This is a genomic window from Nocardiopsis endophytica (assembly GCF_027706725.1).
Classification (GTDB): Bacteria; Actinomycetota; Actinomycetes; order Streptosporangiales; family Streptosporangiaceae; genus Nocardiopsis_A; species Nocardiopsis_A endophytica.
Genome location: NZ_JAQFWQ010000049.1, coordinates 1 through 47,586, shown reverse-complemented (window position 1 = coordinate 47,586; position 47,586 = coordinate 1). Strand labels below are relative to the sequence as shown.

Annotated in this window: 43 protein-coding genes; 13 read left to right on the top strand and 30 right to left on the bottom strand. The window is 74.3% G+C overall.

What is annotated here, in order from left to right:
- Positions 1-844 precede the first annotated feature (844 nt).
- Positions 845-1,573 carry a M50 family metallopeptidase gene (locus O4J56_RS17420; RefSeq protein ID WP_270686986.1) on the top strand — a complete coding sequence of 243 codons (729 nt, stop codon included), beginning with the start codon at positions 845-847 and terminating at the stop codon, positions 1,571-1,573.
- A gap of 58 nt (positions 1,574-1,631) precedes the next feature.
- Here the strand turns inward: O4J56_RS17420 and O4J56_RS17415 are convergent, their stop codons facing one another.
- Positions 1,632-1,994: an STAS domain-containing protein gene (locus O4J56_RS17415; protein WP_270686990.1), complete on the bottom strand. Its 363-nt coding sequence runs from the start codon at positions 1,992-1,994 to the stop codon at positions 1,632-1,634.
- A 460-nt stretch (positions 1,995-2,454) separates the two neighbouring features.
- On the opposite strand from O4J56_RS17415, the gene O4J56_RS17410 reads away from it, so the two are divergent.
- A complete protein-coding gene (locus O4J56_RS17410; RefSeq protein WP_270686985.1) occupies positions 2,455-3,294 on the top strand; it encodes a TauD/TfdA dioxygenase family protein in 840 nt (279 codons plus the stop codon).
- Here the strand turns inward: O4J56_RS17410 and O4J56_RS17405 are convergent.
- The 3 genes from O4J56_RS17405 to O4J56_RS17395 all read right to left on the bottom strand — a co-directional run bounded on the left by O4J56_RS17405 (position 3,260) and on the right by O4J56_RS17395 (position 7,745).
- On the bottom strand, positions 3,260-5,557 hold the full coding sequence (locus O4J56_RS17405) for a hypothetical protein (protein WP_408639133.1): 2,298 nt from the start codon (positions 5,555-5,557) through the stop codon (positions 3,260-3,262). The two genes, O4J56_RS17410 and O4J56_RS17405, sit on opposite strands and share 35 nt — an antisense overlap.
- 131 nt (positions 5,558-5,688) lie before the next feature.
- Positions 5,689-6,324 carry a TetR/AcrR family transcriptional regulator gene (locus O4J56_RS17400; RefSeq protein WP_270686984.1) on the bottom strand — a complete coding sequence of 212 codons (636 nt, stop codon included), beginning with the start codon at positions 6,322-6,324 and terminating at the stop codon, positions 5,689-5,691.
- A 74-nt stretch (positions 6,325-6,398) separates the two neighbouring features.
- Entirely contained in the window at positions 6,399-7,745 is a 1,347-nt protein-coding gene (locus O4J56_RS17395; RefSeq protein ID WP_270686983.1) for a phenylacetate--CoA ligase family protein, read from the bottom strand.
- Between the two features lie 186 nt (positions 7,746-7,931).
- Between O4J56_RS17395 and paaN the strand changes: the two genes are divergently transcribed.
- From paaN to paaE, 6 genes are all read left to right on the top strand, one after another.
- Entirely contained in the window at positions 7,932-9,602 is a 1,671-nt protein-coding gene (paaN, locus tag O4J56_RS17390) for a phenylacetic acid degradation protein PaaN (protein WP_270686982.1), read from the top strand.
- A gap of 100 nt (positions 9,603-9,702) precedes the next feature.
- Positions 9,703-10,659: a 1,2-phenylacetyl-CoA epoxidase subunit PaaA gene (gene paaA / locus O4J56_RS17385; protein ID WP_270686981.1), complete on the top strand. Its 957-nt coding sequence runs from the start codon at positions 9,703-9,705 to the stop codon at positions 10,657-10,659.
- A 24-nt stretch (positions 10,660-10,683) separates the two neighbouring features.
- The gene (paaB, locus tag O4J56_RS17380) at positions 10,684-10,965 is read left to right on the top strand and encodes a 1,2-phenylacetyl-CoA epoxidase subunit PaaB (protein WP_270686980.1); all 282 of its coding nucleotides are present in this window, start codon (positions 10,684-10,686) and stop codon (positions 10,963-10,965) included.
- A 20-nt stretch (positions 10,966-10,985) separates the two neighbouring features.
- Positions 10,986-11,774 (top strand): 1,2-phenylacetyl-CoA epoxidase subunit PaaC, encoded by a 789-nt coding sequence (gene paaC / locus O4J56_RS17375; RefSeq protein ID WP_270686979.1) that lies wholly within the window; start codon positions 10,986-10,988, stop codon positions 11,772-11,774.
- Positions 11,768-12,268: a 1,2-phenylacetyl-CoA epoxidase subunit PaaD gene (gene paaD, locus O4J56_RS17370; RefSeq protein WP_408639132.1), complete on the top strand. Its 501-nt coding sequence runs from the start codon at positions 11,768-11,770 to the stop codon at positions 12,266-12,268. The genes paaC and paaD overlap by 7 nt, the downstream gene beginning before the upstream one ends.
- Before the next feature lie 43 nt (positions 12,269-12,311).
- Positions 12,312-13,427: a 1,2-phenylacetyl-CoA epoxidase subunit PaaE gene (gene paaE, locus O4J56_RS17365; protein ID WP_270686977.1), complete on the top strand. Its 1,116-nt coding sequence runs from the start codon at positions 12,312-12,314 to the stop codon at positions 13,425-13,427.
- A 1,141-nt stretch (positions 13,428-14,568) separates the two neighbouring features.
- Here paaE and O4J56_RS17360 read toward each other — a convergent pair.
- A complete protein-coding gene (locus tag O4J56_RS17360) occupies positions 14,569-15,186 on the bottom strand; it encodes a TetR/AcrR family transcriptional regulator (RefSeq protein ID WP_270686976.1) in 618 nt (205 codons plus the stop codon).
- Positions 15,187-15,385: 199 nt separating this feature from the next.
- Between O4J56_RS17360 and O4J56_RS17355 the strand changes: the two genes are divergently transcribed.
- The gene (locus O4J56_RS17355; RefSeq protein ID WP_270686974.1) at positions 15,386-17,023 is read left to right on the top strand and encodes an ABC-F family ATP-binding cassette domain-containing protein; all 1,638 of its coding nucleotides are present in this window, start codon (positions 15,386-15,388) and stop codon (positions 17,021-17,023) included.
- A gap of 89 nt (positions 17,024-17,112) precedes the next feature.
- On the opposite strand, the gene O4J56_RS17350 is transcribed toward O4J56_RS17355, so the two are convergent.
- From O4J56_RS17350 to O4J56_RS17265, 18 genes are all read right to left on the bottom strand, one after another.
- Positions 17,113-18,060, bottom strand: coding sequence for a beta-ketoacyl-ACP synthase III (locus tag O4J56_RS17350; protein ID WP_270686972.1), 948 nt, complete (start codon positions 18,058-18,060; stop codon positions 17,113-17,115).
- Positions 18,061-18,223: 163 nt separating this feature from the next.
- Complete coding sequence (locus O4J56_RS17345) at positions 18,224-19,234, bottom strand: sugar phosphate isomerase/epimerase family protein (protein WP_270686971.1); 1,011 nt, start codon at positions 19,232-19,234, stop codon at positions 18,224-18,226.
- A gap of 59 nt (positions 19,235-19,293) precedes the next feature.
- Positions 19,294-20,688, bottom strand: a complete 1,395-nt coding sequence (locus tag O4J56_RS17340) for an alkaline phosphatase family protein (RefSeq protein ID WP_270686969.1) — start codon at positions 20,686-20,688, stop codon at positions 19,294-19,296.
- Complete coding sequence (gene eboE, locus O4J56_RS17335) at positions 20,688-21,890, bottom strand: metabolite traffic protein EboE (RefSeq protein ID WP_270686968.1); 1,203 nt, start codon at positions 21,888-21,890, stop codon at positions 20,688-20,690. Before eboE ends, O4J56_RS17340 begins: the two co-directional genes overlap by 1 nt.
- Before the next feature lie 39 nt (positions 21,891-21,929).
- The gene (locus O4J56_RS17330; protein ID WP_270686967.1) at positions 21,930-22,799 is read right to left on the bottom strand and encodes a TatD family hydrolase; all 870 of its coding nucleotides are present in this window, start codon (positions 22,797-22,799) and stop codon (positions 21,930-21,932) included.
- On the bottom strand, positions 22,799-23,431 hold the full coding sequence (locus O4J56_RS17325; RefSeq protein WP_270686966.1) for an EboA domain-containing protein: 633 nt from the start codon (positions 23,429-23,431) through the stop codon (positions 22,799-22,801). The genes O4J56_RS17330 and O4J56_RS17325 overlap by 1 nt, the downstream gene beginning before the upstream one ends.
- Positions 23,428-24,288, bottom strand: a complete 861-nt coding sequence (locus O4J56_RS17320; RefSeq protein ID WP_270686964.1) for a sugar phosphate isomerase/epimerase family protein — start codon at positions 24,286-24,288, stop codon at positions 23,428-23,430. Before O4J56_RS17320 ends, O4J56_RS17325 begins: the two co-directional genes overlap by 4 nt.
- Positions 24,285-25,154 (bottom strand): SCO3242 family prenyltransferase, encoded by an 870-nt coding sequence (locus O4J56_RS17315; RefSeq protein ID WP_270686963.1) that lies wholly within the window; start codon positions 25,152-25,154, stop codon positions 24,285-24,287. Before O4J56_RS17315 ends, O4J56_RS17320 begins: the two co-directional genes overlap by 4 nt.
- Positions 25,154-26,317, bottom strand: a complete 1,164-nt coding sequence (locus O4J56_RS17310) for an inositol-3-phosphate synthase (RefSeq protein WP_270686962.1) — start codon at positions 26,315-26,317, stop codon at positions 25,154-25,156. Before O4J56_RS17310 ends, O4J56_RS17315 begins: the two co-directional genes overlap by 1 nt.
- Entirely contained in the window at positions 26,314-27,042 is a 729-nt protein-coding gene (locus tag O4J56_RS17305) for a hypothetical protein (protein ID WP_270686961.1), read from the bottom strand. The genes O4J56_RS17310 and O4J56_RS17305 overlap by 4 nt, the downstream gene beginning before the upstream one ends.
- Before the next feature lie 229 nt (positions 27,043-27,271).
- Positions 27,272-28,252: a sugar phosphate isomerase/epimerase family protein gene (locus O4J56_RS17300; RefSeq protein ID WP_270686960.1), complete on the bottom strand. Its 981-nt coding sequence runs from the start codon at positions 28,250-28,252 to the stop codon at positions 27,272-27,274.
- A gap of 79 nt (positions 28,253-28,331) precedes the next feature.
- Complete coding sequence (locus O4J56_RS17295; RefSeq protein WP_270686959.1) at positions 28,332-31,826, bottom strand: ThuA domain-containing protein; 3,495 nt, start codon at positions 31,824-31,826, stop codon at positions 28,332-28,334.
- Positions 31,827-31,991: 165 nt separating this feature from the next.
- The gene (locus O4J56_RS17290) at positions 31,992-32,900 is read right to left on the bottom strand and encodes a sugar phosphate isomerase/epimerase family protein (protein ID WP_270686958.1); all 909 of its coding nucleotides are present in this window, start codon (positions 32,898-32,900) and stop codon (positions 31,992-31,994) included.
- Entirely contained in the window at positions 32,900-34,102 is a 1,203-nt protein-coding gene (locus tag O4J56_RS17285) for a substrate-binding domain-containing protein (RefSeq protein ID WP_270686957.1), read from the bottom strand. The genes O4J56_RS17290 and O4J56_RS17285 overlap by 1 nt, the downstream gene beginning before the upstream one ends.
- 2 nt (positions 34,103-34,104) lie before the next feature.
- Complete coding sequence (locus O4J56_RS17280; RefSeq protein WP_270686956.1) at positions 34,105-35,163, bottom strand: ABC transporter permease; 1,059 nt, start codon at positions 35,161-35,163, stop codon at positions 34,105-34,107.
- On the bottom strand, positions 35,160-36,170 hold the full coding sequence (locus O4J56_RS17275) for an ABC transporter permease (RefSeq protein WP_270686955.1): 1,011 nt from the start codon (positions 36,168-36,170) through the stop codon (positions 35,160-35,162). The genes O4J56_RS17280 and O4J56_RS17275 overlap by 4 nt, the downstream gene beginning before the upstream one ends.
- A complete protein-coding gene (locus tag O4J56_RS17270) occupies positions 36,167-37,636 on the bottom strand; it encodes a sugar ABC transporter ATP-binding protein (protein WP_270686987.1) in 1,470 nt (489 codons plus the stop codon). The genes O4J56_RS17275 and O4J56_RS17270 overlap by 4 nt, the downstream gene beginning before the upstream one ends.
- Positions 37,637-37,665: 29 nt before the next feature.
- Complete coding sequence (locus tag O4J56_RS17265) at positions 37,666-38,793, bottom strand: Gfo/Idh/MocA family protein (RefSeq protein WP_270686954.1); 1,128 nt, start codon at positions 38,791-38,793, stop codon at positions 37,666-37,668.
- Between the two features lie 109 nt (positions 38,794-38,902).
- Between O4J56_RS17265 and O4J56_RS17260 the strand changes: the two genes are divergently transcribed.
- Positions 38,903-40,123 (top strand): ROK family transcriptional regulator, encoded by a 1,221-nt coding sequence (locus tag O4J56_RS17260; protein ID WP_270686953.1) that lies wholly within the window; start codon positions 38,903-38,905, stop codon positions 40,121-40,123.
- 3 nt (positions 40,124-40,126) lie between these two features.
- Here O4J56_RS17260 and O4J56_RS17255 read toward each other — a convergent pair whose 3' ends face one another.
- The 4 genes from O4J56_RS17255 to O4J56_RS17240 all read right to left on the bottom strand — a co-directional run bounded on the left by O4J56_RS17255 (position 40,127) and on the right by O4J56_RS17240 (position 42,974).
- A complete protein-coding gene (locus O4J56_RS17255; RefSeq protein WP_270686951.1) occupies positions 40,127-40,741 on the bottom strand; it encodes a DUF6069 family protein in 615 nt (204 codons plus the stop codon).
- Positions 40,742-40,889: 148 nt separating this feature from the next.
- Positions 40,890-41,198 carry a hypothetical protein gene (locus O4J56_RS17250; protein ID WP_270686950.1) on the bottom strand — a complete coding sequence of 103 codons (309 nt, stop codon included), beginning with the start codon at positions 41,196-41,198 and terminating at the stop codon, positions 40,890-40,892.
- A 77-nt stretch (positions 41,199-41,275) separates the two neighbouring features.
- Entirely contained in the window at positions 41,276-42,118 is an 843-nt protein-coding gene (locus tag O4J56_RS17245) for an isocitrate lyase/PEP mutase family protein (RefSeq protein WP_270686949.1), read from the bottom strand.
- Positions 42,102-42,974 (bottom strand): cytochrome P450, encoded by an 873-nt coding sequence (locus tag O4J56_RS17240; RefSeq protein ID WP_270686948.1) that lies wholly within the window; start codon positions 42,972-42,974, stop codon positions 42,102-42,104. The genes O4J56_RS17245 and O4J56_RS17240 overlap by 17 nt, the downstream gene beginning before the upstream one ends.
- Positions 42,975-43,038: 64 nt before the next feature.
- Here O4J56_RS17240 and O4J56_RS17235 point away from each other — a divergent pair, with 64 nt between their 5' ends.
- Positions 43,039-43,776, top strand: a complete 738-nt coding sequence (locus O4J56_RS17235) for a winged helix-turn-helix domain-containing protein (RefSeq protein WP_270686947.1) — start codon at positions 43,039-43,041, stop codon at positions 43,774-43,776.
- On the opposite strand, the gene O4J56_RS17230 is transcribed toward O4J56_RS17235, so the two are convergent.
- On the bottom strand, positions 43,762-44,247 hold the full coding sequence (locus tag O4J56_RS17230; RefSeq protein ID WP_270686946.1) for a rhodanese-like domain-containing protein: 486 nt from the start codon (positions 44,245-44,247) through the stop codon (positions 43,762-43,764). The two genes, O4J56_RS17235 and O4J56_RS17230, sit on opposite strands and share 15 nt — an antisense overlap.
- Before the next feature lie 94 nt (positions 44,248-44,341).
- On the opposite strand from O4J56_RS17230, the gene O4J56_RS17225 reads away from it, so the two are divergent.
- The gene (locus O4J56_RS17225; protein ID WP_270686945.1) at positions 44,342-44,815 is read left to right on the top strand and encodes an Lrp/AsnC family transcriptional regulator; all 474 of its coding nucleotides are present in this window, start codon (positions 44,342-44,344) and stop codon (positions 44,813-44,815) included.
- A gap of 31 nt (positions 44,816-44,846) precedes the next feature.
- On the opposite strand, the gene O4J56_RS17220 is transcribed toward O4J56_RS17225, so the two are convergent.
- Complete coding sequence (locus tag O4J56_RS17220) at positions 44,847-45,746, bottom strand: Vgb family protein (RefSeq protein ID WP_270686944.1); 900 nt, start codon at positions 45,744-45,746, stop codon at positions 44,847-44,849.
- A 96-nt stretch (positions 45,747-45,842) separates the two neighbouring features.
- Positions 45,843-46,724, bottom strand: coding sequence for a sigma-70 family RNA polymerase sigma factor (locus tag O4J56_RS17215; protein ID WP_270686943.1), 882 nt, complete (start codon positions 46,722-46,724; stop codon positions 45,843-45,845).
- 85 nt (positions 46,725-46,809) lie between these two features.
- On the opposite strand from O4J56_RS17215, the gene O4J56_RS17210 reads away from it, so the two are divergent.
- A complete protein-coding gene (locus O4J56_RS17210; protein WP_270686942.1) occupies positions 46,810-47,274 on the top strand; it encodes a carboxymuconolactone decarboxylase family protein in 465 nt (154 codons plus the stop codon).
- Positions 47,275-47,586: the final 312 nt, after the last annotated feature.

Here is a 47,586-nt window from a genome sequence, read left to right as displayed (position 1 = left end):
CCCTCGGCGATGATCTCGACGAAGGTGCTGTCAAAACCGCCAGGATGACAGCACCTTCGTCGAGATCATCACCGGGAAGGGGCGCACCGGGCCGACGGCCGCCACGAACACGGGCCACCACCACCCCACCCGGCCGCACCGCCCACCCGCACCGCGAGGAACCCGCCGCCCGGCAGGGGCCCGTAAGCGGGGTACCTGCTCAGCCGCCCGCCGACCCGGACCGCGAGCGGCCAGACGGACGGCAGGCAGGGCCGGGGAACCGCCCTGCTCATGCCGTCGCCGCCCTTTACGGCGACCACGCACACGCGCCGCACCCGACAGCGCTACCGCGTGGGCCGCTGGCCTGTCCTCGTCGCTGCCCTTGCGGCCTTGCACTCCGGCGGCCCGCCGCCCGGCCGGAGCCCGGAGCGGGGTACCAGTTGGGCCGCCCCTCAACCCGGACCGCGAGAAACCCGCCGCCCGGCAGGCAGGGCCGGGGAACCGCCCCGCTCATGCCGTCGCCGCCACCCCCGCCGACCATGCTCACGCCCGGCGGCCGACAGCGCTACCGCGAGGGCTGCTGACCTTTCCTCGTCGCCGCCCATCACGGTGACCGCGCACGCGCGCTGCGGCTGACGGCGCTCCCGTGTAGGGCGCTGACCTCCATCGTTGCCGCCTCGCGGCCCTGCGCTCCGGTGGCCCGCCGCCCGGCCGCCGTCCTTGAGCGGGGGACCCGCCGCCCCGTGTCCGCTCTGGTGGGCGGACTCTTCGGGGTGGCCGATGCCCTACCCTCCCTTCAGGCGTGGGGTCCGGACCGTGGGCCGCGCGTATCGACCGCTGCCGAGCGAGGACGGGGAAGCACGCCATGGAGGGAACGTCCTTCGAGGAGGTCGTGTCCGAGGTCGTCAGCACGCAGGTGGCGCCGCCGTGGTGGCTGGTCGTCGCGACCGGCGTGGCCGCCCTGGTCCTGGTGTCCACCGGAGGGCCGTGGCGGCTGGCGCGCAACGTCGTCACCATCGCCCACGAGGGCGGGCACGCGCTGGTCGCGCTGCTCAGCGGGCGGCAGCTGACCGGGATCCGGCTGCACTCGGACACCTCCGGGGTGACCGTCTCGCGCGGGCGCCCCGACGGGATCGGGATGATCCTCACCGTCTTCGCCGGCTACGTGACGCCGTCGGTGGTGGGCCTGGTCGGGGTGGTGTTCCTGCTCAGCGGCCGCATCACCGCGCTGCTGTGGGTGTCGGTGCTGCTGCTGGCCGCGCTGCTGGTGATGATCCGCAACCTCTACGGCGTGGTCTCGGTGGTGGGCACCGGCGCCCTGGTGTTCGTGATCTCCTGGTTCACCCCGGCCGAGGTGCAGGCCGCCTTCGCCTACTTCTTCACCTGGTTCATGCTGGCCGCCGGGGTGCGGCCGGTGTTCGAGCTGCAGTCGCAGCGGCGCCGCCAGCCCTCCCCGCAGTCCGACGCCGACCAGCTCCACCGGCTCACCGGGATGCCCGGCACCGCCTGGGTGATGGTCTTCGGCGCGGTCAACCTCGCGGCGCTGGCGCTGGGCGTGTGGCTGCTGTGGACCTCCGCGGGTCCCGTGCTGTGAGGGGGACGACAACGGGAGGGCGTGGCCGGATCCGGCCACGCCCTCCCGCCGTTCCCGATCAGGAGCTGGGCGCGTTCAACGGGGCGGCGAGCGCCGCGGCGACGTCCGGCATCACCGGGACCCGGGTGTCGATCGCGGTGACCCGCAGGATCTGGGCCACGCGCTCGTTCGGGGCGGCCACCATCACCGCCGCGTAGTGCTCCTTGGCGAGCTTGTGGGCCTGGATGAGCACCCGGAGCCCGCTGGAGTCGATGAAGTCGAGCCGGGAGAAGTCGAGCACCACACGCCCGTGCGGCATGGACTCGACCGCCTCGCGGGCGGCGGCGTGGAAGCGCCGCTCGGTGGCCAGGTCGACCTCGCCCTCGAGAGCGAGCACGAGGCCCTCGTCGTGGCTGTGGCTGGTGATCGTCAGGGCGGGCATGGCGGCTCCGGGAGTGCCCGGGCGGGCGCCGTGGGCGCCCCCGGCGGGGACAGCGGTCCGCGGGGCGCCCCGTTCCGGGCGGGCGCCGTGCACGGTCGCCTGCGCGGGCGCATGGTCGCGGCGGGACTGCTGACTCATCGTGTGGCTCTACCCCTCGTGCCGGGCGCCTGGTCGGGACCGGCATCTGCGTGGTCTTCGTCGTCGGCGATCGCTCGACGCCGGGGCGGGCGGCCGGGTGCGGGTGGCCGGGCCGGACGCGGCCTGCGGGGCGACCCGTGGGCTGGAACTCTCACGCCCGCTGGTTGCTAAGGAGGTTAGAACAAGCCTCCGTCCCGGACCATACCACACGGCTGTGGCCTATTCGTGACATGAGTGAAGCGCGAGCGTGCTCACAGTCGGGGTGGAGTGTTAGCCTCGCCACAACCAAGCAACTGCTTGTTTCATTGGGAGGCGTCCCGGCATGGCCATCGAGTTCACCAAGGCGACCGCGCGCGTCGGCGCCTACGTCACCGGCCTGGATCTGCGCCAGGAGCTGTCCGGGGAGGAGGTCGCCACCGTCCACCGCGGCCTGCTCGACCACGGCGTGCTCTTCTTCCGGGGCCAGGACATCACCGACGAGCAGCACGTGCGCTTCGCGCTGCGGTTCGGCGAACTCAACACCCCGCCGATGAAGGCCAAGGAGCCCACCGGGGACCCGGTCGCCGACGCGATGCACGTTCTCAACCAGACCAGCCCCAAGGGCGAGGGCGGCGACAGCTGGCACGCCGACAACACCTTCATGCCCAACCCGCCGCACGGCTCCATCCTGCGCGCCGTCGTGCTGCCCTCCGTCGGCGGCGACACCCTGTGGGCCAGCGCCTGCGCCGCCTACGACGGGCTCTCACCCGAGGTGCGCGCGCTGGCCGACTCCCTGACCGCCGTGCACGACATCACCCCCGGCGTCCGCAAGGCCATCGCCAAGGGCCACCCCCTCGACCTGGCCGACCTGCAGCGCCGCTTCCCGCCCCGGGAGCACCCCGTGGTGCGCACCCACCCCGAGACCGGCCGCCGCCTGCTGTACGTGCACCGCAGCTCGGTCACCCGGATCAGCGGCCTGGACGAGTGGGAGAACGAGGCGATCCTGCCGATGCTGTGCGACCAGATCCGCCGCCCCGAGTACCAGGTGCGGCTGCACTGGGAGGTCGGCACCATCGCCTTCTGGGACAACCGCGCGGTGCAGCACTACGCGGTCCCCGACTACACCGAGCGCCGCGAGATGCACCGGGTCACCGTGGACTTCCCGAAGGGGTTCGACGGCTGACCCCCTCGTCCTCCGCGCCCCGGCCGCCCGCGGCGCCGGGGCCCTCGCGCCGCAGCACCCAGGTCGCCGCCGACAGCGTCAGCGGCACCGCCACGGTCAGCGCCAGCGCCGGGATGGCGATGCCCGAGTCGTTGGCGGCGAACCCCACCAGCGCCGTCACCAGCGACCCGGTCAGCCCGGCGCGCAGCATGGGCGCGTACTCGTAGGTCCGCTGCAGCACCCCCATCCGCCAGTTCGTCGGCTTGTTCAGCACCGCGAACAGGAACAGCAGCGCGCACCCGGCCAGCAGCGTCAGCTGCCAGTTGCCCAGGGTGCCGAGCATGGCGCCCAGCTTGCGCTGCACGATCGGCCACGCGTCGCCCTCCAGCACCTGCCCGGCGAACAGCCCGAAGTGGCTGCGCTCGGCCGGCGGGCGCAGGTAGTCCCAGTAGGCGACCGCGGCCAGCACCGCCGCCCCGCCCGCGCACACCGCCGCCATCCGCACCAGGGTCACCCTGCGCCCGGCGATCATCAGCACCGTCACGGCCAGCCCCGGCACCAGGGCGAACAGCCCCCCGAAGTCGGTGCCCAGCCCGGGCCAGCCCACCACCAGCACGGTCGCCCCGCCGACGGCCGAGGCGACCGCGACCGCCGTGCGGCGCCGCCCCGCCGCGATCAGGTAGTGCGCGATCCCGGCCACCGCCATCAGCATGCCGGTGGAGAAGGTCGCGAAGGCGATGTTGCCGAGCCCGTAGAAGCGCCCGGCTACGATGGGGGTGTAGCCCATGGGCGAGTTCATCTGCAGGTTCGCGCCGGTGCACATGTCGGTGAACAGCACGGCCGTGGTGATCCCGGCGACCACCGTCATCGGCCCCAGGACGTCCCTGCGCCAGGGCCCCGCCAGCGCCGCCGTGACGATGAGCGACGCGAACAGCAGCACGCACAGCGGCAGGGCGGCCTCGGGCACCGGGAACGACCACCAGGGCACGAGGTTGGCCAGGTAGCTCGCCACGGGCACCGACGCCCCGCCCAGCGCGACCGCCCGGGTCGCCGCCAGCACCGCCGCGCGCTTGTCCCGGTCGCGCCCGCCCCACCGGTGCACCGCGTAGGCCGCCGCGGCGTAGATGAGCAGCTGGATGGCGACCAGCAGGCTGAAGAAACCCGCCATCAGCGACTCCACCACGTTGGCCGCGGTGTTGAACTCGGCCAGCCCGTCCACGGCGGCGCCCAGCTCGGCGGGGCGCTCGACCGGCGCCCAGGACCGCCCCACCGTCGCCGGGGGCGGGTCCATCCCCAGGGAGCGCAGGAGGGTGGTCGTCGTGTCGGTGAGGGTGACCAGCCCGTCGCGCCGGGTCGACTCCGAGGTCAGGTAGCGCCCCTCGTACCCGCCTCCGGCCGGGCCCGGGCCGTGCAGCAGCGCCGCGTTGAGGTTGGACCGCCCGGCCTCCACGGACACCCCGGCCACGATCAGCGTCGCGCCCTCGGGCACCGCGTCCGCCACCGTGCCGATCCGCTCGTCGATGGCCGACAGCGCCTCCAGCCGGTCGGCGCTCTGCACCGGGTCCGGCTCGGGCTCGGAGTCGCCCTCCGGGGAGGCCTCGGGGCCGGGCGAGGCCTCCGGGTCCACCGGCGGGTCCAGGTACAGGTCGGACAGCCCGTCCAGGTCGACCACGGTCAGCCAGGCGCCGGCCACCCGCTCCTCGGTGAGGGCGGAGGGGTTGGCGATGTAGTCGTCGACGCGGCCCTGCCCGTCGGCGGCGGCGAGCGCCGCGCCGGGGCCGACCGCCAGGGTGGTGCCCCCGGCGTCGTGCACCGCGCGGCCGAGCAGCCCCACGCGCGCGCCGTAGGGCGATTCGGCGTTGACCGCGACGTGGTCGGCGTAGTCCTCGACCACCGCCCCGTCGCCGTCGCGGGCGGGCGGGACGGGCAGCTCGCAGATGGAGTGCCGCTGGCGCTCGCTGAAGGCGCGCTGCCCGGCAGAGACGGTGAGCCAGCCGTCGACGGGGCAGGTGCGCGAGGTGGCGGTGCGGATCGACATGTCCCCGATGGCGCCGTCCTCGGCCAGCGACCACAGCTCGGGCGTGGTGCCGGGGCCGGCCTCCTCCCACATGAGCCCCGGGACGCCGACGAGCACCACCGGCGCGCCGGACGGAGGGGCCGCCGCCGATGCCGGGGGCGCGGGGGCGGCCGGGACCACCGCGGACACGAGCGCCGCCACGGCGGCCAGGGCGGCGAGCACGCCCGCCGCGGTCGCGGGCCGGTCCGCCGGTCCCCCCACAGGCACGGGATCCTCCTCGCTCCGGGGCCACCTGCTGCACACGGTAGCGGTCCGGGCACGCCCGATGGAGGTGTGCCACGCAGCCTGTGGACGAGTGGACGAGGGCGGTGCCGGGCCCCCGCTCCGCCGACGCGGGGTCAGTCCACCCGCAGGCCCTCGAAGGCGACCACCGCGACCTGGGCGGCCAGCCCCTCGGCGTCCAGCCCGCCGCCCGGCCGGTACCACTCCACCAGCGAGTTCACCATCCCGAACAGCAGCCGCCCGGCCACGTCCGGATCGACGTCGGGCCGGATCGCCCCCTCGGCCATGCCCTCCCGGACCAGGTCGGCCACGAACCGGTCGAACTCGCGCCGCCGCTCCAGCGCCCTGCGCTCCACCGGCGTGTTCCCGCGCACCCGCAGCAGCAGCGTCACGTGCGGCAGCTCCTCTACGAGCGCCAGCACGCTTCCGTGCAGCACGTGCTCCAGCCGCCTCAGCACCGGCCCGCCGGTGGCCTCCGGTTCGCGGGTGACGGCGAACAGGGCGTCCAGCGCCCGGTCCAGGGACTGGCGCAGCAGCTCGGACTTGCCCGAGACGTGGTGGTAGATGGCGGACTTGGTCACGCCCAGCGCGCGGGCCAGGTCCTCCATGCTGGTCCCGTCGTACCCCCGCTCGTTGAACACGCGCACCGCGGTCCGCAGGACCGAGTCGGCGTCGTGGCCGGGCCTGCCGGCGCGGCGGCGCGCGGAGGCGGAGGGGCCGGGCGGGGGACCGGAAGCGGTGGAGCGGGACACAGAGGGTGAATCTACCCCGGCCGCAACGGTCCCGGAGTGCGCATCGCCGCCCTGGTCGCCAACGGTGTCCGACGTCACGGCCGCTCGTCGACCGTCCTGCGCACCTTGCCGGAGGAGCGCTCCAGCGTCCCGGGGTCGAGCACCTCCACCGCGGCGCCCACCCCGGTGTGCTCGCGCACCGCCTCGGCCAGCACCCGCCCGGCCTGGGCGCGCTCCCGGTCGGCCACCCCCGGACGGGACTCCACCCGAACCGTCATCTCGTCCAGCCGCTCCGGCCGCCGCAGCACGATCTGGAAGTGCGGCGCCAGCGCCGGCACCCGCAGCACCTGCTCCTCGACCTGGGTGGGGAACAGGTTGACCCCGCGGAGCACGATCATGTCGTCGCTGCGCCCGGAGATGCGCTCCATGCGCCGGAACGCGGGCCGCGCGGTGCCGGGAAGCAGTCGCGACAGGTCCCGGGTTCGGTACCGCACCACCGGCATGGCCTCCTTGGTCAGCGAGGTGAACACCAGCTCGCCCTCGCCCCCGTCGGGCACCGGCGCGCCGTCGACCGGGTCGACCACCTCGGGGAGGAAGTGGTCCTCGAACACGTGCGGCCCGTCCTTGCTCTCCACGCACTCGTTGGCCACCCCCGGGCCCATCACCTCCGAGAGCCCGTAGATGTCCACCGCGTGCAGGTCGAAGACCTCCTCGATCTCCGCGCGCATGTCCTCGGTCCACGGCTCTGCGCCCAGGATCGCGGTGCGCAGCGACGTCGTCCGCGGGTCGACCCCCTCCTCGCGCATCGCGTCGGCGATGGTGAGCAGGTAGGAGGGGGTGACCATGATGGTCTCCGGCTCCAGGTCGCGGATCAGCCGCACCTGCCGGGAGGTCTGCCCGCCGGACACGGGGATGACCGTGCACCCCAGGCGCTCGGCGCCGTAGTGCGCCCCCAGCCCGCCGGTGAACAGCCCGTACCCGTAGGCCACGTGCACCTTCTCGCCGGGCCGCCCGCCCGAGGCGCGGATGCACCGGGCCACCAGGTCCGACCAGATGTCCAGGTCGCCGCGCGTATAGGCGGCCACGGTGGCCCGCCCCGTGGTACCGCTGGAGGCGTGCAGCCGCAGCACCTTGTCGTGGGGCACCGCCAGCGCGCCGTAGGGGTAGGCCTCGCGCAGGTCCTCCTTGGTGGTGAAGGGGAAGCGGGCCAGGTCGGCGAGGGAGCGCAGGTCGTCGGGGTGCACCCCGGCCGCCTCGCACTTGCGCCGGTAGAAGCCCTGGCGGGCGTAGGCGTGGGCGAGCGTCCAGCGCAGCCGTTTGAGCTGGTGCTCCTCCAGCATCCCGCGGTCGGCGCGCTCCATCGGGTCGAGCATCCCGGGGCCGGGGGCGGGACCGAGGCGCCTGCCGCCGGGGGCGGGGGCGTGGGGGGACGGGTCGGTCACGGCGTCGTCCTTTCGGCTGGCGCGCCCTGGAGCGCGGGGGACGGACCCTTGCGGCCTGAACGAACGGTCGGTTAGTAAGTACGGCATAGACAAGCACCACCGGCCGGGGCGCTGTCAAGGGGCGCGGCGGCCGCCGGTGCCCGAAAGCCCAGCTGGACGCGACGACGCGCAGGGAGAGGCCGCCCAATGGACCCGAGCGAGCTCTACGAACGGCACCGCAAGACCCTGGAGGAGGCGGTCGGCGCCATCCGCGGCCGGCACTTCTGGTCGCCCTACCCCGAGTCGCCGAGCCCGAAGGTCTACGGCGAGGAGGCCGCCCCGGCCGGCAAGGCGGCCTTCGAGGCCTACCTGGGCCGCGACTTCCCGCTGGAGGGCCACCCCGGCACCGGGGACCGGGTGGTCACCGAGCGCTCGCCCTACGGCCTGCCCCTCGGCGTGGGCTACCCGCGCGCCGGGGCGGACGCGCTCATCGCCGCCTCGCAGAAGGCCGCCGGGCCGCTGCGGGACGCCGGTCCGGACGCGCGCGCGGGGATCTGCCTGGAGATCCTGGACCGCATCAACAAGCGCAGCTTCGAGATGGCGCACGCCGTGCAGCACACCAGCGGGCAGGCGTTCGTCATGGCCTTCCAGGCGGGCGGCCCACACGCCCAGGAGCGCGGCCTGGAGGCGGTCGCCTACGGGCACGACATGACCACCGGCTACGGCGGCACCGTGCGCTGGGAGAAGCCGCAGCGCAAGGGGGACCCGCTGGTGATGGAGAAGCGCTTCACGGCGGTGCCGCGCGGCGTCTCCCTGCTCATCGGCTGCAACACCTTCCCCACCTGGAACGCCTACCCGGCCCTGTTCGCGAGCCTGGTCACCGGCAACACCGTCATCGTCAAGCCGCACCCGCGGGCGGTGCTGCCGCTGGCGATCACCGTGGCCATCGCCCGGGACGTGCTGGCCGAGTGCGGGCTCGACCCCGACGCGGTGCTGCTGGCCGCCGAGCGCGGTGAGGACCGGATCGCCGCCGACCTGGCGCTGCGGCCCGAGGTGCGGATCGTCGACTTCACCGGCTCCAGCGAGTTCGGCGACTGGCTGGAGGCCAACGCCCGGCAGGCCGCGGTGTTCACCGAGAAGGCCGGGGTCAACGGCGTCGTGGTGGACTCCACCGACTCCTACAAGGGGATGCTCGGCAACCTGGCGTTCTCGCTGTCGCTGTACAGCGGGCAGATGTGCACCACCCCGCAGAACATCTTCCTGCCGGCCGGGGGCATCGACACCGACGAGGGGCACAAGACCGCCGACGAGGTGGGCGAGGACCTGTCCGGCGCGCTCGGGCGGCTGCTGGGCGACCCGGCCAAGGCGTCGGGGGTGCTGGGCGCCATCGCCAACGAGGGGGTGCTGGAGCGGCTGTCGGCAGCCGAGGGGCTGGGCGAGCCGGTGCGGCGCTCCGAGGAGGTCGCCCACCCGGACTTCGCCGACGCCACCGTGCGCACCCCGGCCGTGGTCAAGGTGGGGGCCGACCGGGACGACGTGTACGGCCGCGAGCACTTCGGCCCGATCTCCTTCCTCGTGCCGACCTCCGGCACGGAGGAGTCGCTGCGGCTGCTGCGCGAGAGCGTGGGCCGCCGGGGCGCGCTGACCGCGTCGGTCTACTCCACCTCCGAGGAGGTGCTGGCCGAGGCGGAGAAGGCCGCGCTGGAGGCCGGGGTGAACCTGTCGGAGAACCTGACCGGGCAGGTGTTCGTCAACCAGTCCGCGGCCTTCAGCGACTACCACGGCAGCGGGGCCAACCGGGCGGCGACCACGTCGCTGACCGACCCGGCGTTCGTGGCCGGGCGGTTCAACTTCGTGCAGTCCCGCCGGCACGGCTAGGCGCGCACAGGGGCGGGGTCGCACCGTTGACCCCGCCCTTCGCCGGGCGGTAATTTCTAACTGAACGTTCGGTCGGTATTACGGCCGGGGAGGACCCGCGATGACGGACCCAGGGACGGACGAGGCCCACCAGCGGCGCTTCGACGCCATGATCACGGCCGAAGAGCGGATCGAGCCGCGCGACTGGATGCCCGACGCCTACCGCCGGACCCTCATCCGGCAGATCGCCCAGCACGCCCACTCCGAGATCATCGGCATGCAGCCGGAGGGCAACTGGATCACCCGCGCCCCCTCGCTGCGCCGCAAGGCGGTGCTCATCGCCAAGGTGCAGGACGAGGCCGGGCACGGGCTCTACCTGTACAGCGCCGCCGAGACCCTGGGCGTGGGCCGGGACGAGCTGCTCGACCTGCTCCACCAGGGGCGCCAGCGCTACTCGTCGATCTTCAACTACCCGACCGTGACGTGGGCCGACGTCGGCGCGATCGGCTGGCTGGTGGACGGGGCCGCCATCACCAACCAGGTGCCCCTGTGCCGCTGCTCCTACGGCCCCTACGCGCGCGCGATGGTGCGCATCTGCAAAGAGGAGAGCTTCCACCAGCGCCAGGGCTTCGACATCCTGTACACCCTGGCGCGCGGCACCGACGCCCAGCGCAGGATGGCCCAGGAGTCGGTCGACCGCTGGTACTGGCCGTCGCTGATGATGTTCGGGCCGCCCGACTCCGAGTCGACGCACTCCGAGCAGTCCATGGCGTGGAACATCAAGCGGTTCTCCAACGACGAGCTGCGCCAGCGCTTCGTCGACATGATCGTCCCGCAGGCCGAGGCGCTCGGGCTCACCCTGCCCGACCCCGCCCTGAAGTGGAGCGCCGAGCGCGGCCACTACGACTTCGGCACCCCCGACTGGGACGAGTTCATGCAGGTCCTCAAGGGGAACGGCCCTTGCAACCGGCAACGGCTGGAGCACCGGAGGACCGCCCATGAGGAAGGGGCCTGGGTGCGCGAGGCGGCACGCGCGCACGCGGCCAAGAGCCGGGCCCGGCAGCGCGCGGCGGCCTGAGGAAACGAGAGGCGAGGAGTGACGATGGCGGACCAGCCCCTGTGGGAGGTGTTCGTTCGCGCCCGGCGCGGGCTGTCCCATGTGCACGTCGGCAGCCTGCACGCCGCCGACGCCGAGCACGCCCTGCGCAACGCGCGGGACCTGTACACCCGGCGCCAGGAGGGCGTCAGCGTGTGGGTGGTCCCGGCGGCGTCGATCAGCGCCTCGGCCCCCGAGGACAAGGACGCGTTCTTCGACCCGGCCGAGGACAAGGTCTACCGGCACCCGACCTTCTACCCGGTGCCCGAGGGGGTGGAGCACCTGTGAGCGGGCGCGAGAACGGATCCGTGAGCGCCGAGCGCGACACCGCGCTGGCGGCCTACACGCTGCGGCTCGGCGACGACGCCCTCGTCGCCTCGCACCGCCTGGCCGAGCTGGCGGCGCGCGGCCCCCAGCTCGAAGAGGACGTGGCGCTGGCCAACATCTCCCTGGACCTGCTGGGGCAGGCGCGCTCCCTGCTGACGTACGCCGGCTCCCTGGAGGAGCGCCTGACCGGGGTGCTGCGCACCGAGGACGACCTGGCCTACCTGCGCGACGAGGACCAGTTCGCCAACTGCCGCCTGGTGGAGCTGCCCAACACCGACTTCGCGTACACGGTCGCCCGGCAGCTCCTCTTCTCGGCCTACCAGTTCGAGCTGTACACGGCGCTGGCCGGGTCGGCGGACGAGACGCTCGCCGGGATCGCCGGGAAGGCGGTCAAGGAGGTGGCCTACCACCGCGACCACGCCTCCGGATGGACCGTGCGCCTGGGCGACGGCACCGAGGAGAGCAGCGAGCGGATGGCGGCCGCCCTGGAGGCGGCCTGGCCGTACACCGCGGAGCTGTTCACCTCCGACGCGGTGTTCCGCTCCGTCGCCGCCTCCGGGCTCGGGGCGGACCCGCCGGACCTGCGCCCAGCCTGGGACGTGTTCGTGGACGGGGTGCTCGCCGAGGCGGGGCTGGCCCGCCCGGAGGTGCCGCCGATCACCGGCCCGGCCGGGATGGGCGGGCGCCAGGGGGTGCACACCGAGGCGTTCGGGTACCTGCTGGCGGAGATGCAGCACCTGCACCGGTCGCACCCGGGGGCGGCGTGGTGACCGCGGACGCGGACCCGGACCTGGACCGGATCGCCGAGGAGGTCGCGTCGGTCCCTGACCCCGAGATGCCCATGCTCACCCTGCGGGACCTGGGCATCCTGCGCGCGGTGGAGCGGGGCGCGGACGGGCGGCCGGTCGTGGTGGTCACCCCCACCTACTCGGGGTGCCCGGCCATGGAGGCGATCCGCGCGGACGTGCGGGAGCGGCTGGAGCGGCTCGGGCACGTCGGCGCCGAGGTGCGCACCGTGCTCTCGCCGCCGTGGAGCACCGACTGGATCACCGAGGAGGGGCGGCGCAAGCTCGCCGAGCACGGGATCGCCCCGCCGAGCGGCGCCGCTCCCGTCGGCCCGGTGCCGGTGCGGTTGAGCGTGAAGTGCCCGCGGTGCGGGTCGCCCGCCACCCGGACGCTGAGCCGCTTCGGGTCGACGGCCTGTAAGGAGCTGCGGGTGTGCGAGGCCTGCAGAGAGCCCTTCGACCACGTCAAACCGCTCTAGTGAGTCGAGCGATTCGAGCGACTCGGGACCGGACAGGAGAGCCATGACCGCAGGCCGCCGCAGGGCCGCATTCCGCACGCTGACGGTGGCCGCCGTCGAGCGGCTGACCGACGACGCGGTGGCGGTGACCTTCGAGGTCCCGCCCGAGCACGCCGAGGAGTTCCGCTTCGTGCAGGGGCAGCACCTGACGGTGCGCCGCCCCGGCGAGGCGGACGCCGGTGCCGAAGAGGAGGTGCGCCGCACCTACTCGATCTGCTCCCCGGCGCCCGACGGACCGCTGCGGATCGGCGTCAAGCGGCTGGAGGGCGGGGCGTTCTCCTGCTACGCCAACGACGCCCTCAAGCCGGGGGACGCCCTGGAGGCGATGCCGCCGCTGGGCGGGTTCAACGTGCCGCTCGACGCCGGGGCCGCCCGGGCGCACGTGGCGGTCGCGGCGGGGAGCGGCATCACACCGGTGCTGTCCTTGGCCGCCACCACTCTGGCCGAGGAGCCGGAGAGCGGGTTCACCCTGGTGTTCGCCAACAGGACGGCGCGGGACGTGATGTTCCTGGAGGAGTTGAACGACCTTAAGGACCGCTACCCGGCGCGCTTCCAACTGCTGCACGTGCTCAGCCGGGAACAGGGCGAGGCGCCTCTCACCAGCGGGCGCATCGACGCCGACCGCATGGCGGAGCTGTTGCGGGTGCTTCCGGAGACGGCGGACGTCGCCCACTGGTACCTGTGCGGTCCGCAGGAGATGGTGGAGACGGTCAAGGGGGTGCTGGGGGAGCACGGCGTCCCCGGGGAACGGGTCCACTTCGAGCTGTTCCACGTCGAGGGGGCCCAGCCGCCGCGCAGGCGCAGGACCGCGGAGGAGGGAGGGGCACCGGCCCCGGCGGCGTCGACGCGGTTCACGTTCACGCTGGACGGCCGCACCAGCACGGTGGACACCGACGGCGATGAGGAACCGCTGCTGGGCGCGGCGCTGCGGGTCAGGGCCGACGCCCCGTTCGCCTGCAGGGGCGGGGTGTGCGGCACGTGCCGGGCGAAGCTGTGCGAGGGCGAGGTGGACATGCCGGTGAACTACGCCCTGGAACCCGCCGAGATCGAAGCCGGGTACATCCTGACGTGCCAGTCCCGCCCCATGGGCGCCGAGGTGAGAGTCGACTACGACGCCTGACCCGCACCTGCTGGGGCCACCGCCTCCTTCTTGGGCGGCGTTCGTTGGGGTTCGGGGTTGGGGTTGTCCCCACCCCAGGGTGCGCGGTGGTGCAGGTCGGCGGCCTTCTTGCGGCCCTGGCCGGTGGGCGGCTGGGCTGGTACCCCGCTCCAGGCCCCGGCCGGGCGGTGGGCCGTCGGGGTGTGAGGTGGAGGGCGGCGACGACGAAGGTCAGCGGCTCTACCTGCAGCGTCGTCGGCCGCAGAGCGTGTGCGGGGTCACCGGGGTAGGCGGCGACGGCCAGAGCTCGGCGGTTCCCGGGCGCTGCCTGCCGTCCGGCGGGTTCCTCGCGGTCCGGGCGGCGGCGTGGCCGGGTGGGCGCGTGCTCGTCCGCTGGTGCCGCCTCCTCGTTGATCTCGGGAAAAACGCCCCTACCAGGCCGGTTTTAGCGTCCATTCTCCCGAGATCAACGAGGGGGCAGCGGTGCGGGGCGCACTGGTGTTGATCTCGGGGGAGTCGGGCTTATCGTGTCCGGTTTTACCCCGAGTTCCCCGAGATCATCGCGGATGGGGCCTCCCGGGCGGTGCATACCGGGCATACCGGGCAGCGGCCGAGGGGTTCGGGCATCCTGTGTCGTGAGATCGACGCTTTTGGGCTGATCAGGCGTCGGTTTCACGACCCAGGATGGCCCCGGGGTGCCCGAGGCGCCCGGAAGGCGGGTTCCGGGCGAGCCCATGCCGGTCCAGTGCCCGGTTTATCCGGTTTCCACCTTGCACTCCGGCGGCCTGCCGCCCGGGCGGGGCCCTTCAGCGGGGTACCTGCCGAGCCGCCTGCTCACCCGGACCGCGAGAGGCCTGCCGGACGGCAGGCGGGGCCCGGGAACCGCCTAGCTCCGGCCGTCGCCGCCATCAACGGTGACCACGCACACGCCGGACGGCCGACAGCGCTGCCGGAAGGGTCACGGACCTTCGTTGTCGCCGACCTTCCGCCTTGCACTCCGGCGGCCTGCTGCCCGGGCGGGGCTCTTGAGCGGGGTACCTGCTGAGCCGCCTGCTCACCCGGGCCGCGAGCAGCCTGCCGGACGGCTGGCGGGGCCGGGGAACCGCCGGGCTCTTCCCGTTGCCGCCCGTTGCATTCCCCGCGCCGGGCCGCCGCCCGGCGGTCATCGACCGGGCGGGGAGCCGCGGAACTCGCCCGCCTTCGCGGCCTCGGCGGCGACCCGTGCCGCGCGCGCGGCGGCCTGCCCGGCGCCCTCCTCACGGGAGATGAAGAGCCGGAAGTACACCGGGGCCACCGCGGCACGCACGACCTCGGCGGCGTCGGTGCCCTCGGGCACCTCTCCGCGCCGCTCGGCCCGCTCCACCACCTCCGCGCACCTGCGCAGCCGCTCCTCCATGAACGCCCGCAGCGCCTCCGCCGCCGCCGGGGACTGGAAGGCCGCGGCGATCGTCGCCGTCGCCACGCTCCCCTCCTCGTCATCAGAGGAGAACCCCGCCGCCACCTCTTCCCCCAGCGCGCGCAGGTCCGACTCCAGCGACCCCGTGTCCGGCGGCGTCCAGGAGTCGTGGTCCGCCTGCTCCAGGGCGGCGGCGAGCAGCTCGTCCACGCCTCCCCAGCGGCGGTAGATGGTCGCCTTGTGCACGCCGGAGCGGGCGGCGACGCGCTCCACCGTCAGGTCGGCGTAACCGGATCCGCCCAGCTCGGCGAGGGTCGCTTCGAGGACGGCGGCCGTGTTCCGGGCGGTGCGCCCGCCCGGGCGGCGGGATGTGGCGCGGGTCATAGTGCAACTTCCGTCGCATTAGGGAATGATGGTCGGCGCTCACAGGTTACTGCAACTGTCGTCGCAATAACCTCCCCGGGATGAACGGAGTGGACCGCCATGGGCCTGAAGAACGGGACGGACGCCCGTCCGCACGCCGCGCGCGCCGCGAACCCCGCGGCCGCGCCTCCCACCCGTTCGCACCCGAAGGAGGCCCCGCATGTCATCGACCCGTACCGCCCGCGCCCTGGTCTGCACCGGCATCGGCTTCGCCTGGCCTGACGGGACCCCCGTCCTGGACGGCCTCGACGCCGTCTTCGAGCCCGGCCGCACCGGCCTGATCGGCCTGAACGGCTCGGGCAAGTCGACCCTGCTGCGCCTGGCCGCCGGCGAGCTCCGCCCCGACACCGGGCGGATCGAGGCCCCGGGCGAGGTCGGCCGCCTCGACCAGGGCCTGACCCTGGACACCGGGCGCACCCTCGCCGAACTGCTCGGCATCGACCGCACCCTGGCCGCGCTGCGCGCCATCGAGGCGGGCGACGCCTCCGAGGCCAACTTCGCCGCCGTGGGCGACGACTGGGACATCGAGGAGCGCGCCCTCGCCCAGCTGGAGCGGTTCGGCATCGCCCCGGGCGGCGCCGACCCGCTCGCCCGCACCGTCGGCACGCTCTCCGGGGGCGAGGCCGTCCTCGGCGCGCTGGCGGGGCTGATGGTCCGCCGCCCGGCGGTCACCCTGCTGGACGAGCCCACCAACAACCTCGACCGCCGCGCCCGCGACCTGCTCTACGAGGCGGTCGACGGGTGGAGCGGGGTGCTGGTGGCGGTCAGCCACGACCGGGAGCTGCTGGAGCGCGTGGACCGCATCGCCGAGATGCGCCAGGGGCGGATCCGCGTGTGGGGCGGGAACTACTCGGCCTATACCGAGCAGCTCGCCGCCGAGCAGGAGGCCGCCGAGCGCATGGTCCGGGTGGCCGAGGCCGACGTGCGCCGGGAGAAGCGCCAGCTCGCGGAGGCGCGCATCAAGCTGGACCGCCGGGTGCGGTACGGCGACAAGATGTACGCGACCAAGCGCGAGCCCAAGGTGGTGATGAAGCAGCGCAAGCGGGACGCCCAGGTCGCCGCGGGCAAGCACCGCATCATGCAGGAGGGCAGGCTCGACGACGCCCGGAAGGGGCTGGCGGCGGCGGAGAGCGCGGTGCGCGACGACGACGCCATCCGGATCGCCCTGCCCGACACCGGGGTCCCGGCCGGGCACACCGTGCTGGAGATCGCGGTGGGCGACCGGCGGCCGTCCGTCCGGGGGCCGGAGCGCATCGCCCTGACAGGGGACAACGGGTCGGGCAAGACCACCCTTCTGCGGGCGGTCGTCGGTGCCGCGCGCGGGGAGGGGCCGGTCCCGGTGCCCTCGGGGGCGGTGGTCGTGCACGCGACGCGGCGGACGGGGTACCTGCCCCAGCGGCTCGACGTCCTCGACGACCGCCTCAGCGTGCTGGACAACGTCCGCGCGGGGGCCCCGTCGGCGTCGCCGCAGGAGGTCCGTGCCGGCCTGGCCCGGTTCCTGATCCGGGGCGAGGCGGTCGACCGCCCGGCGGGGGCGCTGTCGGGAGGCGAGCGGTTCCGCGTCTGCCTGGCGCGGATCCTGCTGGCCGACACCGCCCCGCACCTGCTGGTACTGGACGAGCCGACCAACAACCTGGACCTGGACAGCGTCCGGCGGCTCACCGAGGCGCTGGCCGCCTACGAGGGGGCGCTGCTCGTGGCGAGCCACGACCGGTCGTTCCTCCGCGACATCGGCGTGCAGAGGAGGTGGGAGGTGACCCGGGACCGCGGCGTGGAGGAGGCGCCAGCGGCGGAGTGAAGGAGCCTCCTCGGCGATGATCTCGACAGAAGTGCCGTCATTCCGGCCGTTTTGACAGCACTCTCGTCGAGATCATCGCCGATGGGGCCTTACGGGCAGCGGACGACCTGGCCCGCGTAGGAGAGGTTGCCCCCGAACCCGAACAGCAGGACCGGGACCCCGCTCTCCAGCTCGCCCCTCTCCAGCAGCTTGGAGAAGGCCAGCGGGATGCTCGCGGCCGAGGTGTTGCCCGACTCCACCACGTCCCGCGCCACCACCGCGTTCACCGCGCCCATGCCCCGGGCGATGGACTCGATGATCCTCAGGTTCGCCTGGTGCATCACCACCGCGCCCAGCTCCTCGGGCGCCACGCCCGCGCGTTCGCAGGCCTCGCGCGCCAGGGCGGGCAGGCGGGTGGTCGTCCACCGGTAGACGGCCTGCCCCTCCTGGACGAAGCGGGTCGGGGTGCCGCCGATCCGGATCGCGTCGCCCATCTCCGGGAACGAGCCCCACAGCACCGGACCGACGCCCGGCCCGGCGTCCTCGTCGCAGGCGGCCAGCACCGCCGCCCCGGCGCCGTCCCCGACCAGGACGGAGGTGGACCGCTCGGCCCACTCCACCACGTCGGTCATCTTGTCCGAGCCCACCACCAGGGCGGTCCGGGCGGCCCCGGCCCGGACCGCGTGGTCAGCCGTGGCCAGCGCGTGCGGGTAGCCGGAGCACACCACGTTGACGTCCAGCACGGCCGGGGCGGGCGCGCCGAGCCGGGCCGCCACCCGGGCGGCCATGTTCGGGCTGCGGTCGACCGCCGTGGAGGTGGCCACGACGACCATGTCCACGTCCTGGGCCTCGGTCCCGGCGTTGGCCAGCGCTTTGGCCGCCGCGTGCGCGGCCATCTCGTCCACGGTCTCGCCGGGCCCGGCCACGTGGCGGGTGCGGATGCCCACGCGGGTCCGGATCCACTCGTCGCTGGTGTCGGTGAGCCGGGCCACGTCGTCGTTGGTGAGCACCGTACTGGGCTGGTAGTGGCCGAGCGCCACGATCCGCGACCCGGTCATGTTTCGTATGTCCCCCGCTATGTCAGGCCTTCTGGGCCTTGGCATGTGTGAGCCACGCCAGTCTTAGGGCTACTGGCCAGTCGCACAAGCGGGCGCCTTCCGAACGGTCGGACGGTGGGCGGACGGTCACCGCCCGCCCACCGTCCGCCCACAGCCCCGGACGTCACTCCTCCGCCGAACCGAACACCGAGTCGAAGGAGGTGGTCGGCGGGTCGAACAGGTTGGACCGCACGAACGCCACCGCCTCGGCCGCGCCCTGCAGCCGGTCCATCCCCGCGTCCTCCCACTCGATCGACACCGGCCCGTCGTACCCGATCCGGTTGAGCGTGCGGAAGCAGTCCTCCCACGGCACGTCGCCCCGGCCGGTGGAGACGAAGTCCCACCCCCGCCGCGGGTCGCCCCACGGCAGGTGCGAGCCCAGGCGCCCGTTGCGGCCGTTGCCGACGCGCTTGCGGGTGTCCTTGCAGTCGACGTGGTAGATGCGGTCGCGGAAGTCCCACAGGAACCCCGCCGGGTCGATGTCCTGCCACACCATGTGGCTGGGGTCCCAGTTCAGCCCGAAGGCCGGGCGGCGGCCCACCGCGTCCAGCGCGCGCTCGGTGCTCCAGTGGTCGTAGGCGATCTCCGAGGGGTGCACCTCGTGGGCGAACCGCACCCCCTCCTCGTCGAACACGTCCAGGATCGGGTTCCAGCGGTCGGCGAACTCGGCGTACCCGGCCTCGATGACGTCCTCGCCCACCGGCGGGAACATCGCCACGTACTTCCAGATCGGCGACCCGGTGAAGCCGACGACGGTGTCCACGCCGAGCCGGGCCGCCGCGCGCGCGGTCAGCTTCATCTCCTCGGCCGCGCGGCTCCGGACCCCCTCGGGGTCGCCGTCGCCCCAGATGCGCGGGCTCAGGATGTCCCGGTGCCGGTGGTCGATCGGGTCGTCGCACACCGCCTGCCCGGTGAGGTGGTTGGAGATCGCCCACACCTTGAGGTCGTACTTGCCGAGCACGGCGCGCTTGGCGTCCACGTAGGCGGGGTCCTCCACGGCCTGGCGCACGTCGAAGTGGTCGCCCCAGCAGGCGACCTCCAGGCCGTCGTAACCCCAGGAGGAGGCCAGGCGGCACACCTCCTCGAACGGCAGGTCCGCCCACTGGCCGGTGAACAGGGTGACGGGTCGGGGCATGGCGGTGGCTCCTCGGGTCGGAGGGTCAAGGGGACAGCGGGGAGAAGCGGGGACAGGGATCAGGACGGCCTCGCCGGTGCCGGCACACCGGCGAGGCCGAGCATGAGGTCGCGGACGTCGGTCGCGGCGATGCGGTCGCGGGCGAACGACGCCTCGCCGCAGACGGCGATCGGCCCGTCCGCGGGGTCGTCGGGCATGCGCCCGTGCGTTCCGCGCACCCAGCGCGCGTCGGTCGGCACCACGTTCATCGTGTAGCGCAGTCCGGCCTTCTTCTTCGCCAGGTTCAAGGCGGCGCGGGCCTTGGCCGCCCCCGGGGCGGCGGGGTCGAGGAACAGCTCGGCCGGGTCGTACCCGGGCTTGCGGTGGATCTCCACCCCGCGTGCGAAGTCGGGCGCCGCGCGGTCGTCCTGCCAGTAGTAGTAGGTGAACCACGCCTCCGGCCCGGCGACCAGCACCAGTTCGCCCGAGCGGGCGTGGTCCAGGCCGTGGTCGGCCTGGCCCGCCTTGTCGAGCACCAGGTCGACGCCGGGCAGCGCGGACAGGAGCGCGGCCACGTGCGCCACGTCGGCCGGGTCGGCGACGTACACGTGCGCCGCCTGGTGGTCGGCCACGGCGAACGCCCGCGACGCCCACGGGTCCAGGTACTCCATGCCGTGCTGCGTGTACACCTCCAGCAGCCCGGCGTCGCGCAGCGCGCGGTTGACGTGCACCGGGCGGCTCGCCGGGGCGATGCCGTACTCGCTCACCACCAGCACCCGGGTGCCGCGCTCGGCGGCGTCGTCGAGCAGGGGCGTGAGCGCCGCGTCCATGTCCCGTACGGCGGTGCGGGCCTGTTCGGAGTGCGGGCCGAAGCGCTGCAGGTCGTAATCGAGGTGGGGGATGTAGCACAGCGTCAGGTCCGCCTCGGGCAGCAGCCTGCGCGCCGCGGACACGATCCACTCGGTGGAGCGCAGCGACGCCGTCGGCCCCCAGTAGTTGAACAGCGGGAACGGGCCGAGCGCCGAGGTCAGCTCGTCGTGCAGCTCCGGCGGCCTGGTGTAGCAGTCGGGGGACTTGCGGCCGTCGGCGTGGTAGACGGGGCGCGGGGTGATGGTCCAGTCGGTGCTCGCCCCCATCGCGTACCACCAGCACACGTTGGCGGCCGTGTAGCCGGGGAAGGCGCGGCGCGCCGTCTCCCACGCCTTCTCGCCCTGCACCAGGCGGTTGTGCTGGCGCCACAGCATCACCTCGCCCAGGTCGCGGAAGAACCAGCCGTTGCCGACGATCCCGTGGTCGCGCGGGAGCGCCCCGGTGAGGAAGGTCGACTGCACGGGGCAGGTGACCGCGGGCAGGACCGTGTCCAGGGGCGCCTGCCACCCCTGGCCGGCCAGCGACTTGAGGCGCGGGGCGTGCTCCAGCAGGCGCGGGGTGAGGCCGACGGCGTCGACGACGAGCAGCGGGTGCGGGCCGGGCATCAGACCTCCTCCAGACCGAGCTCGCCGAGCCGGTCGCGGGTCCACGCCATCTCGGCGGCGATCCCGGCGATCAGCCCGGCGTCGTCGGCGGGGCGCTCGGATTCGGGCAGCACGGACCAGGTGTAGGTCTCCACCTCCACGTGGTCGGTCACCGGGGCGGCGCCGCCCAGGGCGTGGCGCAGCACCTCCGCCAGGTGGCCGCCGGTCCCGGTGAGCGGGGCGGCCGGGGGCCGGTGCACCGGTACGTGGAAGTGGACGCGCCAGGGGTCGCGGCCCGGCAGGGGGTCGGCTCCGCCCAGCGCCTCGGGCAGGTCGTCCCGCGCCCCCGGGTCGCCGCCCACGGCTGGGCCCTCGCGCACCTGGTGCAGGAAGCGGTCCTCGGCGAACGCCTCCAGCGCCGCCCGCTGGCCGGGCTCCCCGGGCGCGGGGGCCTCGACCGCCGCCGACGCCTGGAGTTTGACGACCGGCAGGCCCACCCCGCGCAGGCGCTCCAGCGCCCCGGCGGGCTCCTCGAAGCCGACCGCCAGGTGGCAGGTGTCCAGGCACACGCCGACCCTGGGGCCGACCCGGGAGCCGCTGCCGGAGGGCCGGGGGCGGCCGCCGAGGTGCGCGGCGGCTCCGGCGGTCGTCTCGACCACGCACCCGGGCTCGGGCTCCAGCCCCACGCGGATCGTCCGGCCCTCCTCGGAGGCCAGCCCGTCCAGCCCGCCCGCGAGCCGGTCGAGGTTGGCCAGCGCCAGATCGGTCCGCTCGGGCCCCCACCCCTCGCGCCACCCCAGCGGGACGGTGGAGATGCTGCCCCGGACCGCGTCGTCGGGCATCAGACGGGCCAGCACGCGCGCGCAGTCGAGCGTGTACTCCAGCCGCTCGGGTGCGGTCCAGTCGGGAGCGAACACGTCGTGCTTGACGCGCGCGGCGTGGAACCGGGCGTAGGGGAAGGCGTTCAGCGTGACGACCTCGCAGCCCGCCGCGTCCAGGGCGGCGCGCAGGCGCTTGGTCTCGGCGGCCGACGCGGCCAGGGCGCGCGCGGCCGGGGCGGGGAGCCACAGCCCCAGGCCGAGCCGTTCGGCGGCCAGGGCCTCCCGTACACCGGAGCCGTAGCGGCGGATCTGGGCGATGAGGCCGTCCACGTCCTCGGCGGGGTGGACGTTGGTGCAGTACGCGATGTGGACGGTGGTGCCGTCGGGGTGCCGCATGCGCACGCGGGTCAGTCCTCTCAGGGGGTGGGGTGGGCGTGGGGGTCAGGCGTCGGGCTCCGCGTGCTGGGCGCGGAGGATGGAGTTCCCGGCGAACGCGCCGCCGGAATAGGGGGCGAGTTCCTGGAGGAGGAGCCGCCCGCTGCGGGCGAAGAACTCCACGGGGTTGCGCCAGAGCACGCGGTCGACGTCGTCCCGGGTGAACCCCGAGCGGAGCATGGCCTCGCCGGTGCGGGCGGTGGCGAGCGGGTCGCTGTGCCCCCAGTCGGCGGCGGAGTTGACCACCACCCGGTCCAGCCCGCGCCGCTGGAGGATGCGCACCATCCGCTCGGGCTCCATCTTCGTGTCGGGGTAGATGGAGAACCCGAGGGTGCACCCGGAGTCGTCGACCATGTCGACGGTGGTCTCGTTGAGGTGGTCCACCAGCACCCGCTCGGGCGGGATCCCCGAGGCGGCGACCAGTTCGAGGGTGCGCCGGGTCCCGGCGGCCTTGTCCCGGTGCGGGGTGTGCACGAGCACCGGAAGGCCGTGCTCGGCGGCCAGGGAGAGCTGGTGGGCGAAGGCCTTCTCCTCGTCGGCCGTCATCGCGTCGAACCCGACCTCGCCCACCGCCACCACCCCGTCCTTGGCCAGGTAGCGGGGCAGCGTGCGCAGCACCTCGGCGCAGCGCGGGTCGTTGGCCTCCTTGGGGTTGAGGGCGATGGCGCAGTGGTGCCGGATGCCGAACCGGGAGGCGCGGAAGCGCTCCCAGCCGATGAGGCCGTCGAAGTAGTCGTGGAAGGAGCCGGGGTTCGTGCGTGGCTGGCCGAGCCAGAACGCGGGCTCGACCAGGGCGCGGACCCCGGCGTCGTACATGCGCCGGTAGTCGTCGGTGGTGCGGGACGTCATGTGGACGTGCGGGTCGAAGATGCGCATCAGGCCTCCGTCTCGCCGTGGGTGAGGGAGAGCAGCCGCCGGGCGTCGTCGGGGACCGAGCGGCCGGCGGCCTCGCGCTCGGCGGCGTATCCGGCGGCCATGCGGCCGAGCTCGGCGTCGGCGCGGTCGCCGAGCCCGTGCACGGCGTCGAGGGGGACGTCGCTGAAGAGGCACTTGAGGACGCCGTGCCGCCAGGCGTGGTCGTCGAGGGCGGCGGCCGCGGGGGTGCCCAGGGCGGCCGCGATGAGCCGGGGGTCGTTGCCGCGCAGCGCGTCCGCCAGGAGCCCGGCGGTGAGGCGCGACGCCGCGTCCCCGTCGGGGAGCACCGGCAGGGAGCGCAGCACCGCGCGCTTCTCCTCCGCGTCGCCGAACCGGTAGAGGGCCTCGACCTCCTCGGCGAGCCGGTCGGGGGCGCCGTCCCCGAGCGCGGCGGCCAGCGCGGAGACCAGGGCGGCACGGGCCTCGTCCTGGACGGTGGGACCGAGGATCCCGTCGGGGTCCCCGGAGGGCCCGGGCCCGCGCCCGACCGTGCGCCCGACGGCGGGGAAGAGCGCGCCGATCGCCCCTGGGTCACGCCGCACCCGCTCCACGAGGCCGTCGAGCGGGCCGCGGGCGGCGGTGCCGCCGGTCATCCGGCCTCCTTCCGCAGGGCGAGCGCCTGCCGTTCGGCGCTGCGCAGGGCCTCCAGCGACCGGAAGGCGACCTGCGGGGCCGCGTGCCCGTGCCGGGGGAGTTCCACCGACGCCAGGCCCCGGTAGCCCGCGTCCATGAGCGCGCCGACGGTGGCCGCCAGGTCCAGCTCGCCGGCGCCGAACTCCAGGTGCTCGTGGACGCCCGGCCGCATGTCGTCCATCTGCACGTTGGCCAGCAGCGGCCCGGATCCGCGGACGCTGTCGGCGGCGGTCAGCGGCTCGTTGCACACGCAGTGGCCGACGTCGAGGGTGATCCGCAGCCGCTCGGGGCGGCCGAGGCGCTCGCGCAGCTCCCGCACGTCGGCCAGGGTCGCGCAGAACATCCCCGGCTCCGGCTCGAACGCGCAGGTCACGCCGTGGCGCTCGGCCTCCTCCAGCACGCGGGCCACCCCGTCGGCCAGGCGGTCCCAGCCGACCGCCGCGGGGGTGCCGCGCGGCAGGATGCCCGACCAGAAGGACACGGCCTCGGCCCCGAGGTCGGCCGCGATGCGCACCGCCCGGCACAGCAGGTCGACCCGCCGCTCCCGCCCGGTGTCGGAGACGAGGGTGGGCTCGTGCTTGCGCCAGGGGTCCATGAGGTAGCGGGCCCCGGTCTCGATGACCACCGCGAGCCCGAGCCGCTCCAGGTCCCGCCCGACGGCGGCGGTCCGCGCGGCGGCGTCGGGCGCGAACGGGTCGAGGTGCGGGTGGTCGAGGGTGAGTGCGGCGCCGTCGTAGCCGAGCCCGGCGATGACCTCCAGCGCGTCGCGGAGCCGGTGGTCGCCGAACCCGTTGGTGCCGTATCCGAAGCGGATCATGTCGGCGACACCGCCCTGAACCCGGCGCGGGCGGCGGGGACCGCCGCCGCCAGCGCGGCCGCGGTCACCGGCGCCCCGGCCCGGGCGATGTAGGCGGCCTGGAGCGGGATCATCCCCCGGATGCCCGCGCCCGTGGCCGCCATGACGGTCGGGCCGTCAGGGCTGCGGACCGCCGCCGCCTGGGCCGTGCCCACCGACGCCCCGTACCAGGCACCGAGGGCCCCGGCCGCCCAAGGCGCCCAGGGCGGCCCCTGCGCACCCCGGGCGGGCGCCGACGGGAGCAGGCTCCCCACGGCCGTCCCCGCGACGGCCGTGCGGGCCGTCGCCTTGTCCGTGCCGTGCACCTCGCCCCGGCTGAGCAGTGTCACCCCGAAGGTGTGCACGGCCAGGCCGAGCGCGGGAAGCGCCGCCCGGCCGGGACGCGGCCCGGCGCCCATGAGCACGTCGAGCCCGCGGTTGTAGGCCATCCCCAGGGGCGCCAGAGGGGTGGGCTTGAGGGCGAGGTCGTACGCCCACACCCCGGCGGCCAGGAACGACGCGGTCACCGCGCCCCTGCGCCCGCCCGCGAACGCGGCGGCGCCGACGCCGGCCGCCGTCAGCGCGGCGCCCGTGGCGAGCGCTTCCCAAGGGCGTACGCGGCCGGAAGGAAGGGGGCGCTCGGGGCGCTCCCGTGCGTCCAGCTCGCGGTCCGCGAAGTCGTTGAGGGCCATGCCCGCCAGGTAGAGGCAGGACGACGCGGCGGGCATGGCCCAGGTCCGACGGCCGTGCGGCCACCCGGCGGAAGCGGCCCCGGCGAGCGTGTCCCCGACGACGGAGAGCGCCGCGGGCAGCCGGACGAGTTCGGCGAAGTCACGGAGCCGGGACATCACACCTCCCCGAGGCGGGTGCACCACTCGACGAGTGCGTCCCACTGGGCCGACAACGCGTGCTCCCCGCTTCCGGCGGGGTCCTTGAAGAAGAAGCCCAGCGCCGCCAGCGGCCCCGTCTCGCCCGCCTCGTGCGCGCGCGCCGTCAGGCGGGCGATGTCCAGGACCAGCGGCGCCGCCAGGGCCGAGTCGCACCCCGCCCACGTGAACTGCAGGCTCATCCGCACCCCGAGGAACCCCTCGAACGACACGTGGTCCCACGCCGTCTTGAAGTCCCCCATGTCCGGCACATAGTCGATGTGCAGCGGTCCGCCCACCTCGCTCCCCAGCATCGAGCGCAGCCCCTGCCCCTTGGAGGCGGTCTTGCTCCCCGCGTTCGCCGGGTCGGCCAGCGTCTCGCCGTCGCCGCCGCCGAGCAGGTTCACCGACGACCACGACCGCACCCGCAGCGCCCGCTGCGCGAACATCGGCGCCAGCGCGCTCTTGAGCAGGGTCTCCCCGGTCTTCCCGTCCGACCCCGCCCAGCACAGCCCCTCCCGCAGGGCCGTCTCCTCCAGCGCGGGCAGCCGCGGCCCCGGGCTCGGCGTGAACGACGCCACCGGGCACCCCGCGCGGAACGCCGCGTAGGCGTACAGCGAGCTCGCCGGGAGCGGGGCCGCCCCCCGGTCCAACGCCTCCTCCAGCAGGTCCGCCGACGCGGTCGCCGCCGCCTCGGGCCCATCCGGCGGCAGCGCCGGCTCGGTGCTGGACACGTCCACCACCACGACCCGGTCCAGGCCCTCCTCCTCCCGGAACCGGCGCAGGTCCTCCCCGATGCGCGCCGCCGCCTCGCGCTGCCCCCGTTCCGGCCGCCGCGCGGCCCCGGGCCGGATCCGCGCCTCGACGGCGGCCAGCTCCTCCTCCAGCAGGCCGGGCAGCGCGGGCGGCACCACGCCGCCCTCGGCGAGCATCCCCACCCGCTTGGGCAGCGGCGGCCCGCCCACGTCGTGCCCCCCGAACACCAGGTCCCCGATGCCGGGCGCGCGCGCCCGGTCGGGCCCGGGCAGGTCGGCCACGCAGCCGACCCGTTCGGCCGCCCCCGCGCGCACCGCCAGCGCCCCGGCCACGGTGGTCGCCGCCACCGAGCCGCGGGCGCCGACCAGCCACACCCCCGTGCGCATCAACCGCTCTCCTCTCCGCCGTCCCCGGCCCCCTCGTGGGCCCCGGTGCCCTCGGGCGCCGAGTCCGGCTGCAGCGCGCCGCTGTCCGGGGCGGCCGGGAGGTAGATGTGCACGTGCCCGTGCCCGGCCTCGATGGCGACGACGTCGAGCTGGGTGGCGGCCACCGCCCACGCCCGCACCGCCTGCGTGCGCAGGTCGGCGGCGACCCCTTCGAGCCGTTCGCGCTCGCTGCCCTCGGCGTCCAGCGCGGCCGCGTACACCTCGACCGAGGACCCCAGCAGGTCGACCGCCGAGCGCACCCCGCCCCGCGCCACGTTGTAATCGGTGTCGCCGGAGGGGGAGGCGCTCAGCCGCTCGGCGACGCCGCCGACGGTCTCCGCCCAGCCGTCGACCTCGTCGCCGCCGGGCGCCTCCCCCGGCTCGGACCCGTCGGCGGGCAGCGCGGTGTCCAGCCCTTCGACGACGGGGAGCAGCTCGTCGTGGGCGTCGCGGGTGGTGTCGATGAGCGCGCCCACCTGGTCGACGTGCCGCGCGCTCTCGGACGCCTCCAGCTCGGCGACCCGGTCCGGGTCGGGCCCGGGCGGCGGCTCGCGCAGGAACGCGTAGTACCCGCCGACGGAGGCCCCGGAGATGGCGAGCGCCGCGGCGACGGCCAGCAGCGCGCGACGGACGGGCGGGGGGTTCGGGCGGCTGTTCCGGGGTTTCTCGTCGGACTGCCGACTGGGCACGGCGCCACCTTTCTGGTGTGACCCCCGTCACCTCTGTCCCCCTATGGGGCAGGAGTCTAAGTTCCTACCGAGTGGTAGGGAAGCGCTCCGTGACGGCGGAATGCGCGGATGATCCTGTCGTGGAAGGAGAGTGCTGATCAGCCGGGTGGTCCCGCGTTGATCTCGGGAGAATGGACGCTGAAACAACGCCTGTAGGGGCGCTTTTCCCGAGATCAACGCGGGGGAGGGGTCAGTCGGCGCGGCCGTGCCCGCGCCCGGGGACGGGCCGGCGCAGCTCGCGCATCGCCCGGTAGCTCCGCTCGGCGTTGCCCAGCGAGTTCACCGGGTGCGGCGGCACCGCCGAGTCCGGCGCGTTGTCCTGCTCCCACAGCGTGTGCGGGCACCCGCGCACCTGGGAGAAGAACTCGGCGTAGGGCAGGTCGCCCTCACCGAACTCGATGAAGTCGTAGCCGAGCGGGTTGTCCGGGTTCTCGTCGCCGTCCTTGACGTGGAACAGCGGGTACCGGTCGGGGTCCGCCAGCACGTACTCCACCGGCTCGAACCCCGGGTACAGGTACTGCCCGACGAACGCCCAGTACACGTCCATCTCCAGGTACACCAGCGACGGGTCGGTGTTCTCCACGAACACGTCGTAGAGCCGCGTCTGCGGGTCGTCGTCGGCGAAGGCGAACTCCCAGTGGTGGTTGTGCTGGTAGAAGCCGATGCCCCGGTCCGCCGCCAGCGCGCCGATCCGGTTGAACTCCTCGGCCGCCGCCCGGTACCCGTCCACCGTGGTGTCGTCCGTCGGCGCGCTGGCCGTGCCCGCGTAGGGCACACCGAGGATCTCGGCGTTGTCCAGCTCCCGCTCGGGGTCCTCCATCCAGGCGTCCAGGCCGCGGTGCGTCCCGGCCGCGCGCAGCCCGTTCTCGTCGAGCAGCCGGCGGATCTCCTCCACCGTGATGGGGCCGACCTGGTCCTGGGTGTAGCCGCCGAGCTCCACCTCGGCGTAGCCGATGCGGGACAGCTCTTCGAAGACCCGGGCGAACCCGAGCTCCGCCACCTTGTCGCGCACGCTGTACAGCTGGATGCCGATCCTGTGCTTGGGGAAGACGCGTCCGCCGCCCGCGGCGGCCGCGGGGGACGCGCCCATCACCGTTCCGGCGCCGACGGCGACGGTGCTCGCCGCCACGGCGCCCAGGAACCCTCGTCTGTCGAACTCGATCCGTGCCATGTCCGCTCCCGGTCTCGGTCGCGTGGGGGGTGGTGGGGGTGGGGCGGGGGCGCCCCCTCCGAGGGGGCGCCCCGCCGTACTACTCGTCGGCACGCAGGGCGTCGGCGGTGGCGAGCAGCAGCTCCCGCGCCGCCTCGTCCTCGACCTTCTCCGCCTGCTCGACGAACTTGTCGAGCGCCTTGTCCGCCTTCCCGGGCCGGTCTGCGGCCATGTGCTTCTCGGCGTTGTCGAGGTGGTCGTGCAGCGACGCCGCACGCTCCTCGGAGATGACGCCGTCCTCCAGGTAGCCGTCGATCAGTGCGCGGGCGTCCTCGAAGGTCGAGGGCACCTCAGGGCCGTCACCGCCCCCGTCGTCACCGCCGCCGTCGTCGCCGTCACCGCCGCCGGGGTCGGCGGCGCCCGGTCCGGTGAACTGCAGGTAGTTCAGGTTGAGCAGGTCCTCCCCCTCACCCGTGAACACCAGGTACAGCTCCACCGGGCGGCCCGGGTCGGTGAACTCCACCGGCACGTCGGTCCAGGAGTCCCACCCGCCGGTGGGCTCCACCTCCGCCGTCCCGATCAGCTCCCCGTCCGGGGCGTCGGCCCGCAGCTCCACGGTGCCCCCGGCGCCGCCGGAGGCCGCCCGCAGCGACAGCGACTCCACCCCGGCCAGGCTCACCGGCGAGTAGGACACGTGGTCCCCGTCGTCGATCCCGGTCAGGTGCTCCATGCCGCCCTCGGGGTCGGTGGTCTCCTCGGTGGAGACCCCCTCGGCCGACGCGGTGTACTGCGCCTGCTTGCGCTTGGGCTGCAAGAGCGTGTCCGTGCGCCCGGGCAGCGGGTCGACCTGCCCGTCCGCGCCGCCGGAGTCGGTGTACTCGGCGGCGATGACGTAGAACAGGTTCGCCTCGGCCCCGTGCCCGTCGTCGGCCATCGTGGCGATGTCGGCCTCGCACCCCTGCACCCGGTCCACCAGGTGGGCGTGCTCGTCGTGGCCGAGCGAGGCCGTGATGGTCACGTCGGCGCAGTCGATCCCGCCGTCCTCGGTCGACCCGTCCTCGGCGTCGGTCACCGACACCTGCACCGGGACCGTGTCGCCGAAGGCGAACACCGACCCGTCGGGCGGCGTGGAGATCTCCACCTCGGGCGCGGTGTTGCCCACCGCCACCGGCACGTTGGCGGTGGCGGTGCGCCCCTGGGAGTCGGTGACCGTGAGCTGGGCGACGTAGTCGCCCACCTCGGTGTAGGTGTGCGTCGGGTTCGCCTCCTCCGAGGTGTTCCCGTCACCGAAGTCCCAGCTCAGCGTCACCTCCTCGTCGGGGTCGGGGTGGCCGGTGCCCTCGGAGGAGAACTGCACCTCCAGCGGCGCCTCCCCGTTGTCCGGGTCGCCGGAGGCCACCGCGTCCGGGTACTGCTCGCCGCCGGTGTAGTCGATCCGGTACAGGCCGGCGTCGCCGCCGGTGCCGAAGCCCGCGCCCCACTCCAGCAGGTACAGCGAGCCGTCCGGGCCGTACTCCATGTCGATCGGGTAGTCGAACTCCTCATCCGGCAGGAACGAGCCGATGTCCAGCACGTTCCCCTCGTCGTCGCGGGAGATCTCCTTCAGGTAGTAGCGCCCCCACTCGTAGAACATGGGCTTGCCGTCCATGGACGCGGGGAACTTGGTGGGCGACTCCAGCTCCGGGTCGTAGTGGTAGACCGGGCCGGCCATCGGGGCCAGCGGCCCCTCGCCCAGCTCGGGCCACTTCTCGGACGGGCCGTACCCGTAGTCGAAGTCGGGCGCGACCGACGGGGGCAGCTCGGTCAGGCCGGTGTTGTTGGGCGAGTCGTTGACGGGGGCCTCGCAGTCGAAGGCCTCCCCGGACTCGCCGGTGGCGAAGTCGTAGTCGATGTAGGGCTCGTTCGCGCCGTGGCAGTAGGGCCACCCGAAGTTGCCGGGCTCCTCCACGGCCATCCACTCGACCAGGCCCTCCGGCCCTCGGGCGGGGTCGCCCTCCTTGGCGTCGGGCCCGTAGTCGGCCACCATGACGTCGCCGGTCGCCTGGTCGACGGAGAACCGGAACGGGTTCCGGAAGCCCATCGCGTAGATCTCCGGCAGCGCCAGCTCGGGGTCGTAGGCGCCGTCGGGGAACAGCTCGTCCCACTTCCCGCCGTTGAACAGGTTGTCCTCGGGGACGGTGTAGGTGCCGTCGTCCTGCGGGATGATCCGCAGCAGGCTGCCGCGCAGGTCGGCGGTGTTGGCGGCGGTGGCCTGGGCGTCGAAGCCCACGCGCCCCTCGCGCTCGTCGATGGGGGAGTAGCCGTCCGAGGCGAAGGGGTTGGTGTCGTCCCCGACGCCGATGAACAGCTCACCGTCGGGCCCGAACTCCAGCGCCCCTCCGGTGTGCCCCGGCTCGTCGGTGCGCGAGGCGGGGATCTCCATGACCACCTTCTCGGAGTCCGGGTCGAGCGTGCCGCCCGCCTCCTCGGTGAGGGTGAACCGGGAGACCCTGCTGTACTGGTTCTCCGGTGCGGTGTCGTCGTCGGACGCCGGCGCGTAGTACAGGTAGATCCACCCGTTCTCCGCGAAGCCCGGGTCCAGGGCCATGCCCACCAGCCCGTCCTCGCCGCCGGTGTAGGTGTCCACCTTCCCGGTGGTGCGGGTGCGGTTGGTGTCCGGGTCGAAGACCTTCACCTCGCCCTGGCGCTGCACGTAGAACACGCGGCCGTCGTCGGCCACGTCCAGCTCCAGCGGGTCGTAGGCGTCCCCGTCCAGGGTGACCTTCTCGTAGGAGTCCCAGACGGTCCCGCCGCAGTCGGAGTCAACGACCTTGGCGGCGCTGCGCACCCCGCCCAGCAGGTGGTCGATGAACTCCGGCTCGCTGTAGGCCTCCTTGGGGTGGCCCATGGCCGTGGACCAGACGGGGGCCCCGTCCACGTCGCGGCACCAGGAGATGGGGTGGTCGTGCCCCATCGCGTCCGGGCCCGGGTCGTAGGTGGTCTCGTCCGCGGTGACCAGCACGTGCGCGTCGCCGCGCACGCTCTTGTCGAAGTTGTACCACTCCTCCTCGCGCTCCCAGACGGCCGGAAGGCCCTGGGTGGAGGGGTGCGAGCGGTCGGCGACCTTCGCCGTGCCGGGCAGCACCCCGGGGGAGTGGCTGGGCATGTGGGCACCCGCGTTGACGTGGTCGTCCCACCACGGGAACTCGCCCTCGATACCCATGTCGGTGGCGTTGTGGATGGCGGCGATGCCGCCCCCTCCGGCCACGTAGTCCTGCACGGCCTGGCGCTGGGCGTCGTCCTCCCACACCATGCCCGAGGTCTGGAACATGATGATCACGTCGAAGCGGGCGAGGTCCTCGTCGTTGAAGATGGAGGAGTCCTCGGTGTGCTCCAGGCCGAAGTGCTCATCCTCGGCCAGGCGCTCGAACAGGGCGATCCCCGTCGGGATCGAGTCGTGCCGGTATCCGGCGGTCTTGGTGAACAGCAGGGCGTTGAACTCCTCGTGCTGCGCCTCGGCGTCGGCGGCGGCGGGGGCGGCCGCCAGGCCTATGGCGAGCAGCAGCGAGGAGAGCACGGCGCCGAGTCTTCGCAGGCGCCGGTTGCGTGCGCTCATGGATCTTCCTCACCGGTCGTGCGTCCAGGGTCTGTGGAGACGGGCAAGGGTCGTCCGTGCGGCGTGCCGGCGCCGACGGGCGGCCGGGGGTGCGGCTCGGGGCCGCGTCCCGGCCGGGGGGAGGTCCCGTTCAGGGCTGATCGGTCGGGGTGCTCGTCGTCGAGCTCATGCGTGGGGTGCGGATGCGCTCCTCCCGTCGTCGGAGGCGGAGGAGGGGCGGCCCTCCTGCGCGGCGCGCAGGAAGGCCAGCCCGTCCCGGGCCAGGGTGTCCTGGTCGGGGGCGAGGGGACGCCACACCGACGCGGCGGTGGCGATGGCGTCGTTGTCGGCGGTGAACGACTCGATCACCAGCGGCCCGGCGTACCCGGCGCCGTCCAGGGCGCCGAGGATCGCGGGCCAGTCCAGGTGGTCGCGGCCGGGGGAGCCCCGGTCGTTGCCGCACACCTGCACGTGGGCGATGCGCCCCGCGGCGGCGCCGATCGCCGCCGCGGGGTCGGTCTCCTCGATGTTCATGTGGTAGGTGTCCAGCGCCAGGCCGCAGTGCTCGGGCGGCAGCGCCGCGACCGCCTGCAGCCCCTGCGCCACGGTGTTGACCAGGCTGGTCTCGTACCGGTTCAGCGGCTCCACGGCGACCTTCACCCCGGCCGCCGCGGCGTGCTCGACGACCGGCCCCAGGGCGTCGGCGAGCTCGGCGAAGCGCGACTCGCGCTCCCCGGGGGCCATCCGCCAGGTGCGGCCCACCGAGGTGTAGGCCGGGCCGGCGATGACCGGGGAGCCGACCGCGGCCGCCGCGTCCGCGGTGCGGCGCAGGTGGTCCCGGGTGGCGGCGACGGTGGCCGCGTCGGCGGCCACCAGCTCCCGGCCCGGCCCCATCACGATGCACACCGTCGCCGACAGCCCCAGGCCGTCCAGCAGGCGGGCGGCGCGGGCGGGGTCCCAGTCGCCCGGCCGCTCCACCGGCAGCTCCAGGGTGTCGAACCCCCACGCCGCCACGCGCGGGGCGAGCCGCTCCAGCTCCGCGTCGGTCAGCGGGGAGGTCCACACCCACGTGCTGACGCCCAGCGCCCGCCGCATCAGCGGTCCTGCCAGGCTTCGGGGAACCCGGGCAGGTCCTCGCCGCCGAACTTGGCGTAGTGCAGGCTCGGCATGTCGGCGTTGCGCTCCAGGAAGTCGTCCCGGTCGTCACCGGTGATCGGCTCCTGCGGCAGCACCCACTCCTCGGGCACCTCCTCGCCGTCGAGGATCATCGAGGCCGCCAGCACCGGGGTGCGCCACTGGAAGTTGGAGTAGACCGGCGCCAGCGCGGTCAGGTCCTCCTCCTGCCACTTGCGCATGAAGCTCAGCTCGTCCTCCCCGGAGATCACCGGGTAGGGCTGCCCTGCGTCCTCGAACGCCTCCAGCGCGGCCACCGCGCCGTCCCCGGCGTCCATCCAGATGCCGTCGACATCGCCGCGCTGCAGGTGCTGGGTGACCAGGTCCTTGATGGTGGCGCCGTCGCCCTCGGTGAACTCGTGGCCGATCACCTCCAGCTCGCTGTCGCCGAACACCTGCTGGGCGGCGGCCCACCGGTGCTCCAGCACGTCCACCCCGGGCAGGATGCGCAGCGCCAGTACCCGCGATCCCGGCTCCAGCTCATCGACCAGGAACTCGGCGGCGTCGGCCCCGAAGGCGTAGCCCCCGATGGGGTGGATGAACGTGACGTGGCAGTCGGTGTTCACCCCGCGGTCGAACACGATGACCGGGGCGCCGCTCTCGCAGGCCGCCTCCACCGCCGGGGTGAGCGTGGCGGTGGTGGAGGGGGAGATGATGATGGCGTCGCAGTCCCCTGCGTCCACGAACGCCTGGATGTCGGAGATCTGCTGGTTGTCGTCGTCGGCGGCGTCGGACACCCGGAACTCGCCGATGTCGCCGCTCTCCTGCAGCACCTCCACCTGCTGCTGCATGGTGATCCACCCGGTCACCCGCCACGGGTTGGACACCGAGGCGTTGGAGAAGCACACCGTGGGGTCCTCGCGGTCCTCCCCCTCCAGCGCGTACTCCGAGGTGTCGGTGTAGGTCGGGTCGATCGCCTGGAGCCAGGGCTCGTCGGCGGGCCCCTCGGGCTCCATGTCGCGCTGGGCGAGCTGGGCCTCGTACTCCTCGGCGTCGAACCAGTCGCCGCTGGGACTGGTCCGGCCCTCCTCACCGGGGCCGTCGGTGGGGGTGTCGGTGGTGCACGCGGTGAGCGCGAGGCTCAGCGCGGCGCCGGCGGCCAGCAGGACGCGGGTTCGGCGCATGGTCAGACCTCCTCGCGGGGGGACTTCTCCGGGCCGCCGGCGGGTGCCGGTGCCCGGGGGGATCTGCGGGACCGCTCGCGGGCGGCGTAGGCCACCGCGGCGATGATGATGACGCCCTGGACGGTCGGCTGGATCGTGGAGGGCAGGTAGAGCTGGTTGAACAGGGTGAACAGCGCCTCGACCGCCAGCGCCCCGCCGATCGCGGCCAGGACGGCGCCGCGCCCGCCGCCCAGGACCACGCCGCCGAGCACCACCGCGGTGATGGCCGAGAACTCCAGCCCCTCGCCGACCTGCGCGGTGACCCCGGCGAAGCCGCCGATGAGCACCGCCGCCAGGGTGGCCAGCACGCTGGAGCCGACGAAGGCCAGGGTGCGCACCCGCCACACCCGGGCGCCGGAGAAGGCCGCGGCGGTGGCGTTGTCGCCCACGGCGACCAGGGTGCGCCCGTAGGGCGAGCGCATCAGCGCGACGGCGGCCGCGCCCACCGCCGCCGCGATCAGCACCGCCCAGGGGACGCCGCCGATGAGCGGGAGCACGACGGCGTCGCCGCGCCCGGCCACCCGGAAGGCCTCGGACAGCGCGCCGGTGGGGGCGCCGCCGGTCCACAGCCGCACCGCGCCGTAGAGCACCAGCATCATGCCCAGCGTCGCGATGATCGAGGGCACCTTCAGCACCGTGGTGACCAGCCCGTTGACCAGGCCCACGGCGGCTCCGAAGGCGAGCATGAGCGCCAGCACCGGCAGCGTCATCGGCTCCTGGCCGTCGATCAGCCGGGCGGCCACCACCACCTGCGCCCCGACCAGGGAGCCGACCGACAGGTCCAGCTCGCCGGAGACGATCACCAGGTACTGGCCCACGGCCAGCACCACCAGCGGGGCGGCCTGCTGGGCGAAGGCCAGCAGCGACGGCGGCCGGGCGAAGCCCGGGTTGATCGCGAAGATCACCGCGAACACCAGGACCAGCAGGGCGAACACGGTTCCGCCGCCGCCCCCGGCCAGGGCGGCCCCGGCCCGGCGGAGCGCGCCGGCGGCGCCGGACGCCGGGGTGTCGGTCGCGGTCATGGCCCTCCTCCTCTCGCGGCGGCGTGCCCCGGCCGCCGCGGGAACCGCGGCGGGGTGGCCGCCCGGTCGATCTGGCGGCGGGCGTACAGCGCCACGGCGGCGATGACGATGGCGCCGCGCAGCACGTCCTTGAAGAACGGGTCGACGCCCAGCACGTTGAAGACGGTGTCGAGGGTGGCCAGGATGAGCACCCCGGCGACGGTCCCGCCGACCCCGCCGCGCCCGCCCAGCAGGTAGGTGCCGCCGAGCACCACGGCGGCGATGGACTCCAGCTCGTAGCCGGAGGAGTAGACCAGGGTGCTGCCGGTGCCGAACCGGGAGGCGATCAGCAGCCCGGCCAGCCCGGCGGTGACCGAGCACAGCACGTGCGCGGTGAGCAGCGGCCGGTCCGCCCGCACCCCGGACATGCGCGCCACCTCGGCGTCCCCGCCCACCGCGTACATGTGCACGCCGGTGCGGGTGCGCCGCAGGAACAGCACGGCCAGCACGGCCACGGCCGCCATCACCGCGAACGACAGGGGCACCACCCCGATGCGGGTGTAGCCGAAGAGCTGGAAGCCCGCGGGCACCTCCCCGGCCGGGCCCTGGTACCGGGTGTCCAGGTAGCCCTTGATGATCAGGCCCATGCCCAGGGTGGTGATGAAGGCGTTGACCCCCAGCCGGGTCACGATCAGCCCGTTGGCCAGCCCGATCAGCGCCGCCACCACGACGACGGCGGCCACGCCCAGCCAGATGCGGGAGGGCTGCCCGGCCATGGCGGTGGCGGCGACGACGCTGGACAGCGCCATCACGTAGCCCACCGACAGGTCCAGCGACCGGCACAGGATGACCAGCGTCTGCCCGATCGCCACGAACCCCAGCAGGCTGGAGCGGGTCAGCAGGTCCACCGTGTTGGCGGTGGTGAGCAGCTCCTGCCCGCGCGCGGCGGCCAGCGCCGCCCCGGCCGCCAGGATGGCCAGCAGCGCCACGTACACCAGCCCGGTGGTGCCCAGGCGGGGGCGGCTCATGGCGCGCCCCCCACGGCCAGTTCCATCACGGCCTCCTCGGACGCGCCGCCGGGCAGCTCCCCGGTGATCCGGCCGTCGCGGAGCACCAGCACCCGGTCGGCCAGGCCCAGCACCTCCGGCAGCTCCGAGGAGATGAGCACGATCGCCGCGCCCTCCGCGGCCAACCGCCGCACCAGCGTGTACACGGCGTGCTTGGCGCCCACGTCGATGCCGCGGGTGGGCTCGTCGAGCACCACCACCGAGGGGTCGGTGGCCAGCCACTTGGCGAGCACGACCTTCTGCTGGTTGCCTCCGGAAAGGAACCGCACCTCTTGGGAGGGGGACCGGGCCACCAGCTCCAGGGAGGAGAAGATGCCGGGCAGGCGGCCCGAGCGCGCGCGGGAGCGGCGGGGTGCCACCGCGTCCAGGACGAGGCGCCCGTTGTCCAGGACCGACCGGTGCAGGGCCAGCCCCTGCGTCTTGCGGTCCTCGCTGACGAGGGCGACCCCCGAGCGCACCGCCCGGCGCGGCGAGCGCAGCACCGCCCGCTCGCCGTCGATGCGCAGCTCGCCCCGGGTGAACCGGTCGATGCCGAACAGGGCGTGCGCGATCTCGGTGCGCCCGCTGCCCTGAAGGCCCGCCAACCCGACGATCTCGCCGGAGCGCACCTGCAGGTCGATCCCGTCCAGGCGCTCGTTGCCGCCGCCGGTCACCTCCAGGCGGACCCGGCCCGCCTCGGTGCCCGCGATCTTCTCGGGGAAGACCGCGCTCACCGGGCGGCCGACCATCATGCGGATGAGGTCGGCGCCGGTGGTGTCGGGGGTGTCCACGGTGGCGACCTTCGCGCCGTCCTTGAGCACGGTGATGCGGTCGGACAGGTCGAAGATCTCCTTGAGTCGGTGCGAGACGTACAGGACCGCGACCCCGCGCTCCCTGAGCCTGCGCACCAGCCGGTACAGCAGCTCCACCTCGGCCCCGGCCAGCGCCGCCGTGGGCTCGTCCATGGAGACGATGCGCGCGCTCTGCGACATGGCCTTGACGACCTCGACGATCTGCTGCTCGGCCACCGACAGGGTGCGCACGGGCGCGTGCGGGGAGATGGCGCTCAGCCCCAGGTCCTCCAGCAGGCGCTCGGTCTCGGCGGCCATCGCGCGCGCGTCCACCCCGATGCGCGTCCCGCTCCCGCGCGGTTCGCGGCCGAGGAAGACGTTCTCGGCCACGGTGCGCTCGGGCAGCAGGTTGAACTCCTGGAAGACGGTGGCCACCCCGGCCTCGCGCGCGTGGACCGGGTGGGCGAAGTCGACCCGCTCGCCGCCGAGCTCGACCGTCCCGGCGTCGGCCCGGTGCACCCCGGCCAGGATCTTCATCAGCGTCGACTTCCCGGCGCCGTTCTCCCCGACCAGGGCGTGCACCTCGCCCGCGCGCACCTGCAGGTCCACGTCCCGCAGCACCGGGACGCCGAGGAAGGACTTGCCCACGCCGCTCATGCGCAGCAGCGGCGGCTGAGGCCCGCCGTTCACCGGGCGACCTCCTCCCAGCCGCCGGAGCGGGCCGAGGCCAGCACGGCGTCGGCGATCCGCGCGGCCCGCAGGCCGTCGGCGAAGACCGGCAGCCCGTCGGGGGCGGTGCCGGTGGCGACGGCCTCGGCGGTGTCGGCGACGAAGGCGTCGAAGCACTCCTGGTAGCCCTGCGGGTGCCCGGAGGGCACCCGGGCCAGCCGGGAGGCGTCGGGCGAGAGCACCTCGGGGGCGCGCATGATCACCTCGTTGCGCTCGCGCCCGCCCTTCCACAGCAGCTCGGGCTGCTCCTGGTCGAAGGCGAGGGAGTGCTCGGAGCCGGACACCTCCAGGTGCAGGCGGTTCTTCCGGCCGGCCGAGACCTGGCTGACCACGCCGGTGCCGATCACCCCGGCCTCGGTGCGGAACTGCAGCACCACCAGGTCCTCGGTGGTGACGGGGGCGCCCTCGCCGGGGCCGCGCCGGGGGAGCGTGGTCGTCGTCTGCGCGCTGACCGCGGCGATCCGGTCGCCCAGCACGAACTCCAGCAGGTCGCAGAAGTGCGAGCCGATGTCGCCGAAGGCGCGGGTGGGGCCGCCCAGGTCGGGGTCGACGCGCCAGTTGTCGTCGTCCGGGCGCAGCAGCCAGTCCTGCAGGTAGCCGCCGTGGGCCAGGTGCACCCGCCCGACCGCCCCGGCGGCGACCTGGGCGCGGGCCTCGCGCACCATCGGGTGGAAGCGGTAGACGAACGGCACGGAGGCCACCCGGCCCCCGTCGGCCTTGGCCGCCTCGTCCGCGGCGGCGGCCATCCGGGCGGCCACGGCGGCGTCGGTGGCCAAAGGCTTCTCGCAGACCACGTGGCGCCCGGCGTCCAGCGCGGCCAGGGTCAGGGGGGCGTGCAGGTGGTTGGGGGTGCACACGTGCACCACGTCGACCTCGTCGTCCTCGATCAGGGCGGCAGCGTCGTCGAACGCCCGCTCGGCCCCCAGGGGGCCGGCCGCCTCACGGGCGCGCTCGGGGGTGGACGCCGCGACGCCCACCACGCGGCCGCCCCCGGCCCGGATCGCGCGGGAGTGCACCCGCCCCATGAATCCGGCGCCGATGACGGCGGCCCGGTAGCCGCCTCCTGTGACCTGACTCACTCGCATAAGAGGACGGTAAGCGGTACTTCTGTCGACGGTCAAGCATAAGTTGCCGAATCCGGCCGAAATAGTCCGGGAGCAGCACGCCCTTAGTCCCGTGTGCTTCACTGGTCGTGTGACAGAAGACGCGCTGACGAAGACGGGGGACCGGCGCGCCGAAGCCGGGTCCGCCCCGCCCGCCCCGCCCGGCGCCGGCACCCTGCTGCGCCTCCTCCGCGACGGCCGCCCCCGCACCCGGGCGGAACTGGCGGCGGTCACCGGGTTAGCGCGCTCGACGGTCACCCAGCGGGTCGACGCCCTGCTGGCCGGGGGCCTCATCGGCCCGGCGGGCGAGGCCGCCTCCACCGGCGGGCGCCCCCCCACCACGTTCGTCTTCGACCCGGGGGCGCGGGTGGTGCTCGCCGCCGACCTGGGCGCCACCTACGCCCGGCTGGCCCTGACCGACCTCGCCGGGCAGGTCCTCGCCGACACCTTCGCCGACATCGAGATCTCCCGCGGCCCGGCCGAGGTGCTGGGCTGGGTGGCCGAGCACGGGCACGCCCTGCTGGCCGGGGCCGGGCGCGCCCCGGAGGAGCTGCTGGGCACCGGCATCGGCCTGCCCGGGCCGGTCGCGCACGACACCGGCCGCGCGGTGAGCCCGCCGATCATGCCCGGCTGGGACGGGTTCGACGTGCCCGGGTTCGTCGGGGAGCTGCTGCCCGGGGCGGTGCTCGTCGACAACGACGTCAACATCATGGCCGTGGGCGAGCACTTCGCCCGCTGGAGCGAGGCCCGGCACCTGCTGTTCGTCAAGGTCGCCACCGGCATCGGGTGCGGCATCATCGCCGACGGCCGCGTCTACCGGGGGGCCAAGGGCGCCGCCGGGGACATGGGGCACATCCAGGTGCCGCGCGGGGCGGACGTGCCCTGCCGCTGCGGCAACACCGGCTGCCTGGAGGCGGTGGCCAGCGGGTCGGCGATCGCCGCGGCCCTCGGTGAGCAGGGCATCGAGGCGCACGGCGCGCTGGACGTGGTCGACCTGGCCCGCGGCGGCAGCCTGCCGGTGCTCAGGGCGCTGCGCCAGGCCGGGCGGGACATCGGCGAGGTGCTGGCGGCCTCGGTGAACATGTTCAACCCGTCGATGATCGTGATCGGCGGGTCGCTCTCCCAGGCGGGCGACCACCTGCTGGCCGGGGTGCGCGAGGTGATCTACCAGCGCTCGCTGCCGCTGGCCACCGAGGACCTGAGCATCGTGTCGTCCCAGGTGGGCGAGCGGGCAGGGGTGATCGGGGCGGCGGTGATGGTGATCGAGCACGGCCTGGCCCCCCAGCGCGTGGACGCGCTGCTGGCGGGCTGAGCCTCAGTCCCGGTCGGGCCGGGTGCGGGCGTCGGGGTCGTAGGAGCGGTGGCGGCCGTCGTAGCGGCGGCGCGGCTGCTCGGAGAAGGCGTCGCGGTAGCCGCTCTCGTAGTCGTCGGCCCCGTAGCCCGGGTCGAACCCGGCGCCGGGCAGCGCCCCCTCGCCGTGCAGCCGCGGGCGCTCCGACCGCCGGTAGGCGCTGGCGCCCACGCTGGACAGCAGCGAGACGATGGCGATGCCGCACACCGCGTTGATCAGGCCGGTGGCGATCTGGCTCGCCAACGGCGCGCCCTGGGTGAACGGGGTGACCGCGGCGACCACGGTGGCCAGGCCCACGATCCACCCGAAGAACGTCATGGGGCGCGGCGCGCTCAGCATGAGCAGGTGGAGCAGCGCGGTGGCGATGAGCGCCGCGATGGCGGCGGTGGCCGCGTACACGCCGGTGGTGGCGTCGCCCAGGTACCCGGCCTCCTCCGGGGCCAGCACCGGGATCCCGAAGACGCCGCGCACGATGAGGGCACCCACGAGGATGACCAGCCCGGCGACGACGGCGGTGGCCAGGCCGCCGGACCAGAGGCGGGAGACGTTGATGCTTCGGCCGCTGTCGATTCCGCTCATTGCCGAACCCCCCGATACGGCGCCGAACTCGGTCAGGGCACCCATACCCGCAGGTCACCATCGAAAACCCCGGGGGGTGACCGGTCGTGACGCTCCGTCGTTGCCCCGGGGGTCCACGAGCCCCCGGGGGCGGGGGAGGACGCCGGGATCAGCGGATCTGCACCCACGCGCGGTCGATCTGGACCGCGCACGAGATGTGGCTGCGGTCGGTCCTGCCGTCGACCCACCGGCCGTAGCGGTTGACCGAACCGCAGTCGGCGACCACGCGCACCTGCGTGGCGTTGTTCCCGGACCAGGACTTGCAGGCCGAGTAGGCGCCCAGGCCACCGTTGCTGATCGCCGAGCACAGGATCCCGGCGTCGGCGGCGGGGGCCGTGGCCCCCATGGTGCCGAAGACGCCGAGCGTCAGGGCGGCGGCGGAGGCGGTGCTGATCACCTTGCTCTTGAGGTTCTTCACGCGGTCCCTTTTCTGTCCGTAGGGGGAGGGGGAGGCCGGGGCGGCCGGAGCCGGGAATGCGCCTGAGAACCTAGGGGTCAGGGCCTTAGAGCCTCCTGAGAGACCGGAGCGGGGGAGGGGTCCCGGAAGGCGTCCGCGAGGGAGTCGACCTCCGCATAGCCGGGGACCCGCGGATGGGTCCCCGTCCCCGAGGCGGCGGCCCGCGCGGTTTCCACAGCGCTGTGGACGGCCGCGCGGAACAGCAGCGAACCGGTGCTCACCCGCGCCACGCCCGCCCGCGCCAGGGACCCGAGGTCGCCGGGGTCGCGCGGGGCGAGCACGTTCAGCGGGAGCGGGACGACGCGCGTCAGCCGAGCGATGGCCGCCTCATCGGTCAATCCCGGAACGAAGATGCCGTCGGCACCGGCGTCACGGTAGGCGCGGACGCGCTCGAAGGTCGCGTCGACACGCTCCCGCTCGTCGGCCGGCTCGGACAACCACCACGTGTCGGTGCGGGCGTTGAGGAACAGCGCGGGTGCGGCGTCCTTCACGGCCCGCAGGAGCGCGCACTGCTCCTCGACCCCGGCCAGGGCGTCGTCGCGCCCGTCCTCCAGGTTGACCCCCGCGATCCCGTACGACGCCAGTTCGGCGGCCAGGGCGCCGACCTCGTCCGGCCGCCCGCCGAAGCCACCCTCGATGTCCACCGTCACCGGAACGTCCAGCCGCGCCAGCCCCCGGGCGAGGGCGAGGGTCTCGTCCCTGGTGGCCCCGGCGGCGTCCGGCTTCCCTGCGGCGGCGGCGATGCCCAGGCTGGTCGTCCCGATCGCCGGGAACCCCGCACCCGCGAGCGCGGCGGCCGAGACGTGGTCCCAGGCGTTCGGGAGCACGAACGGCTCTCCCGGCTTGTGCAGGGACCGGAAGGTGTCAGCGTGCCTGTGCATGGAGGACTCCCGTCGCCATGGCGAGTGCGTGGTCGGAGCCGGGGCAGGGCCGCTCACCGGCGCCGAAGGACAGGGGCGGTGGCTCTCCGGGGCCGCCGTCGTCCCCGGCGTAGCGCTCGGGGGCGAACCGGTCCGGGTCCTTGTAGACGTCGGGGTCGCGGTTGGCCGCCGCGAGGTCGAGAAGGACCAGGGCGCCTTCGGGAACGGGAACGCCGTCGATCTCCGTGTCGCCGAGGGCGGTCCGCTTCATCACCGGGGCGGGAGGCGACAGGCGCAGCGCCTCGGTCAGCAGGCCCCATGCGTCGTCGTGGTCGCCGTCCCGGTCGAGCGCCGCACGGACCAGCCCCGCCGTCGCGTCGCAGGTCTGCACGAGCAGGCACACCCGCTGGGCCGCCTCTTCGGTGGCGGAGTCGGGGAGCAGGCGCACCAGGGTGCGCACGCCCGCGTCCGCCCGGTCCTCCCGCCCCTCCTCGGTGCCCGGGAAGTAGGCGGCGGCGACGTCCCGGACCGCCGCCACGGCCTCCGGGACGTCGGCTTCGGGAATCCCCAGGGAGGCGGAGAGGACGGCGACAGGGACATGGGGCGCCTGGTCGGGTCCGGCCGAGCGCGCGCGTGCCTCGGCCTCCCTCCGCAGGTCGGACGGGGCCAGGCCGGACAGCAGCGCCGAGGCGAACGCCCGGCGCCGCCGGTGGTCGCCCCCGGTGCTGAACCGGGTGGCGTGCTCGCGCAGCCAGGCGAGCGACGGCGTGGAGGCGGCGCCGTCCGGCGCCTCCGGAAGAGCGGGCACAACGAAGCCGGGGTCGCTCAGGACCGCGCGGACCCCGGCGTAGCTCTCGACGCGGATGGTGGTCGTCATGGCGGCGACGATAGGCACGGGACGCTTCGGCGGCGGCCGAAACATGCGCCGGTTAGCGTGGAGTGTGCTCACCACGACGCAGCCCACCACCGGTACCGAGCCCGACCTCGCCGCCCTGGCGTCCCTGCTCGCCGACCGGACCAGGGCGTCCTTCTGCACGGCCCTCCTGGACGGGCGGGCCTGGACGGCGGGGGAGCTCGCCAGGCACGCGGGCGTCGCCCCGTCCACCGCCAGCGAGCACCTGACCGCCCTGGTCGGCGCGGGCCTGCTGGCGGAGGTGCGCCAGGGGCGGCACCGGTACGTGCGGCTGGCCTCGCGGGAGACCGCGGAGCTGATCGAGGCCATGTCGGCGGCGGCGCCCAAGGCCGCGCCGCCGCGCGGGCTCAAGGCGGTGCACCGGTCGAACGCCCTCGCGCGCGGGCGCACCTGCTACGACCACCTCGCCGGAGCACTGGGGGTGGCCGTCGCCGAGGCGGTGACCGAGCGGGGCTGGATCGACTGGGAGGACGGGCCGTCGCTCACGGCCGGGGGCCGCACCGGCCTGGCCGGCCTCGGTGTGCAGATCCCCGCCCGGACACGGCGGCCCCTCGTCCGCTCGTGCCTGGACTGGACCGAACGGCGGCCGCACGTGGCCGGGGCGGTGGGCGCGGCACTGTGCTCGCGCGCGCTGGAGGCCGGGTGGCTCGTGCGCCTGGGGGGCACCGGGGGCGGACGCGCCGTGCGGGTCACGGCCGAAGGGCGCGCCGTCCTCGCCGGGACGCTGGGCGTGCCCGACGAGGTCCTGGAATCAGCAGGCGCATGAGACCCCGGGCGGGGCGACCAGCGGGTCGGCCGCACGCCGGTCCGAGCCCTCGGCGGTCTCGACGGGGAACCCTTCACGGGCCCAGTACTCGAAGCCGCCGATCATCTCCTTGACGCGGTAGCCGAGCCGGGCGAAGGCGAGCGCGCCCCGGGCCCCGCCGTCGCAGGCCGGGCTCCAGCAGTAGACGACCACCGGGGTGTCCCGGTCGATGAGGCCGGGGGCGAGGTCGGCCGCCTGCGCGTAGGGGACGTGCACGGCGCCGGGGACGTGCCCGTGGTCCCACGCCTCGCGGTTGCGCACGTCCACCACCGTGAAGCCGGCGGCGTCCGCCGCCATGGCGGCGTGCACGTCGCTCGGGTCGGTGTACAGCGACAGGCGGGCGGCGAAGTGGGCCTCGGCCACGGCGGGGTCGGCGGGGGCGGTGCGCAGGACGGGGTCGTGGGCGGCCGGTGCGGCGGCGGTGTTCGTCATGCTGAATACGCTATGGCTCTGTGACCTGCGAGGACCAGGCGCATTCAACGGCGTTGGGGCCCATTCGCCGTGAAAGGCGCGGTATTCATGACTCATGACCGTTGAATCGCTGGACGCCACCGATCTGCGCCTGTTGGAGGCGCTCCAGGCCGACGGGCGGGCCGGGTACGCCGAGCTCGCGCGGACCGTGTCGATGTCGCCGAGCGCCGTCGCCGAGCGGGTGCGGCGCCTGGAGGCGTCCGGCGTCGTCTCCGGGTACCGGGCGGTGGTGGACCCCGAGCGGGTCGGGCTGCCGGTGATGGCGTTCGTCCGCCTGCGGTACCCGACCAACAACTACCGGCCGTGCCACGAGCTGATCGACAAGACGCCGGAGATCGCCGAGGCGCACCACGTGACGGGGGAGGAGTGCTTCATCATCAAGGTGCGCACGCGGTCGATGCGCCACCTGGAGGAGGTGGTCGGCCGCATCGCGAGCCTGGGGCCCGTCACGACCAACGTGGTGTTCTCCAGCCCGTTGGAGGGGCGGCCGCCCACGGACGCGCTGAACACCTCGAACACCTCGTCCTGACGGGCGGCGCACCGTCCTCCCCGGCTCTCCGCTACTCCGTGGCGAGCCGGGCGACCGCCCCCGACTCCAGGGCCGTCCACACGGCCCCGTCCGCTCCGACGGTGATGCCGTGCGGCTCCGACCCCGGCGTCGGAAGGTCGTACTCGGCGACCTTCCCGTCGCCGTCGATGGAGCCGACCCGGTTCGCGCCCCACTCGGTGAACCAGTACGTCCCGTCCGGGGAGGGGGCGATCGCGTGCGGCCGGGCCGACGGGTCGGGGAGGGGGAACTCGGTGACCTCGCCGCCGGGGGTGATCCGCCCGACGGCTCCGGCGCCGATCTCGGCGAACCACACCGCGCCATCCGCACCGGAGGCGATCCCGACCGGGGCGGCGTTGTCGGTGGGCAGCGGGTGGACGGTCACCTCGCCGTCCATGGTGAGCCGCCCGATCGCGTTGCCCTGGTTGAGCGTGAACCACAGGGCGCCGTCGGGGCCGGCGGTGATGGCCGACGGGAACCCGCCCCGTACCGGCAGGTCGACATGGGAGGCGGTGCCGTCCGGGGCGAGGCGCCCGATCCGGTCGGTGTTCATCTCGGTGAACCAGACGGCGCCGTCCGGCCCGGTGCAGATGCCGTAGGGGCCGCAGTCCGGCGCGGAGCCGGGGAGGTCGGTGAGCTCCCCGTCCGCGGTGAGGCGGCCGATGCGGTGGTCGCCGAAGCGGGTGAACCACAGGGCCCCGTCGGCGCCCTCGGTGACGACCGTGGGGCGGGAGCCCTCGGGCCCGGCGGGGTGGAGGACGACGGTGCCGTCGGGCTCCAGGCGCGCGATCTCGGCCGAGCCGACCAGCGTCACCCATAGGGCGCCGCCCGGCCCGCGCGTGATCCCGTAGGGCCCCGCGCCGGGGGACCCAACCGGAAACTCCTGCACGGTCGGGCGATCGGTGTTGTGCATCATGCTCCGCTCTCGGTGGATTCTGGACGGTGGCTCCGGACGTGGACAACCCGTCTCTACACGGGCTGGGCCCCGTCGGCCACTCCTTTTCCCGGCTCAGGCGGTGAGGTCGGCGGGCAGCAGCGAAGCCAGCCGCTCGGCGTCGGAGATGATGTCGAAGTGGCGCACCCTGCCGCCGCTGATCGTGTACGAGGTCAGGGCCCTGGGCTTGCCGCCGGTCATGTCCAGGATCCCCGCCGCGCCGTTGACCAGCACCGGGACCGCCACGATCGGGCCGAACTCGCGGTGGAAGCCGATCGCCGAGCGGGCGATGCGGGCGGCGCCGCTGAGCACCCGCAGCGGGTGAACGCCGTCGTCGTTGCGCAGCTCCAGGTCGGGGTCGAGCATGTTCAGCAGGGCGTCGGTGTCGCCGCCGCGCGCGGCGCTGAGGAACGCGTCGACCGCCATGCGCTGGGCGACCGGGTCGGGGTCGGGCTCCACGGTGGAGTCCTTCACCCGGCGCCGCCCGCGGCTCGCGAGCTGGCGCGTGGCCGGGACCGAGCGCTCGACCACGGGGGCGATCTCCTCGAACGGCACCGCGAACATGTCGTGCAGGACGAACGCCAGGCGCTCGGCGGGGGCGAGCTGCTGGAGGACGACCAGCATCGCGTAGCCGACCGTGTCGGCCAGCTCGGCCTGCTGTTCGGGGTCGGCGGGCTCGGCGGTGACGACGGGGTCGGGGAGGCGCTCGGGCAGCAGCGGGTCCTCGCGGCGGGAGGTGCGCGAGCGGAGCATGTCGAGGCAGATGCGGCCGACCACGGTGGTCAGCCACGCGGCGAGGTCGTCGATGGAGTCGTCGCCGGTGCGGGTGAGGCGCAGCCACGCCTCCTGGACGGCGTCCTCGGCCTCGGACAGGGAGCCCAGCATCCGGTAGGCGACGGAGTTGAGGCGGGAGCGGTGCTGCTCGAAGCGCTCGGCCAGAAAATCTTGGTGGTCCACTGTCACACCTCATCGTCGGCGTCCGTCTTCATGGCGACGGAGAGAACACCCCGCCTCCGCGGCGGGGCACCCATGAGGAGAGCAGATGGAAATGCGCTTCGACGACCCCATGAAGGCCATGCCGGGCATGTACGAGGCTATCCAGCCGATCCTGAAGGTCATCCACCAGGGCGGCGTTCCCCGCAAGACGCTGGAGCTGGTGCACCTGCGGGCCAGCCAGATCAACGGGTGCAGCTTCTGCGTCAACATGGGGGTCGAGCAGCTCAAGCAGCAGGGCGAGACCGACGAGCGGCTGGCGACGGTGGCGGCGTGGGCGGAGGCCCCGTTCTTCACCGAGGCCGAGCGGGCGGCCCTGGAGCTCACCGAGGTGGCCACGCGGCTGGCCGACCACAGCGGCCAGGCCGTCCCCGACCCGATCTGGAACGCGGCGGCGAAGCACTACGACGAGCGGCAGCTCGGGTCGATCGTGCTGATGGTCGGGCTGACCAACTTCTTCAACCGGATCAACGCCACGGTGCAGATCCCGGCCGGAACCCCGATGCCCGCCTGAGTCCGGGGGCCATCCGGGGAGCAGACGGGGGCCAGACGGGGGCCACCGGGGTCCGGGCCGAGAGGACGGCGGCCGGGACCCCGGTGACAAGAACGAACGGCGGCGGTGGGTACGGGAAGCCACCGCCGCCGTTCCCGTGCCGGGGGACGGTGTAAGGAGAGCGGGGTCGGGGGTGGGGGGTCCCACCGCCCGTTGCTTGCGGTCACCCGTGCGAGGGGGAGGCGGCGACGGAGGTCAGCGGCCCTTGCGGCAGCGTCGTCGGCCGTCCGGCGCGTGCATGGTCGCCGGAGTGGGCAGCGACGGAGCGAGCGG

Bases quoted from the DNA above. Each gene is read 5' to 3' on its own strand.
- O4J56_RS17420 (WP_270686986.1), top strand. From the start codon at position 845: ATGGAGGGAACGTCCTTCGAGGAGGTCGTGTCCGAGGTCGTCAGCACG.
- O4J56_RS17415 (WP_270686990.1), bottom strand. From the start codon at position 1,994: ATGCCCGCCCTGACGATCACCAGCCACAGCCACGACGAGGGCCTCGTG.
- O4J56_RS17410 (WP_270686985.1), top strand. From the start codon at position 2,455: ATGGCCATCGAGTTCACCAAGGCGACCGCGCGCGTCGGCGCCTACGTC.
- paaN (WP_270686982.1), top strand. From the start codon at position 7,932: ATGGACCCGAGCGAGCTCTACGAACGGCACCGCAAGACCCTGGAGGAG.
- paaA (WP_270686981.1), top strand. From the start codon at position 9,703: ATGACGGACCCAGGGACGGACGAGGCCCACCAGCGGCGCTTCGACGCC.
- paaB (WP_270686980.1), top strand. From the start codon at position 10,684: ATGGCGGACCAGCCCCTGTGGGAGGTGTTCGTTCGCGCCCGGCGCGGG.
- paaE (WP_270686977.1), top strand. From the start codon at position 12,312: ATGACCGCAGGCCGCCGCAGGGCCGCATTCCGCACGCTGACGGTGGCC.
- O4J56_RS17360 (WP_270686976.1), bottom strand. From the start codon at position 15,186: ATGACCCGCGCCACATCCCGCCGCCCGGGCGGGCGCACCGCCCGGAAC.
- O4J56_RS17355 (WP_270686974.1), top strand. From the start codon at position 15,386: ATGTCATCGACCCGTACCGCCCGCGCCCTGGTCTGCACCGGCATCGGC.
- O4J56_RS17350 (WP_270686972.1), bottom strand. From the start codon at position 18,060: ATGACCGGGTCGCGGATCGTGGCGCTCGGCCACTACCAGCCCAGTACG.
- O4J56_RS17345 (WP_270686971.1), bottom strand. From the start codon at position 19,234: ATGCCCCGACCCGTCACCCTGTTCACCGGCCAGTGGGCGGACCTGCCG.
- O4J56_RS17340 (WP_270686969.1), bottom strand. From the start codon at position 20,688: ATGCCCGGCCCGCACCCGCTGCTCGTCGTCGACGCCGTCGGCCTCACC.
- O4J56_RS17330 (WP_270686967.1), bottom strand. From the start codon at position 22,799: ATGCGCATCTTCGACCCGCACGTCCACATGACGTCCCGCACCACCGAC.
- O4J56_RS17325 (WP_270686966.1), bottom strand. From the start codon at position 23,431: ATGACCGGCGGCACCGCCGCCCGCGGCCCGCTCGACGGCCTCGTGGAG.
- O4J56_RS17320 (WP_270686964.1), bottom strand. From the start codon at position 24,288: ATGATCCGCTTCGGATACGGCACCAACGGGTTCGGCGACCACCGGCTC.
- O4J56_RS17315 (WP_270686963.1), bottom strand. From the start codon at position 25,154: ATGTCCCGGCTCCGTGACTTCGCCGAACTCGTCCGGCTGCCCGCGGCG.
- O4J56_RS17300 (WP_270686960.1), bottom strand. From the start codon at position 28,252: ATGGCACGGATCGAGTTCGACAGACGAGGGTTCCTGGGCGCCGTGGCG.
- O4J56_RS17295 (WP_270686959.1), bottom strand. From the start codon at position 31,826: ATGAGCGCACGCAACCGGCGCCTGCGAAGACTCGGCGCCGTGCTCTCC.
- O4J56_RS17290 (WP_270686958.1), bottom strand. From the start codon at position 32,900: ATGCGGCGGGCGCTGGGCGTCAGCACGTGGGTGTGGACCTCCCCGCTG.
- O4J56_RS17285 (WP_270686957.1), bottom strand. From the start codon at position 34,102: ATGCGCCGAACCCGCGTCCTGCTGGCCGCCGGCGCCGCGCTGAGCCTC.
- O4J56_RS17280 (WP_270686956.1), bottom strand. From the start codon at position 35,163: ATGACCGCGACCGACACCCCGGCGTCCGGCGCCGCCGGCGCGCTCCGC.
- O4J56_RS17275 (WP_270686955.1), bottom strand. From the start codon at position 36,170: ATGAGCCGCCCCCGCCTGGGCACCACCGGGCTGGTGTACGTGGCGCTG.
- O4J56_RS17270 (WP_270686987.1), bottom strand. From the start codon at position 37,636: ATGAGCGGCGTGGGCAAGTCCTTCCTCGGCGTCCCGGTGCTGCGGGAC.
- O4J56_RS17265 (WP_270686954.1), bottom strand. From the start codon at position 38,793: ATGCGAGTGAGTCAGGTCACAGGAGGCGGCTACCGGGCCGCCGTCATC.
- O4J56_RS17255 (WP_270686951.1), bottom strand. From the start codon at position 40,741: ATGAGCGGAATCGACAGCGGCCGAAGCATCAACGTCTCCCGCCTCTGG.
- O4J56_RS17245 (WP_270686949.1), bottom strand. From the start codon at position 42,118: ATGCACAGGCACGCTGACACCTTCCGGTCCCTGCACAAGCCGGGAGAG.
- O4J56_RS17240 (WP_270686948.1), bottom strand. From the start codon at position 42,974: ATGACGACCACCATCCGCGTCGAGAGCTACGCCGGGGTCCGCGCGGTC.
- O4J56_RS17230 (WP_270686946.1), bottom strand. From the start codon at position 44,247: ATGACGAACACCGCCGCCGCACCGGCCGCCCACGACCCCGTCCTGCGC.
- O4J56_RS17225 (WP_270686945.1), top strand. From the start codon at position 44,342: ATGACCGTTGAATCGCTGGACGCCACCGATCTGCGCCTGTTGGAGGCG.
- O4J56_RS17220 (WP_270686944.1), bottom strand. From the start codon at position 45,746: ATGCACAACACCGATCGCCCGACCGTGCAGGAGTTTCCGGTTGGGTCC.
- O4J56_RS17210 (WP_270686942.1), top strand. From the start codon at position 46,810: ATGGAAATGCGCTTCGACGACCCCATGAAGGCCATGCCGGGCATGTAC.